This is a genomic window from Stutzerimonas stutzeri, from assembly GCF_018138085.1.
GTDB lineage: Bacteria > Pseudomonadota > Gammaproteobacteria > Pseudomonadales > Pseudomonadaceae > Stutzerimonas > Stutzerimonas stutzeri_AI.
Window position 1 is genome coordinate 730,338 of sequence record NZ_CP073105.1, and the last position, 56,705, is coordinate 787,042.

At 61.4% G+C, this 56,705-nt stretch carries 50 protein-coding genes and 1 pseudogene (1 of these 51 only partly in view); 28 read left to right on the forward strand and 23 right to left on the reverse strand.

Annotation, left to right across the window (positions count from 1 at the left end; genetic code table 11):
* From KCX70_RS03565 to gbcB, 5 genes are all read right to left on the reverse strand, one after another.
* On the reverse strand, positions 1-2,192 hold the 5' portion of the coding sequence (locus tag KCX70_RS03565; RefSeq protein WP_212619296.1) for a sarcosine oxidase subunit alpha. The gene continues 841 nt to the left of window position 1, outside the view; 2,192 of the gene's 3,033 nt are visible here — the first part of the coding sequence; it begins with the start codon at positions 2,190-2,192; its stop codon lies beyond the left edge, outside the window.
* On the reverse strand, positions 2,189-2,515 hold the full coding sequence (locus KCX70_RS03570) for a sarcosine oxidase subunit delta (protein WP_021209817.1): 327 nt from the start codon (positions 2,513-2,515) through the stop codon (positions 2,189-2,191). Before KCX70_RS03570 ends, KCX70_RS03565 begins: the two co-directional genes overlap by 4 nt.
* Before the next feature lie 56 nt (positions 2,516-2,571).
* The gene (locus tag KCX70_RS03575; protein WP_021209816.1) at positions 2,572-3,822 is read right to left on the reverse strand and encodes a sarcosine oxidase subunit beta family protein; all 1,251 of its coding nucleotides are present in this window, start codon (positions 3,820-3,822) and stop codon (positions 2,572-2,574) included.
* Positions 3,823-3,937: 115 nt separating this feature from the next.
* Positions 3,938-5,191 (reverse strand): serine hydroxymethyltransferase, encoded by a 1,254-nt coding sequence (gene glyA, locus KCX70_RS03580; RefSeq protein WP_102852842.1) that lies wholly within the window; start codon positions 5,189-5,191, stop codon positions 3,938-3,940.
* A gap of 440 nt (positions 5,192-5,631) precedes the next feature.
* A complete protein-coding gene (gene gbcB / locus KCX70_RS03585) occupies positions 5,632-6,732 on the reverse strand; it encodes a glycine-betaine demethylase subunit GbcB (RefSeq protein WP_212619297.1) in 1,101 nt (366 codons plus the stop codon).
* Positions 6,733-7,133: 401 nt separating this feature from the next.
* Between gbcB and gbcA the strand changes: the two genes are divergently transcribed.
* The gene (gbcA, locus tag KCX70_RS03590) at positions 7,134-8,423 is read left to right on the forward strand and encodes a glycine-betaine demethylase subunit GbcA (RefSeq protein ID WP_212619298.1); all 1,290 of its coding nucleotides are present in this window, start codon (positions 7,134-7,136) and stop codon (positions 8,421-8,423) included.
* A 257-nt stretch (positions 8,424-8,680) separates the two neighbouring features.
* Positions 8,681-9,199: a gluconokinase gene (locus KCX70_RS03595; RefSeq protein ID WP_212619299.1), complete on the forward strand. Its 519-nt coding sequence runs from the start codon at positions 8,681-8,683 to the stop codon at positions 9,197-9,199.
* A gap of 3 nt (positions 9,200-9,202) precedes the next feature.
* On the opposite strand, the gene siaD is transcribed toward KCX70_RS03595, so the two are convergent.
* The 5 genes from siaD to ettA all read right to left on the reverse strand — a co-directional run bounded on the left by siaD (position 9,203) and on the right by ettA (position 14,786).
* Positions 9,203-9,988 (reverse strand): biofilm regulation diguanylate cyclase SiaD, encoded by a 786-nt coding sequence (siaD, locus tag KCX70_RS03600; protein ID WP_212619300.1) that lies wholly within the window; start codon positions 9,986-9,988, stop codon positions 9,203-9,205.
* 8 nt (positions 9,989-9,996) lie between these two features.
* Complete coding sequence (gene siaC / locus KCX70_RS03605) at positions 9,997-10,374, reverse strand: biofilm regulation phosphoprotein SiaC (protein WP_021209810.1); 378 nt, start codon at positions 10,372-10,374, stop codon at positions 9,997-9,999.
* Between the two features lie 20 nt (positions 10,375-10,394).
* The gene (gene siaB / locus KCX70_RS03610; protein WP_021209809.1) at positions 10,395-10,940 is read right to left on the reverse strand and encodes a biofilm regulation protein kinase SiaB; all 546 of its coding nucleotides are present in this window, start codon (positions 10,938-10,940) and stop codon (positions 10,395-10,397) included.
* 28 nt (positions 10,941-10,968) lie between these two features.
* A complete protein-coding gene (siaA, locus tag KCX70_RS03615) occupies positions 10,969-12,960 on the reverse strand; it encodes a biofilm regulation protein phosphatase SiaA (protein WP_212619301.1) in 1,992 nt (663 codons plus the stop codon).
* Between the two features lie 158 nt (positions 12,961-13,118).
* Entirely contained in the window at positions 13,119-14,786 is a 1,668-nt protein-coding gene (ettA, locus tag KCX70_RS03620) for an energy-dependent translational throttle protein EttA (RefSeq protein ID WP_021209807.1), read from the reverse strand.
* Positions 14,787-15,354: 568 nt separating this feature from the next.
* On the opposite strand from ettA, the pseudogene KCX70_RS03625 reads away from it, so the two are divergent.
* From KCX70_RS03625 to KCX70_RS03650, 6 genes and pseudogenes are all read left to right on the forward strand, one after another.
* A pseudogene (locus KCX70_RS03625) lies at positions 15,355-17,988 on the forward strand (sensor domain-containing protein); the annotation flags it as partial.
* Between the two features lie 158 nt (positions 17,989-18,146).
* On the forward strand, positions 18,147-19,400 hold the full coding sequence (glyA, locus tag KCX70_RS03630; protein WP_021209805.1) for a serine hydroxymethyltransferase: 1,254 nt from the start codon (positions 18,147-18,149) through the stop codon (positions 19,398-19,400).
* A gap of 145 nt (positions 19,401-19,545) precedes the next feature.
* The gene (locus KCX70_RS03635; RefSeq protein ID WP_021209804.1) at positions 19,546-20,898 is read left to right on the forward strand and encodes a cache domain-containing protein; all 1,353 of its coding nucleotides are present in this window, start codon (positions 19,546-19,548) and stop codon (positions 20,896-20,898) included.
* A gap of 31 nt (positions 20,899-20,929) precedes the next feature.
* Positions 20,930-21,568: a response regulator gene (locus KCX70_RS03640; RefSeq protein ID WP_102852853.1), complete on the forward strand. Its 639-nt coding sequence runs from the start codon at positions 20,930-20,932 to the stop codon at positions 21,566-21,568.
* 106 nt (positions 21,569-21,674) lie between these two features.
* Positions 21,675-22,136, forward strand: a complete 462-nt coding sequence (locus KCX70_RS03645) for a methyltransferase family protein (protein WP_021209802.1) — start codon at positions 21,675-21,677, stop codon at positions 22,134-22,136.
* A 56-nt stretch (positions 22,137-22,192) separates the two neighbouring features.
* On the forward strand, positions 22,193-22,561 hold the full coding sequence (locus KCX70_RS03650; RefSeq protein WP_212619303.1) for a PilZ domain-containing protein: 369 nt from the start codon (positions 22,193-22,195) through the stop codon (positions 22,559-22,561).
* A gap of 9 nt (positions 22,562-22,570) precedes the next feature.
* Here KCX70_RS03650 and radA read toward each other — a convergent pair whose 3' ends face one another.
* A complete protein-coding gene (gene radA, locus KCX70_RS03655) occupies positions 22,571-23,932 on the reverse strand; it encodes a DNA repair protein RadA (RefSeq protein ID WP_021209800.1) in 1,362 nt (453 codons plus the stop codon).
* A 115-nt stretch (positions 23,933-24,047) separates the two neighbouring features.
* Here radA and KCX70_RS03660 point away from each other — a divergent pair, with 115 nt between their 5' ends.
* The gene (locus tag KCX70_RS03660; RefSeq protein WP_212619304.1) at positions 24,048-24,482 is read left to right on the forward strand and encodes a CopD family protein; all 435 of its coding nucleotides are present in this window, start codon (positions 24,048-24,050) and stop codon (positions 24,480-24,482) included.
* Between the two features lie 116 nt (positions 24,483-24,598).
* On the opposite strand, the gene KCX70_RS03665 is transcribed toward KCX70_RS03660, so the two are convergent.
* A complete protein-coding gene (locus KCX70_RS03665; RefSeq protein ID WP_102852857.1) occupies positions 24,599-24,868 on the reverse strand; it encodes a YdcH family protein in 270 nt (89 codons plus the stop codon).
* A gap of 211 nt (positions 24,869-25,079) precedes the next feature.
* On the opposite strand from KCX70_RS03665, the gene mscL reads away from it, so the two are divergent.
* The 5 genes from mscL to KCX70_RS03690 all read left to right on the forward strand — a co-directional run bounded on the left by mscL (position 25,080) and on the right by KCX70_RS03690 (position 31,061).
* The gene (gene mscL, locus KCX70_RS03670) at positions 25,080-25,490 is read left to right on the forward strand and encodes a large-conductance mechanosensitive channel protein MscL (protein WP_102847070.1); all 411 of its coding nucleotides are present in this window, start codon (positions 25,080-25,082) and stop codon (positions 25,488-25,490) included.
* 410 nt (positions 25,491-25,900) lie between these two features.
* Positions 25,901-28,348 (forward strand): Lon protease family protein, encoded by a 2,448-nt coding sequence (locus KCX70_RS03675; protein ID WP_212619305.1) that lies wholly within the window; start codon positions 25,901-25,903, stop codon positions 28,346-28,348.
* Positions 28,349-28,521: 173 nt separating this feature from the next.
* On the forward strand, positions 28,522-28,857 hold the full coding sequence (locus KCX70_RS03680) for a hypothetical protein (RefSeq protein ID WP_021209794.1): 336 nt from the start codon (positions 28,522-28,524) through the stop codon (positions 28,855-28,857).
* A gap of 166 nt (positions 28,858-29,023) precedes the next feature.
* Positions 29,024-29,512, forward strand: a complete 489-nt coding sequence (locus tag KCX70_RS03685) for a TIGR00645 family protein (RefSeq protein ID WP_021209793.1) — start codon at positions 29,024-29,026, stop codon at positions 29,510-29,512.
* 931 nt (positions 29,513-30,443) lie between these two features.
* On the forward strand, positions 30,444-31,061 hold the full coding sequence (locus tag KCX70_RS03690) for an FKBP-type peptidyl-prolyl cis-trans isomerase (protein ID WP_212619306.1): 618 nt from the start codon (positions 30,444-30,446) through the stop codon (positions 31,059-31,061).
* Positions 31,062-31,067: 6 nt separating this feature from the next.
* Here the strand turns inward: KCX70_RS03690 and KCX70_RS03695 are convergent, their stop codons facing one another.
* Together KCX70_RS03695 and KCX70_RS03700 are read right to left on the reverse strand one after the other, a co-directional pair.
* Positions 31,068-31,295 (reverse strand): hypothetical protein, encoded by a 228-nt coding sequence (locus tag KCX70_RS03695; protein ID WP_212619307.1) that lies wholly within the window; start codon positions 31,293-31,295, stop codon positions 31,068-31,070.
* A 156-nt stretch (positions 31,296-31,451) separates the two neighbouring features.
* Positions 31,452-32,420, reverse strand: coding sequence for a polyprenyl synthetase family protein (locus KCX70_RS03700; RefSeq protein ID WP_212619308.1), 969 nt, complete (start codon positions 32,418-32,420; stop codon positions 31,452-31,454).
* Between the two features lie 248 nt (positions 32,421-32,668).
* On the opposite strand from KCX70_RS03700, the gene rplU reads away from it, so the two are divergent.
* From rplU to KCX70_RS03725, 5 genes are all read left to right on the forward strand, one after another.
* Positions 32,669-32,980 (forward strand): 50S ribosomal protein L21, encoded by a 312-nt coding sequence (rplU, locus tag KCX70_RS03705; RefSeq protein WP_021209788.1) that lies wholly within the window; start codon positions 32,669-32,671, stop codon positions 32,978-32,980.
* 35 nt (positions 32,981-33,015) lie between these two features.
* Complete coding sequence (rpmA, locus tag KCX70_RS03710; protein WP_003281574.1) at positions 33,016-33,273, forward strand: 50S ribosomal protein L27; 258 nt, start codon at positions 33,016-33,018, stop codon at positions 33,271-33,273.
* Between the two features lie 163 nt (positions 33,274-33,436).
* Positions 33,437-34,654: an Obg family GTPase CgtA gene (cgtA, locus tag KCX70_RS03715; protein WP_212619309.1), complete on the forward strand. Its 1,218-nt coding sequence runs from the start codon at positions 33,437-33,439 to the stop codon at positions 34,652-34,654.
* Between the two features lie 96 nt (positions 34,655-34,750).
* Positions 34,751-35,869 (forward strand): glutamate 5-kinase, encoded by a 1,119-nt coding sequence (gene proB / locus KCX70_RS03720; protein ID WP_212619310.1) that lies wholly within the window; start codon positions 34,751-34,753, stop codon positions 35,867-35,869.
* 8 nt (positions 35,870-35,877) lie between these two features.
* The gene (locus KCX70_RS03725) at positions 35,878-36,330 is read left to right on the forward strand and encodes a CreA family protein (protein WP_212619311.1); all 453 of its coding nucleotides are present in this window, start codon (positions 35,878-35,880) and stop codon (positions 36,328-36,330) included.
* Positions 36,331-36,573: 243 nt separating this feature from the next.
* On the opposite strand, the gene rpsT is transcribed toward KCX70_RS03725, so the two are convergent.
* The gene (gene rpsT / locus KCX70_RS03730; protein ID WP_212619312.1) at positions 36,574-36,846 is read right to left on the reverse strand and encodes a 30S ribosomal protein S20; all 273 of its coding nucleotides are present in this window, start codon (positions 36,844-36,846) and stop codon (positions 36,574-36,576) included.
* 216 nt (positions 36,847-37,062) lie between these two features.
* Here rpsT and murJ point away from each other — a divergent pair, with 216 nt between their 5' ends.
* The 6 genes from murJ (at position 37,063) to ispH (ending at position 44,543) form a co-directional block, all read left to right on the forward strand.
* The gene (gene murJ / locus KCX70_RS03735) at positions 37,063-38,610 is read left to right on the forward strand and encodes a murein biosynthesis integral membrane protein MurJ (RefSeq protein WP_212619313.1); all 1,548 of its coding nucleotides are present in this window, start codon (positions 37,063-37,065) and stop codon (positions 38,608-38,610) included.
* An 84-nt stretch (positions 38,611-38,694) separates the two neighbouring features.
* Positions 38,695-39,645, forward strand: a complete 951-nt coding sequence (ribF, locus tag KCX70_RS03740; protein ID WP_102852866.1) for a bifunctional riboflavin kinase/FAD synthetase — start codon at positions 38,695-38,697, stop codon at positions 39,643-39,645.
* A 1-nt stretch (position 39,646) separates the two neighbouring features.
* Positions 39,647-42,478 (forward strand): isoleucine--tRNA ligase, encoded by a 2,832-nt coding sequence (gene ileS, locus KCX70_RS03745; protein WP_212619314.1) that lies wholly within the window; start codon positions 39,647-39,649, stop codon positions 42,476-42,478.
* 33 nt (positions 42,479-42,511) lie between these two features.
* The gene (gene lspA / locus KCX70_RS03750) at positions 42,512-43,015 is read left to right on the forward strand and encodes a signal peptidase II (RefSeq protein WP_212619315.1); all 504 of its coding nucleotides are present in this window, start codon (positions 42,512-42,514) and stop codon (positions 43,013-43,015) included.
* Positions 43,008-43,445: an FKBP-type peptidyl-prolyl cis-trans isomerase gene (locus KCX70_RS03755; RefSeq protein WP_212619316.1), complete on the forward strand. Its 438-nt coding sequence runs from the start codon at positions 43,008-43,010 to the stop codon at positions 43,443-43,445. The genes lspA and KCX70_RS03755 overlap by 8 nt, the downstream gene beginning before the upstream one ends.
* A 147-nt stretch (positions 43,446-43,592) precedes the next feature.
* Positions 43,593-44,543 carry a 4-hydroxy-3-methylbut-2-enyl diphosphate reductase gene (gene ispH / locus KCX70_RS03760; protein WP_212619317.1) on the forward strand — a complete coding sequence of 317 codons (951 nt, stop codon included), beginning with the start codon at positions 43,593-43,595 and terminating at the stop codon, positions 44,541-44,543.
* Between the two features lie 57 nt (positions 44,544-44,600).
* Here the strand turns inward: ispH and KCX70_RS03765 are convergent, their stop codons facing one another.
* The 8 genes from KCX70_RS03765 to KCX70_RS23495 form a co-directional block, all read right to left on the reverse strand.
* Entirely contained in the window at positions 44,601-44,987 is a 387-nt protein-coding gene (locus tag KCX70_RS03765; RefSeq protein WP_249121732.1) for a type IV pilin protein, read from the reverse strand.
* A gap of 35 nt (positions 44,988-45,022) precedes the next feature.
* A complete protein-coding gene (locus tag KCX70_RS03770; RefSeq protein WP_212619319.1) occupies positions 45,023-45,337 on the reverse strand; it encodes a PilY2 family type 4a fimbrial biogenesis protein in 315 nt (104 codons plus the stop codon).
* A gap of 4 nt (positions 45,338-45,341) precedes the next feature.
* Positions 45,342-48,926 (reverse strand): pilus assembly protein, encoded by a 3,585-nt coding sequence (locus KCX70_RS03775; RefSeq protein WP_212619320.1) that lies wholly within the window; start codon positions 48,924-48,926, stop codon positions 45,342-45,344.
* Positions 48,927-48,937: 11 nt separating this feature from the next.
* Entirely contained in the window at positions 48,938-49,603 is a 666-nt protein-coding gene (locus tag KCX70_RS03780) for a pilus assembly PilX family protein (protein WP_021207549.1), read from the reverse strand.
* Entirely contained in the window at positions 49,600-50,418 is an 819-nt protein-coding gene (locus KCX70_RS03785) for a PilW family protein (RefSeq protein ID WP_249121696.1), read from the reverse strand. The genes KCX70_RS03780 and KCX70_RS03785 overlap by 4 nt, the downstream gene beginning before the upstream one ends.
* 35 nt (positions 50,419-50,453) lie before the next feature.
* Complete coding sequence (gene pilV / locus KCX70_RS03790; protein WP_021207547.1) at positions 50,454-51,002, reverse strand: type IV pilus modification protein PilV; 549 nt, start codon at positions 51,000-51,002, stop codon at positions 50,454-50,456.
* An 8-nt stretch (positions 51,003-51,010) separates the two neighbouring features.
* Complete coding sequence (locus KCX70_RS03795) at positions 51,011-51,487, reverse strand: GspH/FimT family pseudopilin (protein WP_021207546.1); 477 nt, start codon at positions 51,485-51,487, stop codon at positions 51,011-51,013.
* A gap of 155 nt (positions 51,488-51,642) precedes the next feature.
* Positions 51,643-52,143 (reverse strand): GspH/FimT family pseudopilin, encoded by a 501-nt coding sequence (locus tag KCX70_RS23495; protein WP_021207545.1) that lies wholly within the window; start codon positions 52,141-52,143, stop codon positions 51,643-51,645.
* A 145-nt stretch (positions 52,144-52,288) separates the two neighbouring features.
* On the opposite strand from KCX70_RS23495, the gene thiO reads away from it, so the two are divergent.
* The 3 genes from thiO to speA all read left to right on the forward strand — a co-directional run bounded on the left by thiO (position 52,289) and on the right by speA (position 56,216).
* Positions 52,289-53,383: a glycine oxidase ThiO gene (gene thiO, locus KCX70_RS03805; RefSeq protein WP_212619322.1), complete on the forward strand. Its 1,095-nt coding sequence runs from the start codon at positions 52,289-52,291 to the stop codon at positions 53,381-53,383.
* 426 nt (positions 53,384-53,809) lie between these two features.
* Positions 53,810-54,181 (forward strand): translation initiation factor Sui1, encoded by a 372-nt coding sequence (locus KCX70_RS03810; protein ID WP_212619323.1) that lies wholly within the window; start codon positions 53,810-53,812, stop codon positions 54,179-54,181.
* A gap of 121 nt (positions 54,182-54,302) precedes the next feature.
* Positions 54,303-56,216 (forward strand): arginine decarboxylase, encoded by a 1,914-nt coding sequence (speA, locus tag KCX70_RS03815; protein WP_021207542.1) that lies wholly within the window; start codon positions 54,303-54,305, stop codon positions 56,214-56,216.
* Positions 56,217-56,705: the final 489 nt, after the last annotated feature.

Consider the following 56,705-nt stretch of genomic DNA (forward strand, 5'->3'; position numbering starts at 1 on the left):
TCGGCCAGACAAGCGGTCACGCCGTCGTCGAAGACCATGCCGTCTTCCTTGCACATCAGGCCATAGCGCGCCTTGCCCACGTCCAGCTTGGTCCAGGCGTTGGTGTAGACGCGGTTGAGGAACTCGCGCGCGTCCGGGCCCTGGATGTCGATCTTGCCGAGGGTCGACGCGTCGAGGATGCCCACCGCGTTACGCACGGCCAGGCACTCGCGGGCCACGGCTGCATGCAGATCCTCGCCCTTCTTCGGGAAGTACCAGGGGCGCTTCCACTGGCCGACGTCCTCGAACTCGGCGCCGTTCTTGATGTGCCAGGCCTGCATGGCCGTGTAGCGCTTGGGCTCGAACAGCTCGCCGCAGTGACGGCCGGCGATGGCACCGAAGGTGACGGGCGTGTAGTTCGGGCGGAACATCGTGGTGCCCATTTCGGCAATGCTGATGCCCATCGAGTGGGCGGCAATCGCCAGGCCGTTGATGTTGCCCAGCTTGCCCTGGTCGGTGCCGAAGCCCAGCGCCGTGTAACGCTTGACGTGCTCGACCGACTCGAAGCCTTCACGGGTGGCGAGCTTGATGCCGGCCGCGGTGACGTCGTTCTGCAGGTCGACGAACTGCTTGGGCGCACGCTCGGTGGGCTTGTCGTGGGGTACATGGAACAGCGCGACGCTGGCTTCCTCGGCGCGCTGTTCGACCTTCGGCACGCTGCCGGTGACGACCTTGAAACCAGTCTCGACGGCCGCCTTGGCGCCAGCCTCGAAACCGTCGGCAAGAGCGTCGCCGAGGGCGAACACGCCATTCACCGCGCCAGCGCAGCTGCGCTGCTGGAAGCCCTCGCCGGGGACGAAGGCGAGGATGTCTTCGCGCCAGATCGGACGGCCGCCGAGGTGCGAGGCCAGGTGGACTACTGGACTGTAGCCGCCGGAGCTGGCGATCAGGTCGCAATCGACCACCTCGCCAGAACTGGTGACTTTATGGTTGGCGATGTCGATGGAGCAGATGCGTGCGCCGGTGACGCGCTTGCTGCCGCGCGCTTCGACCACCGCGCTGCCGGTGAGTACGCGGACGCCGCGCTTGCGCGCTTCTTCGACCCAGGCACCACGCGGGTTGCTACGTGCATCAGCCACCGCGACCACCTGATGGCCGGCGTCAAGCCAGTCGAGCACGGCCCGGTAGGCGTAGTCGTTGTTGGTCGACAGCACCAGCTGACGGCCAGGAACCACGCCGTAGCGGCGCACGTAGGTGGATACGGCGTCGGCAAGCATGTTGCCGGGCACGTCGTTGTTCGAATAAACCAGCGGACGCTCGTGGGCGCCGGTCGCCAGCACCACGCGCTTGGCCCGCACGCGGTACATGCGTTGCCGCACGATTCGTTGCCCCAGCGCACCCATGGGCGCGACTTCACCGAGATGGTCGGCCAGGCGCTGGTGGATGGTGAGGAAATTGTGGTCGTGATAGCCGTTCACGGTTGCCCGCGGCAGCAGCGTCACGTCAGGCATCTTCGCCAGCTCGGCGATGGCGCTGGCGGCCCAGTCGGCGGCGGGCTTGCCATCGAGCTTCTCGCGAGTGCTGAGCAGGCTGCCGCCGAACTCTTCCTGTTCGTCGGCCAGGATCACCCGGGCGCCACTGCGGCCAGCGGCCAGGGCGGCAGCCAGACCCGCAGGGCCGGCACCGACCACCAGCACGTCGCAGTGCTGGTTCACGTGGTCGTAGCTGTCCGGGTCATTTTCGGTCGGTGCGCGGCCCAGGCCTGCGGCCTTACGGATGTACTTCTCGTAGGTCAGCCAGAGGTTCTGCGGGTACATGAAGGTCTTGTAGTAGAAACCGGGCGGCATCATCCCGCCGCCGACCTTGCCGAGAATCCCCATCAGGTCGGTGTTGACACTCGGCCAGCCGTTCACGCTGTTGGCGGTCAGGCCGGCGTACAGCGCTTGTTGAGTGGCACGCACGTTGGGGATCTGCGTCGCTTCGGTGCCGCCGATCTGCAGTACGGCATTGGGCTCCTCGGACCCGGCGGCGACGATGCCGCGAGGACGCGAGTACTTGAAGCTGCGGCCGACCACATCGACGCCGTTGGCCAGCAGTGCAGCGGCCAGGGTGTCACCGGCGTAGCCCTGGTAGGTTTCGCCGTTGAAGGTGAAGGTCAGGGAGCGGTTGCGGTCTATGCGGCCGCCCTGGGAAAGACGATTGACCTGGCTCATGCCTTGACTCCTTGGTCGACGGCCTTCTTCGCAGCGAGAGACGCCTCAGTCACGCTGGGGCGCTCGCCGATCTTGTAGGTCTCGAGAATTTCGTAGCTCACCGTGTGACGGGTGACGTTGAAGTACTGGCGGCAACCTGCCGCGTGGATCCACAGCTCGTGGTGGATGCCGCGCGGGTTGTCCCGGAAAAACAGGTACTCGCCCCATTCCTCGTCGGTGCAGGCGTTCGGGTCCAGCGGGCGGGGGATGTGCGCCTGGCCGCCCGCGTGGAACTCTTCTTCGGAGCGCAGTTCGCCACAGTGAGGGCAGAAGATATGCAGCATGGTCGGTACCTCCAGAAAACCTTCCCCCCTCCGCCGTCGGCGGAGGGGGCACTAAATCAGTGTGCGACCCCAGCCGCGCCGTGTTCGTCGATCAAGGCGCCGTTGTGGAAACGTTCGATCGAGAACGCCTTGGCCAGCGGGTGCATTTCACCTTTGGCCAGGCTGGCCGCGAACACGTGGCCCGAACCCGGTGTGGCTTTGAAGCCGCCGGTGCCCCAGCCGCAGTTGAAGAACAGGTTCTTCACCGGGGTCTTGGCGATGATCGGGCAGGCGTCCGGGGTGGTATCGACGATGCCGCCCCATTGGCGATTCATGCGCACCCGCGAAAGGATCGGGAACATCTCGACGATCGCCTGCAGGGTGTGTTCGATGGTGGGGTAGGAGCCACGCTGGCCGTAGCCGACATAGCTGTCGATGCCGGCGCCGATGACCAGGTCGCCCTTGTCCGATTGGCTGATGTAGCCATGCACGGCGTTGGACATGATCACGGTGTCGATGATCGGCTTGATCGGCTCGGATACCAGCGCCTGCAGCGGATGGGATTCGAGTGGCAGACGGAAGCCGGCCAGCTTGGCCATGTGCCCGGAGTTACCGGCGGTGACCACGCCGACACGCTTGCCGCCGATGAAGCCCTTGGTGGTCTCCACGCCGATGCACACGCCATTTTCCTTGCGGAAGCCGATCACTTCGGTCTGCTGGATCAGGTCCACGCCGAGGGAGTCGGCGGCACGCGCATAGCCCCAGGCCACCGCATCGTGACGGGCGACGCCGCCGCGACGCTGCAGCGAGGCGCCGAGAATCGGGTAGCGGGTGTTCTTCGAGCAATCCAGGTAGGGAATCATCTCCGCCACCTGCTTGGCGTCCACCACCTCACCGTCGATACCGTTGAGGCGGTTGGCGCTGACCCGGCGCTCGATGTCGCGCATGTCCTGCAGGGTGTGGCCCAGGTTGAACACGCCGCGCTGGGAAAACATCACGTTGTAGTTGATGTCCTGGGACAGGCCTTCCCACAACTTCATCGCGTGTTCGTAGAGGCGCGCCGACTCATCCCACAGGTAGTTGGAACGCACGATGGTGGTGTTGCGCGCGGTATTGCCGCCGCCCAACCAGCCTTTCTCGATCACCGCGACGTTCTTCACGCCGAATTCTTTCGCCAGGTAATAGGCCGTGGCCAGGCCGTGGCCACCACCGCCGACGATGACCACGTCATAAACCGGCTTGGGCTTGGGGTTGCGCCACATGCGCTGCCAGTTTTCGTGGTGGCTGAATGAATGCTTGAGCAGGCCGAAGCCGGAATAACGTTGCATGTCGAATGCTCCTGAAAAACGACCGCCTCAAAGCGGTGATGCGACTCGTAGCGGGGTGCCGCTCAGCGATCCACCGACTGGCGGTGAATCGCGGCTGCGCCTTGTAGCCTACGAATCAGCGGTACACCGGATAGTCGGCGCACAGCCCAGCGACCTGTCGGGCAACCTGCGCCTCGACATCGTCATCGCCGAGGTGATCGAGGATGTCGCAGATCCAACCCGCCAGCTCGACGCTCTGGTCCACCTTGAAACCGCGCGTCGTGATGGCGGGTGTACCGATGCGCAGCCCGGAGGTGACGAAGGGCGACTGCGGGTCGTTGGGGACGGCGTTCTTGTTGACCGTGATGCCGGCGCGACCCAGGGCGGCGTCCGCATCCTTGCCGGTGATGCCCTGCTTGATCAGGCTGACCAGGAACAGGTGGTTATCGGTGCCGCCGGAGACCACGTCGAAGCCGCGCTCGATGAACACCTTGGCCATGGCCTGGGCGTTGTCGATCACCTGCTGCTGGTATTCCTTGAAGCCAGGCTCCAGGGCTTCCTTGAAGCACACCGCCTTGGCCGCGATGACATGCATCAGCGGGCCGCCCTGAGCGCCCGGGAAGACCGCGGCGTTGAGCTTCTTCTCGATCTCGGGGTTGCTCTTGGCCAGGATCAGGCCGCCACGCGGACCGCGCAGGGTCTTGTGCGTGGTGGTGGTGACCACGTCGGCGAACGGGATCGGGTTCGGATACAGGCCGGCGGCAACCAGGCCCGCCACGTGGGCCATGTCGACGAACAGCAGCGCCCCGACCTTGTCGGCGATGGCGCGGAAGCGTGGGAAGTCCAGGGTCTTCGAGTAGGCCGAGAAGCCGGCGACGATCATCTTCGGCTTGCACTCGACGGCCAGGCGCTCGACCTCGTCGTAATCGATCAGGCCGGTGTCGGTGTCGATCCCGTACTGGACCGCGTTGTACAGCTTGCCGGAACTGCTGACCTTGGCGCCGTGAGTCAGGTGACCGCCGTGGGCCAGACTCATGCCGAGGATGGTGTCGCCGGCGTTGAGCAGCGCCAGGTAGACGGCGCTGTTGGCCGAGGAACCGGAATGCGGCTGGACGTTGGCGTAGTCGGCACCGAACAGCTGCTTGGCGCGATCGATGGCCAATTGTTCGACCTTGTCGACGTGCTCGCAGCCACCGTAGTAGCGCTTGCCCGGATAGCCTTCGGCGTACTTGTTGGTCAGCCCGCTGCCCTGGGCCTGCATCACGCGCTTGCTGGTGTAGTTCTCCGAGGCGATCAGCTCGATGTGATGTTCCTGACGCGTTTCCTCGGCATCCATCGCCGCCAGGAGTTCGTCGTCATAGCCTTGGATTTTGTCTTGCTTGCTGAACATCGCGGATCTCCTAAGGGCGCAACGGCGCCATTCGCCTCGGTGAAGGCCTTGGTCTGTCTGGATGCGATGGTAGGGCTGGGCCCTGGTGGGAAGATGCCTGCCTGCGCCTTGTGAGAGTTCGTTTGCGACATGCTCAGTCGTTCTCGGAAATCATCGCAGCGCCTCGGCTGTCGCCCTCGACTGGTTGGTCACGCACAGGCCGGATGTCGACCCCGATAACAGCCGGAGACGACGCGTCGGATGCCGTCGGGGTGCCGCTGAAAAGGGGGCGTACGAAAAGTGCGCTTCAGCGCGGATCACAGGCGTGGCGGGGCTTTGACGCTGTTGCGTCCGGCCTGGTCGGTGCGTCTGGAGAGTGGATCGGTTGGCTGCGGGGGGATTTGCGCCGCAGACCCGGCCGGGCGGCCAGGTCTGCGGTCAAGGGAGCGGGAGGAGGGGGCTCAGTAGTCGATGACGACGTCGCCCTTGGGCACGCTGCAGCAAGACAGGATGTAACCTTCTGCGACATCTTCGTCGGTGATTCCGCCGTTGTGCTCCATGGTCACCTCGCCGGCGGTCTTCAAGACCTTGCAGGTGCCGCAGATGCCCATACCGCACGCCTTGGGGATGTGCAGGCCGAGTTGCGCGGCGGCCGAATGGACGGTTTCGTTAGGGCCGACCCGGATGCTCTTGCCGGTCGCGGTGAACTCGACCTGTTTGAGATCGGCGAGCGGTACGTCGGGCGCCTCGGCAGCCTGCTCGGCCAGTTCCTTGACGTCTTCGCGCACGTCTGCCGGCGTCGCGCCGAAGGATTCCTCGTGGTAGCGCTGCATGTCGAAGCCGTTGGCCTGCAGCAGTCGCTTGACTGCGTTCATGTACGGGGTCGGTCCGCAGCAGAAGATTTCCCGTTCAGCGAAATCCGGTGCGATCAGCTCCAGCATGCGCTGGTCGAGGTAGCCGCGATAACCGGCCCAGGCCTCGCCCATGCCGTGCTTCTCGCAAATGATGTGCAGGCTGAAGTTGTTGACCCGCGAGGCCATGTGCTCCAGCTCGCGGTGGAAGATGATGTCCTTGGGCGAGCGGGCGCTGTGGACGAACACCATGTCGACGTTGGCATTGGTGTCGAAGAACCAGCGGGCCATCGACATGACCGGCGTGATGCCGACGCCGCCGGACAGGAATAGCGCTCTCTCGGTGGGGAAGTCGATGGCGTTGAACAGGCCGACCGGGCCGTGTACCGGTAGCAGATCGCCCTCGCTGAGGTTGTCGTGCAGCCAGTTGGACACCTTGCCGCCGGGGATGCGCTTGATGGTCAGCGAGAAGCTGTAGGGCACCGAGGGTGAGCTGGCGATGGTGTAGGAGCGCATCACCTGCTGCCCGTCTATCTCCAGCTCCAGGGTGACGAACTGACCCGGCTTGAAGAAGAACATGATCGGCTGGTCAGACATGAAGCAAAAGGTGCGAACGTCCCAGGTCTCCTGGATGACCTTCACGCAGCGCACCAGATGGCGGCCGTTGGTCCATGTCTGGGTATTGACCGGATTGAGGAAATTACTGGACATGCTCCACCTCGATTGCGCGCTGGCTACAACGGCCTTTTGATTAAGGCCTTTTCCAGGGCTGCGACTGCACGACGCATGGCCCTTCTGGCGCAGAATTGTGCGCAACGCAATACCGTGTCACTTACCTGTTCGCGACATCGGCATGCTTATCGCGACCAGCGCGATGTCACGGGGATTCCAGAGTCGGAAACGGATGTGTGCCTGTCGCCCATGGATAAGGTTTCCCTCTTGCGCCGCGACACACTCGGTCGCAGCCGAGCAAGGGAAGGCGATCTCGCCGGAGTCGCTTTCTTATTGATGGCCCATGCCGTCCGGCTCGCCGCCTTGCGTAGTAACCGAATAGCCATTTTTTTCGCCAGCCACAGACGCCTGCAAGGCGCGGCCGGCTTGAGGAGCAACCGATGGATGTCACTTCCAATCTGAGCCTGGGCGATCCGCTCGAAGCCGCACGTAAGGCCACGGCAGAAATGCTGCAGACGCGCCAGCCGAGTTTTTCCCTTGCACAGCCGTTTTACAGCGACGAAAGGCTGTTCGAGATCGATATGCAGGAGATCTTCCACAAGGAATGGCTGATTGCAGGCATGACCTGCGAGATTCCGGCGAAGGGCAACTTCCTCACCCTGCAGATCGGCAAGAATCCGATCCTGGTCATCCGTGGCGCCGAAGGCACCGTGCATGCGTTCCACAACGTTTGCCGCCACCGTGGTTCGCGGCTGTGCACCAGCGACAAGGGCAAGGTAGCCAAACTGGTATGCCCCTACCATCAGTGGACCTACGAACTGGACGGCCGCCTGCTGTTCGCCGGCACCGAGATGGGCGCCGACTTCGACATGAACCAGTACGGCCTCAAGCCGGTGCAGTGCAAGACGGCTGGCGGCTACATTTTCATTTCCCTGGCCGAAAACCCTCCAGCGATCGACGACTTCCTGGCGACCTTGACGCACTACATGGAACCGTACGACATGGAAAACGCCAAGGTGGCCGTGCAGAGCACCCTGGTGGAAAAGGCCAACTGGAAGCTGGTGCTGGAGAACAACCGCGAGTGCTACCACTGCAATGGATCGCACCCGGAACTGCTGAACACCCTGCTCGAATGGGATGACGTCACTGACCCGCGCGCCAGCCAGGCCTTCAAGGATCAGGTTGCCGAGTGCACCACTCGTTGGGACAAGAACAACATTCCGTACGCCCATGCCAGCTTCGGCTTGCGTAACCGTATCGTCCGCATGCCGCTGCTCAAAGGCACCGTGTCCATGACGATGGACGGCAAGCAGGGCTGCCAGAAGCTCATGGGCCGCATCACCGACCCGGATCTGGGCTCGATGCGCATCCTTCATCTGCCGCACTCCTGGAACCACTGCATGGGCGATCACATCATCGTCTTCACCGTGTGGCCGATCAGCGCTCAGGAAACCATGGTCACCACCAAGTGGATCGTGCACAAGGACGCGGTCGAAGGCGTCGACTACGACGTGGCGCGCCTGCGCCAGGTATGGGACGCGACCAACGACCAGGACCGCCGCCTGGCTGAAGAGAATCAGCGCGGGATCAACTCGACGGCCTATCAACCGGGGCCTTATTCGAAGACCTACGAGTTCGGTGTGGTCAACTTCATCGACTGGTACAGCGAGCGCATGCTGAACAACCTCGGCGCCGAACCGGCCAGCTATCTGAAGCAGATCAATCAGTGATCCGCTAGTCGTTCGAAGCCGGGCGGCGCACCTGCAGAAGGTGCGCCGCCTTTTTTTTGGGGCGGCGAAACAGCCGCTCATGCGCCGTCAAACTGCCGATACGCCCGCTCCGCCAGCCATCCCTCGCCGCGAGGAACTTCGGAACACGTGCGTGACCGAAGAATGGAAATGCGAGGCTCCCGCACAGGCGCCGATGACGTCGCGGGTGACATGGCCCTCGCGTTCGAACTCCGATCGCCACAGTGAAGAGGGTGCCAGTGATCGTCATCATCATGGGTGTCGCCGGCAGCGGCAAAACCACCATAGGCCAGAAGCTGGCCGCCCGGCTGGGGTGGGGCTTCTCCGATGCCGACGAATTTCACAGCGACGCCAACAAGCAGAAGATGGCCAGCGGTATTCCTCTCGACGATGAAGACCGTCGGCCCTGGCTACAGGCGATGCGTGCGGCGATCGAGGCCCGGCGCGAGCAGAGCCATGACTGGATATTCGCCTGTTCGGCGCTCAAGCGTCGCTATCGCCAGATGCTCGGTGGCGATGACGAGAACGTCTTCTGGGTCTATCTGGACGGCTCCGAGGCCTTGCTGCTGGAGCGGCTGGCCCGGCGCGGCGGGCACTTCTTCGACCCCAGCCTGCTGCGCAGCCAGCTACAGACGCTGGAGCAACCCGGCGAGGACGAGGCTATCCGGGTGGACATCCGGCCCGCGCCCGAGCAGATCGTCGAGGCGATTGTCGAGGCGATTGTCGAGCGTCTGCCGCTGCGCGAGACGAACCGCTGACGCTCAGTCGGCCAGTTCGTAGCGATCGCGGCCGTTGCGCTTGGCGCACAGCAAGGCCACGTCGGCGCGGTTGATGGCGGTGGAATAGTTTTCTCCGGCTCGCAGTTCCGCCATGCCCAGACTCACGGTCACCGACAGCGAATCGTCGTTGATCCGGACCCGCAACTTGGCGACTGCCTGCCGTAGTCGCTCCATCACCGTCACGGCCTGATCGCCGCTGGTCTCAGGCATCAGTACCAGGAATTCCTCGCCGCCCCAGCGACCGCACAGGTCATGCTCGCGGATTTCCGCTTCCATCACTCGCACCACGTCCATCAACACGTGGTCGCCCACTTCGTGACCGTATTGGTCGTTGATGATCTTGAACCGGTCGATATCGATCATGACGATGCACAGCGGGCGCGAATAACGTTTGGCCCGCTCGGTTTCGTCGCGCAGACGCTCGGTGAGCAGACGGCGGTTGGCAATGCCGGTCAGCGCATCGTGGGTGGAAGCCTCTTTCAGTGCGATGTTCAGGTCACGCATCATCATCTGGTAGCGATCGGAGATACGGGCGACCTTTTCCAGCTGCCGCAACTGCTTGTCGAAGCGCGCCGAAAGCGTCATCTCGCGGTCCCGGACGATGCTCTGATAGCCGTCGGAGACGCGGGCGATCCGCTCGATCCGGTTGAGCAGGTTGTGGTGCGCTTCCCACAGCTGGCTCAGCGTTTCATGCAGCGGATGATCCTGGTTCTCTGGGTCTGACAGCGACTCCATGACCTGGTTTTCCAGAGGCGTTTGGCCGCGCATACAGACTTCTACTCGTCGCTGAGGATCATGAATGGAAAGGTGCAGTCTTCCTTGAATTCCTCGGCCAGCTCTACCACACGCTCGTTGCGCCGGTCGTAATGCCAGTTGACGGCGACCGGCTTGCCTTCCTGATGGGCCGCTTCGAGCAGGTCGAAGATGTCCATCACCGCCTTGATGCTGCTGGTGTTGAGGTACAGCAGATGCAGTTCCAGGCGTAGCGGGCGGCCCGCCTCGGCCAGGTAACGCTCGATCCACTCGATGACCTGGTGGAAGAGTTCGTAGGAGTTTTCGGGGTAGGAATCGCCCTGCATGCTGAGCACGCCGTTGGCCCAATCGGATTGGATGGCAGGCGATGACTGGCTGCCGGCAATTGAAAAATCATTCATGTGCATTTGGCTCTTGTAAGTCAGATGACCGCGCTCAGGCTGATGAACGAGCGGCCGTTGGCAACGGTTTGCAGCGAGGCCTTGAGCGGCTCGCTGGATTTACGGGCGATGTCGATCAGGCCCAGTCCGGCTCCGCTGACGGTGTTGTCTTCGCGTGGCTTGCGCAATTGTTCTTTGTACCTGGCCTTGAGCTGGGCCTTGTCCAGCTTCGCCAGCTCGTCGATGGCCGCGATCAGGGCTTCGCCGTCCGCCGTTTCGATCAGGTTGCCGGCCGATACCACATAGCGGCCGTCGGTCTCGTTGCGGGCGACCACGACCGTGGCTCCGGCTTCTTGATCGGCCCAATTGCGGATCTTCGCGTAGTGGCGGATGTTCTGGGTCATCTCGATATAGACGGCGAACACGTCCATGGCCGACGACGGGTTGGCATGATCGGCCGCCAGGTAGTTGCGTAGTGCGTTGCCGATTTCCTCGATCAGGCTGCGCGAGATCGGACCGTTGAAGCAGAGCATGATCTGCTGTCTGTTGTAGCTTTCGCGCATGGCGAAGAGGTCAAGATTTTCCATGGGGCAACTCGACTCCGGTGGATGGCGCTCAATCGAAACGGAAACACAACATGGTGATATCGTCACGCTGGGGATAATCGCCCTGGTATTCGGCCAGGGTCGCTCTGAACGCGGCGCCTTGCTCGGCCAGCGGCAGCCGGGCGTGACGCAGGATCATCTCGGCGAAGCGACTGTTACCGAAGCCATAGCCTAGTTCGCCGCCGGCCTGATCGAGGAAGCCGTCGGTGGCCAGATAGAAGGTGCGCCCCGGTTTCAGTTCGACCTCGGCATTCTGGTACTCGCCGATGCGGCGGTCACCGACCGCGCGGCGGCCGGCTGGCAGTTCATCCAGACGCTCACCATCGCTGTAGTAGAGCGCGATCTTGGCACCGGCGTAGCTCACGCGACGGCGCTCGAAGTCGACGTAGGCAAGGCCCACGTCCATGTTAGTGGCCAGGGCATGCTGCGTGCCGTCGTCGCGCAGCATCCTGCGCACGATGCTGTCGGTGCGCACCAGGATCGCGGCCGGGTCGTCCAGGCCGACATCGGAAATCGCCTGTTCGATCGCGGCATGGGCGAGCATCGTCATCAGTGCGCCGGGTACGCCATGGCCGGCGCAGTCGACCACGCCGAGCAGGCAGCCCTGGGCGGTGGCGCGATAGACGTAGAAGTCGCCGCCGACCACATCGCGCGGGTGCCAGAGCACCGCGTGGCGATCATCGAGATCGGCGACCAGCTGGCGCTTGGGCAGGATGGCATGCTGGATCAGGCTGGCGTAGTCGATCGAATCGTCGATCTTCTTGTGCGCCGCGGCCATTTCCCGATTGGCCTGCTCCAGGGCGTGAGTGCGCTCCTGAACCCTGCGCTCCAGCTCGTTGGTATGACTGCGAACCTGCTGCGCCATGCTGCTGAACGCGGCGCTCAGCTCGCCGATCTCGTCGTCGCGATGAATCGGAAGCGGCGTTTCGTATTGCCCGGCGGCGATCGCCTGAGCGCTTTTGCGCAGCTGCCGCAACGGGCGCAGCAAGCGTTTGTCGACCAGCCAGGCGCCCGCGACGATCAGCACCGCCAGCAGCAACAGAACGGCGCCGAGTGCCGGCAGCAATGGCTTCAGTTCGATGACCTGGGCGGTCCGCAGATCGACGGCGCTGGCGACGAACCATTGCAGTTCCGGAATCCAGGCCAGGGCCAGCAGGCGCGGCTCGCCATCGAGGCTCGCCTCCAGGGTAGCCGTCTCGCCAGGGTGTTCCCGACTGTAGGCCATCGCCTGGCGTAGCGCCTGGGCCTGTTCGATGTCATCGAGCAGGCCAAGCAGGTTGGTAGACAAGGAGCGGCCTTGCGACGTATCGGCGTTGAGCGTGACAAGGTTCGGGTTGGGGTGGACCAGGATCGAGCCGAAACTGTCCAGCACCATCGATTCGACGCCGGTCTTGTCCTCTTCAATGAACTGGGTGACGAAGGCCTTCAGGCTGATGCCCGAACCGACGACGCCAAGGGGGCGGTCGCCGTCGCGGGCGACGATGTTGAACCAGATCTTCAGGTCCCCGGTGACGGCCGAGCGGTCCACGTTCAGGTGGTAGGGCGCATCCGAACGCAGCGTGACGTAGAACCACTCGTCATCGGGCTCGTCGGGCTTCATCACATACCGCGGCAGCTCGCTGGGCGGCTGCTGGCCGCCGTTGGAGTAGTAGCGACCGGTCGTGGCTGACGCGGCGAAGTAGGAGTGATCGCTGAGCGCCTGCTGATAGCCGGCGGCTTCGCGGAAGAACAGCTCGCGGCGGGCGGCGTCGTCTTCGTCGAGTAGCCAGGAGCGGGTGATCTGCGATTCGGCCAGTCGCTGGGCCAGGGCCAGTTCGCGCGTGACCGGTGCGAAAAGCCGCTCACGGTTGAGCTGCACCACGTTGCGCGCGTAGGCCTCACCGAAGCGGTGTTGAACGCCTTGCAGGGCTTCATGCCCAACCAGCGCTGTCACGCCGATGGCAAGCAGGAAGGTCAGCAATAGCACCAGCAAGGATTTGCCGCGTAAGCCCAGTGCTGCCATATCGGTGCCTATCCCTTCCTATCGCAAGGCCTCTGCGGGCGCTCCGCATTGGCGTGTCCGCTCTCGAGGCGCGCGATTATCCGGCATCTAGCCATTGGCCACCAGAGGCGATTCGTCACGTAAAAACGGAGCCTTTGCGGCTCCGTTGTGGGTCGTTGCTACTGCGCGAGCTTCTTGTATTTGACCCGGTGCGGCTGAGATGCCGCATCGCCAAGACGCTTCTTGCGATCGGCTTCGTACTCGGTGTAGTTGCCTTCGAAGAAGACGATGTCGCCGTTGTCCTCGTAGGAGAGGATGTGGGTGGCGACGCGGTCGAGGAACCAGCGGTCGTGGGAGATGACGATGGCCGCGCCTGGGAAGTCCAGCAGCGCCTCTTCCAGCGAGCGCAGCGTTTCCACGTCGAGGTCGTTGGACGGTTCGTCGAGCAGCAGTACGTTGGCGCCTTCCTTCAGCGTCAATGCCAGGTGCAGACGGCCACGCTCACCACCGGACAGGTCCTTGACGAACTTCTGCTGGTCGCCGCCCTTGAAGTTGAAACGCCCGACGTAGGTGCGCGAAGGGACCTCGTAGTTGCCGATGCGGATCATGTCGGAGCCATCGGACACCGCTTCCCACACCGTCTTGCTGCCGTCCAGGTCTTCACGGCTCTGGTCGACGCATGCCACCTGCACGGTATCGCCGATCTCGATGCTGCCCGAATCCGGCTGCTCCTTGCCCATGATCATGCGGAACAGCGTCGACTTGCCCGCGCCGTTGCCGCCGATCACGCCGACGATGGCGCCCTTGGGCATGCTGAACGAGAGGTTGTCGATGAGGACGCGGTCGCCGTAGCCCTTGGTCACGTTGTTAAAATCGATGACCTTGTCGCCCAGGCGCGGCCCGGCCGGGATGTAGATTTCGTTGGTCTCGCTACGCTTCTGGAATTCCTGCGATTGCAGCTCCTCGAAGCGCTGCAGGCGTGCCTTGGACTTGGCCTGGCGGGCCTTGGCGCCCTTGCGCACCCACTCCAGCTCTTCCTTCATGGCCTTTTCATGCGCCGACTGCTGCTTGGATTCCTGCGCCAGGCGGTTGGATTTGGCTTCCAGCCAGCCGGAATAGTTGCCCTCGTAAGGGATGCCCGCGCCACGGTCGAGTTCGAGGATCCAGCCGGCGACGTTGTCGAGGAAGTAGCGGTCGTGGGTGATCGCCACCACGGTGCCGGGGAAGTCGTGAAGGAAGTGCTCCAGCCAGGCCACCGAGTCGGCGTCCAGGTGGTTGGTCGGTTCGTCCAGCAGCAGCATGTCCGGTGCCGACAGCAACAGACGGCACAGCGCGACGCGGCGCTTCTCACCACCGGACAGGTGTTCGACCTTCGCCTCCCATGGCGGCAGGCGCAGGGCGTCGGCGGCGACTTCCAGCTGACGCTCCAGGTTATGGCCGTCGCTGGCCTGAAGGATGGCTTCGAGCTTGGCCTGCTCGGCGGCCAGCTTGTCGAAGTCGGCGTCGGGTTCGGCATAGGCGGCGTAGACTTCGTCCAGACGTGCCTGGGCATCCTTGATACTGCTGACCGCTTCTTCGACGACTTCGCGAACGGTCTTGCTCGGGTCGAGTTCCGGCTCCTGCGGCAGGTAGCCGACATTCAGGTCGGGCATGGCCCGGGCTTCGCCGTCGAACTCCTTGTCGACGCCGGCCATGATTCTCAGCAGCGTGGATTTGCCCGCGCCGTTGAGGCCGAGCACGCCGATCTTGGCACCCGGAAAAAAGGACAGGGAAATGTTCTTGAGGATTTCACGCTTCGGCGGAACGACTTTGCTCAGCCGGTGCATGGTATAGACGTATTGAGCCATGGAGACGAATGCCCGTGACGAAGAAAAAGAGGAGGAAAACCCGTCGTGGCGGACGAGCCAGACAATCCGGCAAAGCTACCGGAATGCGCCAGGCAGGGCAAACCAGCGGCAGCGTATTCGATGGTGGCGTTTCGCCTCCAGTCAGGGCATGCTTAGCCCTGTTCACGCACACGCCGCAGGGCTGTTGTCGCCCTCTCGCACAGGTCCGACAGTTTTGACCGATGACAATTCTTCTCAGCTGCAGGCGTCCCGTTCCGAAGGCTTGGCCCCGCTTGTCCGACTGTTTGCTCGGTTATACGCTCGCCTGTTGCCCAGACGCTTCGAGCCTCGTTGGCAAGCGCTGCGTTATTCGATCGCTGCCCTGGATGCCATCGACGAACGCGTTCTCATCAGCGATTTCTCCGGCCGACTGCAGTACCTGAACAGCCAGGCGGAGAAGATGTTCGGCCTGGGCGGTCAGCAATTGTCGCGCTATCGGCTGCAGGAGTTGCTGCCCGCGCTCGATCCGCAGGCCTTCGATGTCGATCAGGCAACCGATGTCTGCCTTCCGCCCGTACGTTTGCTGCAGGGTGGCGAGTCCCGTCTGTTTTCCATAGCTCGCGGTGCGCTACGTCTGGGGCGCGAAACGCACCCGTCCTGCTTCGTCTGGGTCATGCGCGACGTCACCCGTGAGCGAGCGGCGCAAACGGCGCTGGTGGAGCGTGAGCGCTTCTGGTCCGAGGTGCTCCGGGCGGTACCCGACACTCTATATGTGCAGGACTTGCAAAGTGGCAAGCTGGTCTACAGCAACAGCAATCTGGCTTCGCGGCTGGGCTACAGCGAGGCGGAACGCGGCGACGACGGCAATGCCTTCTGGCGGAACATCAGCCACCCCGACGATCAGGAGTACATCTGGCGCTTGCTGGCCTTGCGCGGCTCGATGCGCGAGGGCGTGGGGCAGGAGGCGCTGTTGCGCTGGCGGCATCGCGACGGCAGTTGGCGCTGGTTCAGTCTCTGCGAGCGGGTCTTGTCACGCGACGAGCAAGGGCGGATCTGGCGCGTCATCGGCGTAGCCCGTGATGTCACCGCCAACATCGAGCACAGCCATTCGCTGCGTGCCAGCGAGCGCCGCTATCGCATGTTGGCGGGTAGCCTGCAGGATGTCATTTTCACCACCGACAGCTCCGTGCGTATCGATTACGTTGGGCCCTCCATTCAGACGGTGCTCGGTTACAGCCCGGACTGGGCGCTGCGCCACGGCCTCGACCGGGTGGTGACGAAGCCGCGCCAGGCGGCGCGCTTCTATGAATTGATGCGCCGCGTGCGCAAGGCCTCCGCCAGCCCGGCTGCGCTGGCCGAACTCGGTCAGAGCCTGCAAGGCGAAACCCTCTATTTCGACTGTCGCGCCGCGGACGGGCGCCCGGTGGCTATCGAGTTGCGCATCACCTTGATCTGGGATGAGCACAACCGTTTCGATGGCACCCTGTGCATCGGCCGTGACGTCAGTCAGCAGCGCCAGGCCGAAACGGAGCTGCGCCGCGCCGCGACGGTGTTCGACCATTCCACCGCGGCGATCGTGGTCACCGACCCGGAGGGGCGCATCGTCCAGGTCAACGCGGCATTCCAGCGTATTACCGGCTATGGCTGCGACGAAATGTTGGGCAAGCTGCCAATGACACTGTGTACCGACCGCCAGCAAGCCAACCAGATGACCTTCGTCCGCGACCAGATATTGGATACCGGGACCTGGGAGGGTGAGTTTTGGCTCAAGCGCAAGGACGGCGACACCTATCCGTGCTGGGTCGGTATCACCGCGGTGCGCGACGCCGAGCACGAGCTGGTCAGCTATGTCTGCTTCTTCAGCGACATGAGCGAGCGCAAGGCCAGCGAGAAGCGCATCCATCGCCTGGCGTACTACGACAGCCTGACCCAACTCCCCAACCGCACCCTGTTCCAGGACCGGCTGTACAGCAGCCTGCAACTGGCGGCGCGGCGTGGGAGCTGGGTCGTGCTGATGTTCCTCGACCTGGACCGCTTCAAGCCGATCAACGACTCGCTCGGTCATGCCGCCGGCGATCGAATGCTCAAGGAGGTCGCCATGCGGCTGGCGTCCTGTGTCGACGCGGACGACACGGTGGCGCGCATGGGCGGCGACGAGTTCACCTTTCTGTTGCATCCGGGCAATGATCGCGACGAGGCCCTCAAGCGTGCCATTCACGTCGGCGAACGCGTACTGGCCAGCCTGAGCGAGCCGTTCGTGCTGTCGGGGCGTGAATTCTTCGTTACGGCCAGCATCGGTATCGCACTCAGCCCGCAGGACGGCGACGACCTCAGCCAGCTTATGAAAAATGCCGACACGGCGATGTACCACGCCAAGGAGCGCGGCAAGAACAACTTTCAGTTCTATCAGGCCGAAATGAACGCCAGCGCGCTGGAGCGACTGGAACTCGAAAGCGATCTGCGTCATGCCCTCGAACAGCAACAGTTCACGCTGCATTATCAGCCGCAGCTGCTCGCCGATGGCCAGACCCTGACCGGCGTCGAGGCCCTGTTGCGCTGGCAGCACCCAACTCGTGGCCTGGTGTCACCGGCGGCGTTCATTCCGGTGCTGGAGGAGTTGGGATTGGTGGTCGAGGTCGGTGACTGGGTGCTCGCGGAGGCCTGCCGGCAGATCCTGGCCTGGGAGCGAGAAGGCCTCAGGGTGCCGAAGGTCGCGGTGAATCTTTCGGCCCGGCAGTTCGCCGACGGTCAGCTCGGTCAGCGTATCGCCGCCATCCTCGCTTCGAGCGGCATCACGCCGGCTCGCCTCGAGCTGGAGCTGACCGAAAGCATTCTTATGCAGGACGTGTGCGAGGCGCTGCGTACGCTCGATTCGCTCAAGCGGCTCGGGCCGTCGATCGCCATCGATGATTTCGGCACCGGCTATTCCTCGCTGAACTACCTCAAGCAGTTTCCCATCGACGTGCTGAAAATCGACCGCAGCTTCGTCGACGGGCTGCCCGAAGGCGAGCAGGACGGCCAGATCGCCCGCGCGATCATCGCCATGGCGCACAGCCTGGGGCTGTCGGTGATCGCCGAAGGCGTGGAAAACCGGCCGCAGCTGGATTTCCTTCAGGCGCATGGCTGCGACGAAGTACAGGGTTTTTATCTTGGCCGGCCGATGCCGGCGGATCGCCTGGGCGAGGTCGTTTCCGGCTACCAGGCCCGGACGCCGAGCCGATGAGCCGCACCGCAAGGTCGCCAGAGGCAGCCGGAGCGTGGCGCCGGCTACGTCTGCCAATGCCTTCACGTTGCGTATGACCAAGCCTCATACCCGCATTTTTTCGGATGAGGTAGAATCTGCGGCTCGCTTTTTACCGCCAGCTGACTCTGAGGACTGCCATGTTCAGCCGTGATTTGACCCTCGCCCGTTTCGACGCCGATCTCTTCGCTGCCATGCAGCAGGAAGCCAAGCGCCAGGAAGACCATATCGAGCTGATCGCCTCGGAGAACTACACCAGCCCGGCGGTGATGGAAGCCCAAGGTTCGGTGCTCACCAACAAGTACGCCGAAGGCTATCCGGGCAAGCGCTACTACGGCGGTTGCGAGTACGTCGACGTGGTCGAACAACTGGCCATCGATCGCGCCAAGGAGCTGTTCGGCGCCGACTACGCCAACGTCCAGCCGCATGCCGGTTCGCAAGCCAACAGCGCGGTCTACCTGGCGCTGCTCAACGCTGGCGACACCATCCTCGGCATGAGCCTGGCCCACGGTGGCCACCTGACCCACGGTGCCAGCGTTTCCTCCTCCGGCAAGCTGTACAACGCCGTGCAGTACGGCATCAACGATCAGGGTCTGATCGATTACGACGAAGTCGAGCGTCTGGCTCTCGAGCACAAACCGAAGATGATCGTTGCCGGTTTCTCCGCCTATTCGCAGAAGCTGGATTTCGCCCGTTTCCGCGAAATTGCCGACAAGGTCGGTGCCTACCTGTTCGTCGACATGGCGCACGTAGCCGGTCTGGTCGCCGCGGGCGTCTACCCGAATCCGGTACCGTTCGCTGACGTCGTCACCACCACCACCCACAAGACCCTGCGTGGTCCGCGCGGTGGCCTGATCCTTGCCCGTGCCAATGCCGAGATCGAGAAGAAGCTGAACTCGGCCGTGTTCCCTGGCGCCCAGGGCGGCCCGCTTGAGCACGTCATCGCCGCCAAGGCGGTGTGCTTCAAGGAAGCGCTGCAGCCCGAGTTCAAGGCTTATCAGCAGCAGGTGGTGAAGAATGCCCAGGCCATGGCCGAGGTGTTCATTCAGCGCGGCTTCGACGTCGTCTCCGGCGGCACCCAGAACCATCTGTTCCTGCTCAGCCTGATCAAGCAGGACGTCACCGGAAAGGATGCCGACGCCGCTCTGGGTCGCGCTCACATCACCGTGAACAAGAACAGCGTGCCGAACGATCCGCGCTCGCCCTTCGTCACCTCCGGTCTGCGCATCGGTACGCCGGCAGTGACCACGCGTGGCTTCGGCGAGACCGAGTGCCGCGACCTGGCCGGCTGGATCTGCGACATTCTCGACAACATGGGCGACGAGTCGGTGATCGAGACCGTGCGCGGCAAGGTCGAGGCGATCTGCGCCAAGTTCCCGGTCTACGGTAACTAAACACGACCAGCAGCAGCGAAAGCCCGGCCATTGCCGGGCTTTTTCGTTTTTGCCCAGGCGTTCTGCGAGGTCGCGACGCGGATGCAACCCAGGTCCGAGCACTTTCGCTCCGCCGCCTGATGTTTCCCTGAATCGGAGAGGCTCGATGCAGCTCAAGCACAAGATCGCCGCACTCAGCATCCTGCCATTGCTGCTGGCCGTGGCGGTCGTCTGCGCGCTGGTCATCGTGCAGAACCAGCGGCTCGGCGAACAGCAGGCGCAACTGATCGAGGCCAGCATCCTGGCGAGCAAGCAGGCGGAGTTGAAGAACTACGTGGAGATGGCCACCAGCATCATCGCGCCGCTCTACGACAGCGGCCTGGATGACGATGAGACCAAGCAGAAGGTGTTGGCCGCGCTAGGCCGTTTCAGCTTCGGCAGCGATGGCTATTTTTTCGTCTACGACCGCAGCGGGCGCAGTTTGATGCATCCGCGTCAGAGCGAACTGGTCGGCCAGGACCTCTGGAACATGACGGATCCGAACGGCCTGCCCGTGATCCAGGCGCTGATGCGCAGCGCGCAGACCGGTGACGGCTTCCAGCGCTATACCTGGCAAAAGCCGTCTACCGGGCAGTTCGCGGCCAAGCTCGCCTACGTGGTGATGCTCGAACGCTGGGGCTGGATGCTGGGCACCGGGCTTTATCTCGAGGACGTCGATCAGGCGATCCTGAACGTGCGCAACGAAGTCTCCAGTGGCATTCATACCACGATGCTGGCGATCGCCGGGGTGGCGCTGGTCGCGGTGCTGCTGGTGTTCGCCAGCGGCCTGACCTTGAACGTCAGCGAGCGGCGGCTGGCTGACCGCAAGTTGCAATCATTGACTCAGCGTATCGTCAGCCTGCAGGAGGAGGAGCGCTCGCGCGTTTCCCGGGAGCTGCATGACGGCATCAGCCAGCTGCTGGTGTCGATCAAGTTTCAGTTCGAGCTGGCCAGCCACGAACTGGCCAGCGGCAATCCCAAGGCGCAGACCACCCTCGATACGGGCGTCGAGCGGCTGGCTGGCGCCATCGGCGAAGTGCGACGAATCTCCCATGACCTGCATCCTTCATTGCTTGATACCCTTGGGCTTTCGGCGGCCATTGGCCAGCTTGTCGCCGAGTTCGGGCAGCGCAGCGGCCTGACGATGCGATACACCAATAACCTCGGTGACGGAGCGCCCGACGACTCGGTGGCGGTGGCGCTGTTCCGCGTGCTGCAGGAAGCTCTGACCAATATCGAGCGTCACGCTGGCGCACGCCAGGTTCGTATCAGCCTGGACGGTGATGGCGTTTCGGTGCGCTTGCGGGTGCGCGACGATGGCGTCGGCTTCAATCCGCGCAAGCTCGATAGCATCAAGGGCGGCGGCATCGGTTTGCGCAACATCCGCGAGCGGGTGGAGCACTTCGGAGGGCGCTTCAATCTGGCGTCCGAAGCCGGCGGCACCGAGCTGGACGTGACCTTGCCGGCGCACACCGGCTGACTTCTGTCGACGACAACAAGAGGCTCGCTCAATGAACCCGCAAGCACATATCAAGGTGGTACTGATCGACGACCATGCGTTGGTTCGGGACGGCATCCGCGCACTGCTGATGGCCGTACCCGAACTGGACGTGGTCGGCGAAGCCGGCAGCGGCGCCGAAGCCTTCGACCTGCTCAAGCGTGTGCCAGCCGATGTCGTGCTGATGGACATCGGGCTGAAGGATATCAACGGCCTCGAACTGACCCAGTCGTTGCGCCGCGACTTTCCGGATATTCGCGTGCTTATCCTGAGCATGTACGACAACCAGGAGTACGTGAACACCTCGGTGAAGGTCGGCGCCCGTGGTTACGTGCTCAAGGACGCGCCATCACGCGAGATCATCGTCGCGATCGAAGCCATCGCCGCTGGCGGCACCTATTACAGCGAGGGGGTTGCCGAAAAGCTGGCCAACCACAGCGCCGAGGAGCGCGAGTTGACCCCTCGCGAGCGGGAAGTCCTGCTGATGCTCGCTCAGGGGCACAACAACAAAACCATGGCGCGTGCGCTGCAGATCAGCGTGCGGACCGTGGAAACCCACCGTCTGAGCATTCGTCGCAAGCTCGACATCGACCGGCCGGCCGACCTGATGAAGCACGCGATGGTGCATGGCTGGCTACCGGGACAGCACTAACGTCCACTTTCGGGTTCAAACCGGCTGCTGTTCGATACGTCGATCACCGAGGGCAGTGTCGCGCTCGCGGGTCGCACTGTTCATCCCTCTCCATCTGGATGCGCCCATGCCTGCCAAATCTGTCGGACCGATCCCGCCACCGCCGCTGGTCTACCTGGCATTCATCGGTTGCGCCTGGGCCTTGGCCCGGTGGGCGCCGCTCGATTTGCCCCCGCACGAACTGGTCGCGTACGCGGGTTGGACTGCGATCGCCCTTGGCGTCCTGCTGATGCTTTGGGCGGCCTGGGAGATGCTTCGTCATCGCACCACCATCAACCCTTACGGAAGGCCAAGCAGCCTGTTGCAGACGGGCCCGTTCGGCTTCTCGCGCAACCCGATCTACCTGGCAGACACGCTGATCTACTGCGGCGTGGGGGCTTTGCTGGACAGTCTCTGGCCCTGGTTGCTGCTGCCGCTGCTGATCTACTGCATGCAGCGCGCCGTGATCGTGCACGAAGAACATCTGCTCACGCGATTGTTCGATGACGAGTATCGGACCTACCGGCGGCGGGTACGGCGCTGGCTGTAAGCCGGCCGCAGCCAGGGTGGCCTATAGTTAAACGGAAATTTCCCGGAGTGATCCCAATGAGTGAAACAAACAGCGATCGTCGACGGTTCCAGCGCATCGCCTTCGATGCGGAAACGGAGCTGGAGCAGGGCGCGCGCCGCTGGCCGGTCGAGTTGCACGACCTTTCCCTGAAAGGGCTGCTGGTGCATCGGCCGAAGGACTGGGACGCCGATCCCAGTCAGCCATTCGAAGCACGGATACGGCTGGCCGACGACGCCGAGGTGCGCATGCAGGTCGAGATGTCCCATAGCGAAGGGGAGCTGGTCGGCCTGGTGTGCCGGCACATCGACGTGGTTTCCATCACTCACCTGCGGCGGCTGGTCGAGCTCAATCTCGGTGACGAAGCGTTGCTGGAGCGCGAACTGGCGGCGCTCGGCGAGCCCTGACCACGCGGACTATTCGAACAACGCATCCAGCGCCTGTTCGAGGCGCGTCACCGCGATGACCTGCAACCCGGCGGGTGCTTCCTTGGGTGCATTGCCCTTGGGCACGATGGCCCGCTTGAAACCATGCTTGGCGGCTTCCTTCAGCCGCTCCTGGCCGCTCGGGACCGGGCGGATTTCCCCGGACAGGCCGACCTCGCCGAAGACCAGCAGATCGGTATCCAGCGGCCGGTTGCGCAGGCTGGATATCACAGCTGCCATGAGCGCCAGATCCGAGGCCGTCTCGAGCACTTTCACCCCGCCAACCACGTTGATGAACACGTCCTGATCGTAGGTCGGGATCCCGCCGTGGCGATGCAGTACGGCCAGCAGCATGGCCAGGCGGTTCTGGTCGAGGCCCAGGGTGACGCGCCGCGGGTTGGCCATGTGGCTGGTATCGACCAGCGCCTGCACCTCCACGAGCATCGGCCGGGTGCCTTCCCAGGTGGCCATCACCACGCTGCCAGGCACCGCTTCCTGCGCGCGGGTGAGGAAGATCGCCGAGGGGTTGGTGACTTCCTTGAGGCCCTTGTCGGTCATGCCGAACACGCCCAGTTCGTTGATGGCGCCGAAGCGGTTCTTCACCGCACGCAGCAGGCGCAGGCGCCCATCCGATTCCCCCTCGAAATACAGCACGGTGTCGACCATGTGCTCGAGCACGCGCGGCCCGGCCAGCGCACCTTCCTTGGTGACGTGGCCGACCAGGAAGATCGCCGTGCCGCTCTGCTTGGCGAAACGCACCAGCAATGCCGCGCTTTCGCGTACCTGAGCGACCCCGCCCGGCGCCGATTGCAGTTGCTCGGTGAAGATGGTCTGGATCGAGTCGATCACCATCACCTTGGGCTTTTCCAGGCGGGCGGTGGCAATGATCGATTCGATGCAGGTTTCGGTCATCACCTTGAGCCGATCCTGCGGCAGGTCCAGGCGTCGCGCGCGCATGGCCACCTGCTGCTGCGATTCTTCGCCGGTGACGTAAAGCGCGGGAAACTGGCGAGCCACGTTGCACAGCGTCTGCAGCAGGATGGTCGACTTGCCGATGCCAGGGTCGCCGCCGATCAGCACCACCGAGCCGTCGACCAGGCCGCCGCCGAGTACGCGGTCCAGCTCGCCGGAAGCCGTCGAGAAACGGGGCACTTCCTCGACGCTGACTTCGGCCAGGGTCTTGATGTTGGCCTGATCGCCCGCCCAGCCGGCGCGCCCGGACGGGGGGGCGGCGCCGTCGATCACGGTTTCGACCAGCGTGTTCCAGGCGCCACAGTCACCGCATTGGCCTGCCCATTTGGGAAAGGTCGAGCCACATTCGGTGCAGCCATACATGCGCTTGGCCTTGGCCATGAGGAACTCCGCGTCGGATGAGTGGAGTCGCATGATAGCGGCTGACTTGATCGCCATCAGCCACAAGCGCCTTCAGAGCCGCCAGACTGTAAACAAATCGAACAGGAGTCGCCCCATGCGCTACATGTTGTTCCTGCATCTTCTCGGCGCTAGCGTCTGGGTCGGCGGGCATCTGGTGTTGCTGCTCAGCGTACTGCCCGGTGCGCTGCGTCGCCGCGACGTGCAGCCGGTGCGTACATTCGAAGCGCTCTATGAGCGGGTCGGGATTCCGGCCTTGCTGCTGCAGATCGCAACCGGCATATGGCTGGCGGGGCAGTGGCTGCCGCACGCCCAATGGTTCGGTGACTCGCCCATCGCGCATCTGATCCAGGCCAAGCTGGCGCTTCTGGCCTTCACTGCGCTTTTGGGCGTACATGCGCGGCTGGCGATCATCCCCAAGCTCGATGCGCAGCGGCTATCGCAGCTGGGAGTGCATATCGTCCTGATCACGCTGACGGCGGTGGCCTTTGTCTGGGTGGGTGCCGGTTTCCGCTTCGGTGGGTTGTTCTGAGCAGGGCTAGCTGAGGATCGCGCCGGCGTGGCGCCATTCGCCGGGCCTGGCTGGGTGACTCGCGGAACGCTCGACGGGCATCCGTTGCAGATGCCCGTCCTGTCGCTGTATGCCGCTTAGCCGCAGCAACCGCCACAGCAGCTGCCGCTGGCACGCTTCAGGTCACGGGCGATGGCGTCTTTGAGCGTGACGCGCTCCAGCTTCAGAGCACTCAACGCGTCGCCATCGAGAGTTTCGACGCCGTCTTCTACCCGGCAGATCTGCTTGTCCAGGGCTTCGTATTGCTCGGCCTTGCGCGCAAAGGCGGGGTCCTGCTGGCGCAGCAACTGGAGCTGCTCGCGTTTCTCGGGGAAGTCCCTGGTCAGGGGATGGTGTTCGACGTGCATGGTGGCGCTCCAGATGGGTGAAGAGGAGCTGTACCTTAGCGCCGCCACCTCGGATCGCTTTTGACGGCGATCAAGCCGTTGTCATCGACGCGCCCCGTTCATCGAGTAGCCTCTCTGGCTCGCCGCTTGAACCCCGCCTATGCTGCACAGGTCGAAGCGCTGCGGCGAATTTCCGATCCTGAATTCTCCACTGACAAAAGGGAAAGCACAGATGGGTATGCTCAATGAGTTCAAGGCGTTCGCCGTTCGAGGCAACGTCATCGATATGGCCGTCGGTATCATCGTCGGCGCCGCCTTTACCAAGATCGTCTCGTCGTTCGTCGCCGATGTGGTGACGCCGCCGCTGGGCTTGTTGATCGGTGGTGTCGACTTCTCCGACCTCGCCATCGTGCTCAAGCAGGCGGTCGGCGATACGCCGGCGGTCACCCTCAGCTATGGGCGTTTCATCCAGACGGTGTTCGACTTCACCATCGTCGCGTTTGCAATCTTCCTCGCGGTCAAAGGCATCAATCACCTCAAACGCAAGGAAGCGGAGGCGCCATCCGCGCCGCCGGCACCGAGCAAGGAAGAAGTATTGCTGACCGAGATTCGCGATGCGTTGCGCGCGCGCAACGACGTCTGACGGGGCGCCGCCTGGGACGAGGTATCGAGGTGCGCTAGCGACGCCAAGACAACGGCTCGTTCGTTGGGCGGCGCCGATACCGCGGCTTGCTTAGCGGCGACCTGGCGTTCGGTCGGGTACGCCGAAGCAAAGCGGCGCGGTGTTCAGCGCCAGAAAGGGGGGGTGCCGGACAAGCTGGCGGGTGTGGCGTTAGCGTTTGCTCGGGGTGGGAGCAAGCGCATCAGGCGCGTCGATTCGCATCGCCTGCCCGTTCATCGATCTAGCCTGAATGGTCTGCGCAGGCGGTGGTGTCCGATCCAGGGGCAGCGATGCCCGTCGGGGAGGCGTCCTGAATCTTGCAGGCTGGCATGGGCAACGCCAGAATGGCGGCATCACTCGTGGCCCCACGGCCACCTCAGCAAGGATCCCCAATGCCCGAAACCGTCGCTACCGGCTTGCGCCTGGCGCCCGAAGCGCTGACCCGTCCCTTCGAACCCAGTCAATTCGACTTCAAGACCACTGATGAACTGGAGCCTTTTCTCGGTGTGCTCGGCCAGGAGCGCGCGGTAGAAGCCTTGCAGTTCGGCGTGGCGATGCCGCGTCCCGGCTATAACGTATACGTGATGGGCGAGCCGGGTACCGGGCGTTTCTCGTTCGTGCGGCGTTACCTGAAAGCCGAAGGCAAGCGTCTGGCAACGCCTTCGGACTGGGTCTACGTGAACAACTTCGACGAGCCGCGTGAACCGCGTGTGGTGGAGCTGCCGCAGGGGGGCGCCGCGGAGTTCATCGCCGACATCGGTCAGCTGATCGACAACCTCATGGCGACCTTCCCGGCCGTATTCGAGCACCCGAGCTTCCAGCAGAAGAAAAGCGCTATCGACCGCGCCTTCAACCAACGCTACGACAAGGCGCTGGACGTGATCGAGAAGCTCGCGCTGGAAAAGGACATCGCGCTGTACCGCGACAGCAGCAACATCGCCTTCACGCCGATGAAGGACGGCAAATCGATGGACGAGGCGGAATTTGCCCAGCTGCCGGAAGCCGAGCGCGAGCGCTATCACGAGGACATTTCCGCCCTCGAAGTGCACCTGAACGAGGGGCTGGCCAGCCTGCCGCTGTGGAAGCGCGAGTCGAGCAACCAGCTGCGCCAGCTCAATGATGAAACCATCAGCCAGGCGTTGCAGCCGCTGCTGGCGCCACTCTCGGAAAAGTACGGCGAGAACGCCGGCATCGAAGCCTATCTGCAAGCGGTTCAAGTCAACCTGCTGAAGACGGTGGTCGAGCAGTTGGTCGACGAAAACCGTCCGGACGCCCAGACCCGGCAGTTGCTCGAAGAGCAGTACAGCCCGAGTCTGGTGGTGGGGCATCCGCTCGATGGCGGCGCGCCGGTGGTGTTCGAGCCGCATCCAACCTACGACAACCTGTTCGGTCGTATAGAATACAGCACCGATCAGGGCGCGCTCTACACCAGCTATCGCCAGCTGCGTCCCGGCGCGCTGCATCGCGCCAATGGCGGCTTTCTGATGCTGGAAGCGGAAAAGATGCTCAGCGAGCCCTTCGTCTGGGAAGCGCTCAAGCGCGCCTTGCAATCGCGGCGTCTGAAAATGGAGTCGCCGCTGGCCGAGCTGGGTCGCCTGGCGACGGTCACGCTGAATCCGGAGGTCATCCCGCTCAACGTCAAGGTGGTGATCATCGGCTCGCGGCAGCTGTACTACACGCTGCAGGATCTCGATCCGGACTTCCAGGAGATGTTCCGTGTGCTGGTGGATTTCGACGAGGAAATCCCCCTGGCCGAGGACAGCCTCGAGCAGTTTGCCCAGCTAATGAAAACGCGGACCTCGGAGGAGGGCATGGCGCCGCTCACGGCGGCTGCAGTGGCGCGCCTGGCGACCTACAGCGCGCGACTGGCCGAGCATCAGGGGCGGCTGTCGGCGCGTATCGGCGATCTGTTCCAGCTGGTCAGCGAGGCTGACTTCATTCGCCAGCTGGCCAAGGACGAGGTCACCGACGTCGGCCATATCGAGCGCGCCCTGAAAGCCAAGGCCACCCGCACCGGCCGCGTCTCGGCACGCATCCTCGAAGACATACTCGCCGGCGTCATTCTGATCGACAGCGAAGGCGCCGCGATCGGCAAGTGCAACGGCTTGACCGTGCTCGAGGTCGGCGATTCGGCGTTCGGCATGCCGGCACGGATTTCCGCCACCGTTTATCCGGGCGGCTCGGGGATTGTCGATATCGAGCGCGAGGTCAATCTTGGCCAGCCGATTCACTCCAAGGGTGTGATGATCCTGACCGGCTTCCTCGGCAGCCGCTATGCGCAGGAGTTTCCGCTGGAAATCTCCGCCAGCATCGCGCTGGAACAATCCTACGGTTACGTCGATGGCGACAGTGCCTCGCTGGGCGAGTGTTGTGCGTTGATCTCGGCCATCTCGCGCACCCCGCTCAAGCAGTGCTTCGCCATCACCGGCTCGATCAATCAGTTCGGCGAGGTGCAGGCAGTCGGCGGCGTGAATGAAAAGATCGAAGGCTTTTTCCGCCTTTGCGAGGCGCGAGGACTGACGGGCGAGCAGGGCGCGATCATCCCCTTCGCCAACGTCACGACCCTGATGCTCGACGAGCGGGTGCTGGAGGCCGTGCGCCAGGAACGCTTCCACATTTATGCCGTGCGCCATGTGGATGAAGCGCTATCCTTGTTGGTAGGTGAACCCGTAGGCGCAGCGGACAAGGACGGGCAGTTTCCCAAGGGCAGCGTCAACGCGCGAGTGGTGGAGCGCTTGCGCGACATCGCCGAGATCGAGCTCGAAGAGGATGGCAAAGGTGATACGCCGGCCGGCGCGGTGTCGGCGAACACCTCTGCGAAAGGCACCGAGCAGAACTAGCCGAGCTTGGGTGAGTAACAAACGGACGGAACGATGTGAGCGGCGGCGGGTCTGCAGTGGAGGAGCGTTTTTCACTCCCTATCCACATGGTTATCCACAAGCTTCGTGGATAAACGGGTTGCCGCTCATTCGTCCTGAATGACGGCGCGCAACCTAGCGCGAGGATCGCCGTCATGTCTCACACGCTTTGTCTGAACCGTCAGTGCTTGGGTCTGGTGACCCGTATCGAATGCACGATCCGTCCGCTGGCGGGCGGTAATGGTTTATGGACCCTGCTTTGCGCTGCGGGGCTCGACGCTGGGCAACCCACCGCGATCAAGGCGCAGGGGCCATTCCACGGGCCTCGCGAGGCCGAATCGGTGTTGCAGGCCATAGCCAGTAATCTGCAAGGCCAGGGCTATGGCGAGTCCGACTCTCCTTCTATCTGGCAGCTGCACATGCAGGCGGAGCTGCGCAAGGTCAATGCCAACCAGGCCCGCTATCTCGGCGGCTGGGAGTCCAGGCCCTGATCGATGGTCCGGCTTGACCGGCTTGCAGCTGGTTTTCCGGTCTCGCCCGGTGTTGCCTCGAAATTCTTATCCACAAACTGAAAATACCTTGCAACAGGGCTTTGTTGAACGCTCTGTTGCGCTGCGTATACTCGCCAGCCGTGACCTCCCACCACAGTGAGAACAGATGGAACGCTTCATCGAGAACAGCATGTATGCCGCCCGCTGGTTGCTGGCGCCTATCTACTTCGGCTTGGCGTTCGCGCTGTTGGCGCTGGCGATCAAGTTCTTTCAGGAAATCTGGCACATTCTTCCTTCGGTGCTCTCGCTGAGCGAGGGCGACCTGATCCTCAGGTTGCTTTCCCTTATCGACATGGCACTGGTGGGTGGTCTTCTGGTCATGGTGATGTTGTCCGGCTATGAAAACTTCGTGTCGCAGCTGAACGTCGACGAAGGCAAGGAAAAGCTCGACTGGCTGGGCAAGATGGATTCCGGTTCGCTGAAGATGAAGGTCGCGGCTTCGATCGTGGCGATTTCTTCCATCCACCTGTTGCGCATGTTCATGGATGCCCAGCAGCTCGAGAGCGAGCAGCTGATGTGGTACGTGATCATCCACCTGACGTTCGTTTTCTCCGCCTTTGCGATGGGCTATCTGGACAAGCTCACCAAGCATTGACGCGCCGACGGCTCGGTCGCTGCGTGACCAGCACCTTTGATCGGCGCCACGCCGAAGCCCCCTTGTAGGAGCAAGCTCTGCTTGCGACCTGCTGTGGCGCGAAAAGCTCGGTCGCGGCCAGAGGCCACTCCTACACAAGCAGTGCGCTCGATCGAGCCTGCAAGGCTCAACACCGGCGCGGTGACCTGTCCGCTTCACCCCGCGCCCCTGTAGGAGCAAGCTCTGCTTGCGACCTGCCGCCACGCGGAAAGCCTAGGTCGTGGCCAGAGGCCACTCCTACACAAGCAGTCCGCTCGATCGAGCTTACGAGGCTCAACGCCGGCGCGGTGACCCGTCCGCTTCACCCGCGCCACGCCGAAGCCCCCTGTAGGAGCAAGCTCTGCTTGCGACCTGCAGCGGCGCGAAAAGCTCGGTCGCGGCCAGAGGCCACTCCTACACAAGCAGTCCGCTCGATAGAGCCTAACAGGCGCCAACGCCGGCGCGGTGCCCTGTCCGCTTTACCCGCGTCACGCCGAAGCCCCCTGTAGGAGCAAGCTCTGCTTGCGACCTGCCGCCACGCGGAAAGCCTCGGTCGCGGCCAGACGCCACTCCTACACAAGTAGTCCGCTCGATCGAGCCCAACCGGCCCAACGCCGGCGCGGTGCCCCGTCCGCTTCACCCCGCGCCCTGTAGGAGCAAGCTCTGCTTGCGACTTGCAGCGGCGTGGAAAGCTCGGTCGCGGCCAGAGGCCACTCCTACACAAGCAGTCCGCTCGATCGACGAGATGTGCGGGCTGGCCGAGGTGTTCGTCGGCCGCTGCGGGTGCCGATCAGCTTACGGTCGGCCTGGTAGCGACGGGTCGCGACATAGGCGTTTCCATGTCGGCCTGTCTTTATCGGGCTGTTCGTCGCTGTGCTAGGCTGTGCGCCCTTTTTTCCAGCGGAGCCCAGACATGACCGACCTCAACCTATCCACCGACGAAACGCGCGTGAGCTATGGCATCGGCCGTCAGCTGGGTGACCAGTTGCGCGAGAACCCGCCACCGGGCATCAGCCTGGATGCCGTGATCGCCGGCATTCGTGACGCCTTCGGCAGTGTCGCCAGCCAGGTCAGTCCGGAAGACCTGAACGCCAGCTTCGCTGTGATCCGTGAGCGCATGCAGGCTGAAGCGCAGCGCAAGGCGGAAGCCGCGGCGGGTGAGGGCAAGGCGTTTCTGGCCGAGAATGCCAAGCGAGACGGTGTGACCACACTGGCGTCGGGGCTGCAGTACGAAATCCTGACGGCGGGCGAGGGCGCCAAGCCGACCGCCGAAGATCAGGTGCGTACCCACTATCACGGCACGCTGATCGATGGCACCGTCTTCGACAGCTCTTACCAGCGTGGCCAGCCTGCCGAGTTTCCAGTCGGTGGCGTGATTGCCGGCTGGACTGAGGCGCTGCAATTGATGGGCGTGGGCAGCAAGTGGCGGCTCTATGTGCCAAGCGAGCTGGCCTACGGCGCTCAGGGCGTCGGCAGTATCCCGCCGCACAGCGTTCTGGTGTTCGACGTCGAACTGCTCGCTGTCCTGTAAGGACCGCTACGGGCGCAACGCCCGGGCATAGGAGAACAGGAACAGGTTGCGTACCTGTTTCTTGAGCACGCAGGGTTCGCTGGTGCTCAGCTCCTGCAGGTCCAGATCGCCCTGGTCACGAAGCTCGTCCAGGGCGTCTCCCTCCAGAGAAACGCATACGGCACCCGTGTTGCGATCAAGAATTCTCAAGTAGGGCTGTGGTCGGTCCAGCCAGGCATCGATCAGATAAGTCATGGTCGCCTCCAGTTGATTTCGTTAATGAGAATAATTGTTATTTGCAAAGATGCAAGCGCAAAAAATCTCAGCGGCGATCAATGGCGAGCGGACCGATGTTCATGCAGGTTGAGCGGGCATTGAGTAGGGTGCTCAAGCGCACCCTTTAATGGCAGTTCAGTGGGTGCGGGCGACAGCGAAACGGCTGAGTTCCACCAGGGCGTCGCGATAGCAGTTGGCCGGAATGAGTTCCAGGCAGGCGATTGCCCGATCAGCATAGTCGCGCGCCAGGCGGGCGGTGTACTCAAGGGCACCGGAGGCCTCTACCGCGTTGCGAATGCTTTCGAGATCTTCGATGCCGCCCTTCTGAATGGCCTTACGCACCAGTGCGGCCTGTTCCGCTGTGCCCTCGCGCATGGTGTAGATCAGCGGCAGCGTCGGCTTGCCTTCGGCCAGGTCATCACCGACGTTCTTGCCGAGGGTTTCGGCATCGCCCTGGTAATCGAGCAGATCATCGACCAGCTGAAAGGCGATGCCCAGGTAGTCGCCGAATGTACGGAGCGCCTCGCGCTGCGTCTCACTGGCACCCGCCAGCGTCGCGGCGCTGTGCGTGGAGGCTTCGAAGAGCATGGCTGTCTTGCCGCGGATGACTTCCATGTAAATTTCTTCGGTGGTGCTGGCGTCACGAACCTTGGACAGCTGCAGCACTTCGCCTTCGGCGATGACCCGCGTGGCCTGGGAAATGATGCGCATGACCGGCATCGAGCCCAGGTCGACCATCATTTCGAAAGAGCGCGCATAAAGGAAGTCGCCGACCAGTACGCTGGGGGCGTTGCCCCATAGCGCGTTAGCCGTGGAGCGGCCACGGCGCATCCCAGACATGTCGACCACATCGTCGTGCAGCAGCGTCGAGGTGTGCAGGAACTCTATGATGGCGGCCAGCAGGCGCAATTGATCGCCTTTGAGACCCAGCGCATTGCCGCTGAGCAGGACCAGCAGGGGGCGCAGGCGCTTGCCGCCGGCCGAGGTGATGTAGTCCCCGATCTTTTCCACCAGCGGTACGCGGGAAGTCAGTTGGTTGCGGATGATGCCGTCAACGGCGGCAAAATCGTCAGCCACTACTTGGTAAAAGGCCTGGGGTTGCATCGGGGACGAGTACTCCTCGGAGATTGCGCGGCATGCTATGGGGCGGGTCAGACACTGTCAAGGCAAGGCCAGGCGGCTATTGCGCAGGCATTGGTGGATGCGTACAATCGCGGACCCTGAACTTTCCCCCTGGGCATTTCCCTGCCTTACGCAATTGCAAGGGCGTCCCTTCCGGCCCCGAGCAGCCATGCCAGCCACCAACTATTTCACTTAAGCGCTGGGTGAGCAGGATCAACGGAGATACACAGATGTACGCAGTTATCGTTACTGGCGGCAAGCAATACAAGGTCGCCGAAGGCGAGTACCTCAAGATTGAAAAACTCGAAGTTGCCACTGGCGAAGCAGTCACTTTTGACCGCGTTCTGCTGATCGGCAACGGCGACGATGTCAAAATCGGCGCTCCGGTGGTCGATGGTGCCAAGGTCACTGCTGAAGTGATCGCCCAAGGTCGTCATGACAAGGTCAGCATCATCAAATTCCGCCGTCGTAAGCACCACATGAAGCGTCAGGGCCACCGTCAGTGGTTCACTGAGGTCAAAATCACCGGTATTCAGGGCTAATCGGGCCTGAATCCCCTAACAGGAGTATTGAACTCATGGCACACAAAAAAGCTGGCGGTTCTACCCGCAACGGTCGCGACTCAGAAGCCAAACGTCTTGGCGTGAAGATGTACGGCGGCCAGGCCATCAAGGCCGGTAACATCATCGTGCGTCAGCGCGGCACCCAGTTCCATGCCGGTTACGGCGTTGGCATGGGTAAGGATCACACCCTGTTCGCGAAAGTGGAAGGCGTGATCAAGTTCGAAGTGAAGGGCGCTTTCGGTCGTCGCTACGTGAGCGTCGTCGCAGCCTAACTGCGGCGTTGCTGGAAAAGCCCTGTCATGCGACGGGGCTTTTTTGTTTCTGTATGCTTTATAGGGCTCTTGCAAAACATTGCTTTGCTCTAGTTTTCGCCGGGTTTTGCAAGACCCTTATGTTCCTGTTTTCTAGCCCGTCCCTGCGGCGGGAGGCGTTCCCATGAAATTCGTCGATGAAGTATCGATTTTTGTAAAGGCCGGTGACGGCGGTAACGGCATGATGAGCTTTCGTCGCGAGAAGTTCATCGAGAAGGGCGGCCCCAACGGGGGTGACGGTGGTGATGGTGGCTCCGTTTATCTGGAGGCCGACGAGAACCTCAATACGCTGGTCGACTATCGCTATACCCGCCGCTTCAATGCGCCGAACGGCCAGAAGGGCGGCAGTACCGAGTGCACCGGTGCCAAGGGCGAGGATTTGATCCTGCCGGTGCCGGTCGGCACCACGGTGATCGATGCCGCCACCCAGGATGTAATCGGTGACCTGACCAGGGCCGGGCAGCGGCTGTTGGTCGCCCAAGGCGGCTGGCACGGCCTGGGCAACACCCGCTTCAAGTCGAGCACCAATCGTGCGCCGCGGCAGACGACGCCGGGCAAACCGGGTGATGCGCGGGATCTGAAGTTGGAGCTGAAGGTGCTGGCTGACGTCGGTCTGCTGGGCTTGCCGAATGCTGGCAAGAGCACCTTCATCCGCTCGGTATCGGCCGCCAAGCCGAAGGTTGCCGATTACCCGTTCACCACGCTGGTGCCGAACCTCGGCGTGGTCAGTGTCGGGCGCTACAAGAGCTTCGTGATCGCGGACATTCCAGGGCTGATCGAGGGCGCATCCGAGGGTGCCGGTTTGGGTATTCGCTTCCTCAAGCACCTGGCGCGTACGCGTTTGTTGCTGCATCTGGTGGACATGGCGCCGCTCGACGAGAGCGATCCTGCCGATGCGGCTGAGGTCATTCTCAACGAGCTGGAGAAATTCAGTCCGGCGCTGGCTCAGCGTGATCGCTGGCTGGTGTTGAACAAGGCCGATCAGCTGCTCGAGGAGGATCGTGAGGAGCGGGTTCGTCAGGTGGTCGAGCGTCTCGAGTGGACGGGGCCGGTATTCGTGATCTCCGCGCTGGAGAGCGAGGGTACCGAGGCGCTGAGTCAGGCCATCATGCGTTATCTGGATGAGCGCACTGTGCGCATTGCCGAAGAGCCCGCCTATGCCGAAGCGCTCGCCGAGCTGGATCAGCAGATCGAGGACGAGGCGCGTGCGCGTCTGCAGGAGCTCGATGATCAGCGGGCGTTGCGTCGTGCCGGGGTCAAGGCGGCCGTCGATGCGGATGACGATGACTTCGACGACGATGATGATGACGAAGGCGGCGCTGAAATCTTCTACGTCCGCTAAAGGTTTGTACGCGTAGTTGTGCCTATGGGTGAGTGGTCGTTGGGCTGCTTCGTCTGCAGTTCACCGAGTGGTTTGGCCGGATAGAAGGCGGGATCGATGCGGGACAAGGTGAGCGGCGCGCGGCGCTGGGTGGTGAAGATCGGCAGTGCGCTGCTGACCGCTGATGGGCGTGGGCTTGACCAGGCGGCAATGGCCGTCTGGGTCGACCAGATGGTGGCGTTGCGTCAGGCAGGCGTTGAGTTGGTGCTGGTGTCGTCCGGTGCGGTGGCTGCTGGCATGAGTCGGCTCGGTTGGACGGTGCGGCCCAAGGCCGTTCATGAGTTGCAGGCCGCCGCTGCGGTGGGGCAGATGGGGCTCATTCGCGCCTGGGAGGCCAGCTTCGGTCGTTGCGACCAGCAGACCGCACAGGTCCTGGTGACCCATGACGATCTGTCCGACCGCAAGCGCTATCTCAATGCGCGAAGCACGCTGCGTACGCTCATCGATCTCGGCGTGGTGCCGGTCATCAACGAAAACGACACCGTGGTCACCGACGAGATCCGCTTCGGTGACAACGACACCCTTGCGGCGCTGGTCGCGAACCTGGTCGAGGCCGACTTGCTGGTGATCCTTACGGATCGCGATGGGATGTTCGATGCGGATCCGCGTAACAATCCCGACGCCAATCTGATCAGTGAAGCGCGTGCCGATGACCCAGCGCTGGATGCGGTGGCGGGTGCAGTGGGTGGTGCGCTCGGCCGTGGCGGTATGCAGACCAAGTTGCGGGCGGCGCGCCTGGCGGCTCGCTCGGGTGCGCATACGGTCATTGCCGGCGGGCGTATCGAGCAGGTGCTGGCGCGACTGAAAGCGGGTGAGCAGCTGGGTACTCTGCTGGCGCCCGAGCGCAATCGCCATGCGGCGCGCAAGCAATGGCTCGCCGGGCATTTGCAGACGCGTGGCTCGGTCACGCTGGATGCTGGCGCGGTGCATGCGTTGAAGCAGGGTAATCGCAGCTTGTTGCCGGTCGGCGTGAAGGCCGCGCAGGGTGGGTTCCGTCGTGGTGAGATGGTGGTCTGTGTAGGGCCTGACGGGCGAGAAGTGGCTCGCGGCCTGGCGAATTACAGTGTTGCGGAAACTCAGCGGATCCTGGGGCATTCATCCGACGAGATAGAAAAGCTGCTTGGTTATGTCGATGAGCCCGAGCTCATTCATCGTGACAACATGATTCTGGTATGAGGTGCTCGATGCGACTGGCTAAAGCGCTGCTGGTGTTGCTGGCCTGGCCGGTGGTTGGGATGGCGCGGGAAGTGGGTGAGGTCGATACGGTCTTCAAGTGGCTGGGGCCGAACCACAAGATCGTCGTGGAGGCGTTCGATGATCCCAAGGTCGAGGGCGTGACCTGCTATCTTTCCCGGGCGAAAACGGGTGGTATCAAGGGTGGCCTCGGTCTTGCGGAGGATCGTGCGGAGGCGTCGATCGCCTGTCGTCAGGTCGGCCCGATCCGCATGAGCGACAAGCTCAAGGATGGCGAGGTGGTATTCAAGGAGCGGACGTCGCTGGTGTTCAAGACGATGCAAGTGGTGCGTTTCTTCGATGAGGCGCGCAATACCTTGGTCTATCTCGTCTATAGCGATCGCGTCATCGAAGGCAGTCCGCAGAACGCGGTGACCGCTATTCCGGTACGGCCGTGGCCGTAATGCGGTAAGGCTGTAAAGCCGATAAAGGCGCTGGAGGCTGGGCGCGATAGCAAAGTTCAGGCTCTGCGCTGCCAAAAAGATAGTGTGTTTCCGGGTGGGTGGCCCATGCTGTCCAGCCTCCAGCCTCCAGCCTCCAGCCTCCAGCCTCCAGCCTCCAGCCTCCAGCCTCCAGCCTCCAGCCTCCAGCCTGTTTGTAGGCATAAAAAAACCGGCTCAAGGCCGGTTTTTTCAAGAACGTACAGCTCAGGCAGCAGCGCCGAGGGCCTTGATATGGCCATTCAGGCGGCTCTTGTGGCGAGCGGCTTTGTTCTTGTGGATGATGCCTTTGTCGGCCATACGGTCGATTACAGGCACGGCTGCGGTGTAAGCAGTACGAGCTTTATCCAGATCTTTTGCGTCAATGGCTTTGACCACATTCTTGATGTAGGTACGAACCATGGAGCGCAAGCTGGCGTTGTGGCTGCGACGCTTCTCAGCCTGAATTGCGCGTTTTTTGGCGGAAGGGCTGTTGGCCACCGTCGAACTCCTCGAAAACGTGGGATTACAAAGCAAATAAGGCCGCGAATCATGCCGATGCGGCGCGGGCTTGTCAAGCCTGCTTGAAGATTGATGACGCTGGCCGGACAGAAGGGCTGCCGCTAAACTCGCGGCCTCTTTATCTGTCGTAATTGCCCGTCGATTCCGTTGGCCTGTGCCTGACCGGAACCTCTGCAGCAACTTCTAGGAAAACAAATGTCCGAGACATCCGGTAAAGGCGGATTGTTGCGTTCCAGCGCGGTGGTCAGCGTGATGACGCTGCTTTCCCGCGTGCTGGGCATGGTACGCGATATGGTCGTGGCGAGCTACTTCGGCTCCGGCGCGTCGGCTGACGCCTTCTTCATTGCGTTCAAGATCCCCAATTTCCTGCGCCGCCTGTTTGCCGAAGGCGCCTTCGCGCAGGCGTTCGTGCCGGTGCTGTCCGAGTACCGGGCCAAGCGGACGCTCGCCGAGGTCAAGCTTCTGGTCGACCGCACCGCGGGCATGCTCGGGCTGATTTTGACCGGTATCACGGCTCTGGGCGTGCTGGCCTCGCCTTACGTGGTGATGCTGTTTGCGCCGGGCTTCCATGACGATCCGGCGAAGATGCAACTGGCCGGCGAGCTGCTGCGTATCACCTTCCCTTATCTTTTGTTGATCTCGCTCACCGCCTTCACGTCCGGCGTGCTCAACACCTATGGGCACTTCGCGGTGCCGGGCTTCACCCCGGTATTGTTGAACGTATGCATGATCACTTCGGCCGTCTTCCTTACGCCTTATTTCGATCAGCCGATCATGGCGCTGGCATGGGGCGTGTTCATTGCCGGCTTCGCTCAGTTGGCCTTTCAACTGCCCTATGTCGCGAAGCTGGGGCTCTTGCCGCGCCCGCGCGTAAGGTTCGGAGACGAGGGCGTGCGGCGAATCATGCTGCTGATGGTTCCTGCGCTGTTCGGTGTATCGGTCAGTCAGATCAATCTCCTGCTCGATACCGTGCTCGCCTCGTTTCTGCAGACCGGAAGCGTATCGTGGCTCTACTATGCCGATCGCCTGTCGGAGTTGCCCCTGGGCGCCTTTGGTATCGCCATCGGTACGGTGATATTGCCAAGCCTGTCGCGGCAGCACGCTGGCGACGATCCGGAGGCATTTTCCGGTACGCTCAACTGGGCGCTGCGCATGGTGTTGCTGGTTGGAGTGCCCGCGGCGCTCGCGCTGGGTATCCTTGCCGAGCCGCTGATCGCGAGCCTGTTCTTCTACGGGGCCATGACCGAGGAGGCCGTGGTGCAATCGGCCAATGCGCTCGAGGCATATTCGTTGGGCGTATTGGCGTTCATGCTGATCAAGGTTCTGGCGCCCGGCTTCTTCGCCCGTCAGGATCTGAAGACCCCTGTGCGGGTTGCAATCATCTGCATGATCGCCAACATGGTGATGAACCTGATACTGATCTGGCCGCTCCAGCACGTCGGGCTGGCGCTGGCGACGTCGCTGTCGTCGATGCTCAACGCGGGATTGCTGTTCTGGGGGCTGTACCGCATCGGTGTGTTCCGGTTGGCGCCGGGCTGGGGGATTTTCCTGCTGCGTCTGGCTGGCGGCTGTGCCGCAATGGTGGGCACGGTTTGGTGGCTCAACGTGCCGTCCACCGAATGGTTCGCCTGGGGCTGGCAAGCGCGCGCGCTGCAGTTGAGTTTGCTGATTCTGGCAGGCTTGGCGGCTTTCGCGGCAGGACTGGTGGTGCTTGGTTTGCGGCCGCGGCATCTTCGTCACTGATCAGCGCCGAGGGGCGGCGGCAAACCTGTCCGTGATTGCCGGGTCATGCGTATAATCGACGACTTTTCAATCAAGAAGTGCGGTATGCAGCTGGTTCGAGGTCTTCATAACCTGCGGCCCCGACATCGGGGGTGCGTCGCCACCATCGGCAATTTCGACGGTGTTCACCGGGGGCACCAGGCCATCCTGGCGCGTCTTCGCGAGCGCGCCGCCGATCTCGGCCTGCCCAGCTGCGTGGTTATTTTCGAGCCACAGCCACGCGAGTATTTTGCTCCGGACAAGGCGCCCGCCCGGCTGACCCGTCTTCGTGAAAAACTCCTGCTCCTGGATGAGCAGGGCGTCGATCTGGTGCTATGCCTGGCCTTCAATCGCCGTTTGCGCGAGCTCAGCGCCGCCGAGTTCGTCCACGCGACACTGGTCGAGGGCCTTGGCGTCCGGCATCTGGAAGTGGGGGATGATTTCCGGTTCGGCTGTGACCGCGCCGGCGATTTCAATTTCCTGCTGAAGGCCGGCGCCGCAGAAGGGTTTACGGTCGAGGCCGCCACCACTATCGAGGTCGACGGCGAGCGCGTCAGCAGCACTCGGTTGCGTCAGGTGCTTGCCGCTGGTGATCTGCCGCTGGCGGAGAAGCTGCTGGGCCGGCCGTTCAGCATTACCGGCCGGGTACTGCACGGGCAGGCGCTGGGTCGTCAGCTCGGCGCGCCAACTGCGAATATCCAGCTCAAGCGCAAGAGCACACCGCTAAGTGGTGTATTCATGGTCAGTACGGAGCTGGAAGGCCGGCCGCAGCCAGGGGTGGCTAATATCGGGGTGCGACCGTCGGTGCAAAGCGATGGCCATCCGCACCTGGAAGTCCATCTGCTCGACTATCAGGGCGACCTTTATGGGCGTCGGCTACGCGTGACCTTTCACCACAAGCTGCGGGACGAGCAGCGCTTCGCCTCGCTGGAGGCACTCAAGACGGCGATCGAAGCGGATATCGCCGCAGCTCGCGAATACTGGCGGGCTTCACCCTTTATCACGAGTCAGGACTGAAATGACCGATTACAAAGCGACCCTCAATCTGCCGTCCACGGCATTTCCGATGAAGGCCGGTCTGCCACAGCGCGAGCCGGAGATTCTGCAGCGCTGGAACAGCATCGACCTGTACGGGAAGCTGCGGCAGATTGGCGAAGGTCGTCCGAAGTTCGTCCTGCATGACGGCCCGCCGTACGCCAACGGCAGCATCCATATCGGCCATGCGGTGAACAAGGTCATCAAGGATTTCATCGTCCGCTCCAAGACTCTTGCCGGGTTCGACGCGCCTTATGTTCCAGGCTGGGACTGCCATGGCCTGCCGATCGAGCACAAGGTCGAGATCACCTACGGCAAGAATCAGCCCGCCGACCTGACGCGCGAGCGCTGCCGCGCCTACGCCGCCGAGCAGATCGAAGGGCAGAAGGCCGACTTCATCCGCCTCGGCGTGCTCGGTGAGTGGGACAACCCCTACCGCACCATGGACTTTGCCAACGAAGCCGGCGAAATCCGCGCATTGGCGAAGATGGTCGAGGGCGGTTTCGTCTTCAAGGGCCTCAAGCCGGTGAACTGGTGCTTCGACTGCAGCTCGGCGCTGGCCGAGGCGGAAGTCGAGTACCAGGATAAGAAGTCCGATGCCATCGACGTCGCTTTCCAGGTCGAGGACGCAGACAAGCTGGCCGAGGCCTTCGGTGTGCCGGCCTTGTCCAAGCCCGCCAGCATCGTCATCTGGACCACCACGCCCTGGACCATTCCGGCCAACCAGGCGCTGAACGTCCATCCCGATTTCGTTTATGCGCTGGTCGACACTGGCGACCGGCTGCTGGTGCTCGCCGAAGAGCTGGTCGAATCCTGCCTGCAACGCTATGAACTGCAGGGCGAGATCATCGCCCGCTGCGAGGGACGTGCGCTGGAGCTCATCCGCTTCTGCCATCCGTTCTACGAGCGGTTCTCGCCGGTCTATCTGGCCGACTACGTGGAAACCGGCGCCGGTACCGGTATCGTCCATTCGGCGCCTGCCTATGGTGAGGACGACTTCCGCTCCTGCAAGCACTACGGCATGGAGAATGACGACATTCTCAGCCCGGTTCAGAGCCATGGTGTCTACGTCCCGGATCTGCCGTTCTTCGGCGGCCAGTTCATCTGGAAGGCCAACCCGGCGATCGTCGAGAAGCTGCGTGAGGTGGGTGCACTGCTCAAGCACGAGTCGATCCAGCACAGCTACATGCATTGCTGGCGGCACAAGACGCCGCTGATCTACCGCGCCACGGCGCAGTGGTTCGTCGGCATGGACAAGGTCGCGCATGACGGCAGCTCGCTGCGTCGCCGCGCACTGGACGCCATCGAACAGACCGAATTCGTCCCCGCGTGGGGCCAGGCGCGCCTGCACGGAATGATCGCCGGGCGTCCGGACTGGTGCATCTCGCGCCAGCGCACCTGGGGCGTGCCGATCCCGTTCTTCCTGCACAAGGAAAGCGGCGACCTGCATCCGCGCACCGTCGAACTGATGGAGGCGGTTGCCCAGCGTGTGGAGCAGGGCGGCATCGAGGCTTGGTCGAAACTGGACGCAGCCGAGTTGCTGGGCGACGAAGCGGCGCAGTACGAGAAGATCAGCGACACCCTCGACGTCTGGTTTGACTCCGGCACGACCCATTGGCACGTGATGCGTGGCTCGCATCCGATGGGGCATGAGCAGGGGCCGCGTGCGGACCTCTATCTCGAAGGCTCCGACCAGCATCGCGGCTGGTTCCACTCCTCGCTGCTGACCGGTTCGGCAATCGACGGCCACGCGCCGTACAAGGGGCTACTGACGCATGGCTTCGTCGTCGACGAGAACGGTCGCAAGATGTCCAAATCGCTGGGCAACGTCGTAGCGCCACAGGAAGTCACCGATAGCCTGGGTGCCGATATCCTGCGCCTGTGGGTCGCCTCGACCGACTACTCGGGGGAAATGGCGGTTTCCAAGGTGATCCTGCAGCGCAGCGCCGATTCCTATCGCCGTATTCGCAACACCGCGCGTTTTCTGCTCTCCAATCTCGACGGCTTCGATCCGGCGCAGCATCTGCTGCCGAACGATCAGCTGATCGCCTTGGACCGCTGGGCCATCGACCGCGCCCTGCTGTTGCAGCGCGAAATCGAGGAAGCCTACGGCGCCTATAAGTTCTGGAATGTCTATCAGAAGGTGCACAACTTCTGCGTGCAGGAGCTGGGCGGCTTCTATCTGGACATCATCAAGGATCGCCAGTACACCACGGGCGCCGACAGCCTGCCGCGGCGCTCCTGCCAGACGGCGCTGTATCACATCGCCGAAGCGCTGGTGCGCTGGATCGCGCCGATCCTCTCGTTCACTGCCGATGAAATCTGGCAGTACCTGCCAGGCGAGCGCAACGAGTCCGTGATGCTCAACACCTGGTATGAGAGGCTTGCGCAACTGCCGGCAGACGTCGAGCTTGGCCGCGAATTCTGGGACAAGGTCATGGCCGTCAAGGCTGCGGTCAACAAGGAACTAGAGGCGCGTCGCGCAGCCAAGACCCTCGGTGGCAACCTGCAGGCCGAGGTCGTGCTGTATGCCGAGGAGGCGCTGGCAGCCGACCTGGCTAAGCTGGGTAACGAGTTGCGCTTCGTCCTGATTACTTCTGCGGTACGTGTCGCTCCGCTTGCCGAAGCACCGGCCGATGCGGTCGAAAGCGAAGTGGCCGGCCTGAAACTATCGGTCGCCAAAACCGAAAATCCCAAGTGCGGGCGTTGCTGGCACCACCTGCCGGACGTGGGCACCCATGCCGAGCACCCGGAAATCTGCGGCCGCTGCGTGGAGAACATCGAGGGTGCTGGAGAGGTTCGCCACTATGCGTGATGGCCTCGGTCTTTCGGCGCAAGGGCGCCTCGCATGAGCGCCCGTTTCGGCAAGCTGGCGTGGCTCTGGTTGAGCGTGCTAGTCATCGTGTTGGACCAGGCGAGCAAGCACTACTTCGAAACCAACTTCCGTCTGTACCAAAAGGTCGAGGTGATCCCGGACTACTTCGCCTGGACCCTCGCCTATAACACCGGAGCGGCTTTCAGCTTCCTCGCCGATCACTCCGGCTGGCAGCGTTGGCTATTTGCCGCGATCGCCATTGGCGTTAGTGCGGTACTGGTGGTCTGGCTGAAGCGGCTGAAGCCCAGCGAAAGCTGGCTCGCCGTCGCGCTGGCATTGGTACTGGGAGGCGCGCTCGGCAACCTCTATGACCGCATGGTGCTTGGACACGTCGTCGACTTCATTCTGGTGCATTGGCAGAACCGCTGGTATTTCCCAGCGTTCAACATCGCTGACAGCGCCATCACGGTAGGCGCTGTGATGCTGGCGCTGGACATGTTCCGTAGCAGTAAAACGAGAGAAATAGCAAATGACTGAACAGCGTATCGGTCCGGACACGCAGGTCACACTGCATTTCGCGCTCAGCCTGGAAAATGGTGAGCAGGTCGACACCACCTTCGACAAGCAGCCGGCGACGTTCAAGGTCGGAGACGGGAACCTGTTGCCTGGATTCGAGCAACAATTGTTCGGGCTCAAGGCCGGCGACAAACGCACCTTCCAGATCGCCCCGGAGCAGGGGTTCGGTCAGCACAACCCGCAAAACGTGCAAACCATGCCGCATAGTCAGTTCGAGGGCATGGAGCTGTCGGAGGGCTTGCTGGTGATCTTCAATGATGCGGCCAAGACCGAGTTGCCCGGTATCGTCAAGAGCTTCGATGACCGTCAGGTCACTGTCGACTTCAACCATCCCCTGGCTGGCAAGGCGTTGACTTTCGAAGTGGAGATATTCGAGGTCAAATCGGTCTGAGTTTTCGGTCGTCCGCACGCAGCGCCTCAAGGGAGGATTGCGGACGACCATGACGCTTCGCTAGCTGCCGGTCCGCTGCTATCCACCATAGCGCCATTCGCATCGATACACTTCACAACTCATCCGTCCCGAGCGTCGAGAGGCCATATGCAAATCAAACTCGCCAATCCGCGTGGCTTTTGTGCCGGTGTCGACCGGGCCATCGAGATCGTCAACCGTGCGCTGGAAGTCTTCGGGCCGCCGATCTATGTGCGGCACGAGGTCGTGCACAACAAGTTCGTGGTCGAAGATCTGCGCGAGCGGGGCGCCATCTTCGTTGACGAACTGGACCAGGTGCCGGATGGGTACATCGTCATCTTCAGCGCCCACGGCGTATCCCAGGCCGTGCGGATGGAAGCCGACAAGCGCGGCCTGAAGGTCTTCGATGCGACCTGTCCGCTAGTGACCAAGGTGCATCTGGAAGTGACCAAGTACAGCCGTGAGGGCCGTGAATGCATTCTCATCGGCCATGAAGGGCACCCTGAAGTCGAAGGCACCATGGGCCAGTACGACACCGCCAATGGCGGCTCGATCTACCTGGTCGAGGACGAAAGCGATGTGGCCAATCTTCAGGTACGCAACCCTGAAGAACTGGCGTTCGTCACCCAGACGACACTGTCCATGGACGACACCAGCCGCGTGATCGATGCGCTGCGCACGCGGTTCCCAAGCATCGGCGGCCCCCGCAAGGACGACATCTGCTATGCCACCCAGAACCGTCAGGACGCCGTCAAGCAGCTGGCCGGCGAGTGTGATGTGGTACTGGTAGTCGGCAGCCCCAACAGCTCGAACTCCAACCGCTTGCGCGAGTTGGCCGAGCGCATGGATACGCCGGCCTACCTGATCGATGGCGCGGAAGACCTCAAGCAGGAATGGTTCGAAAACATCAACCGAATCGGCATCACCGCCGGCGCCTCGGCACCAGAGGTACTGGTGCGTGGGGTTATCGAACGGCTAAAAGAGTGGGGCGCAACCGGCATGGACGAGCTGGATGGCCGACCGGAGAATGTGACCTTTTCCATGCCGAAGGAGTTGCGGTTGAAGGCGGTGGATGGCTAGTGCTAGGCCCGTAATCAAGCCGGCTAATGCCGGCCTGATTTATAAACGGGTAATAGCTTACTTCCAACACACATCGACGCTTTTAGTTCCGCTATTACCTTTGATGCCTCGGGCATTTAGGGTCAGATTGCCGCAGGAAGAGTCTCCAAAGCTCTGCGTTGCGGTAAGCGTATAGCCCCCGTCATTGGCATTTGTGCCGATCGTCAAGGTGTACTTACCGTTATCAGATTTAACGGTAGTGCCGCTGGTGCCTCGCAGGCCTAGCTTGGCTATGTCTGCCGCCGCAATTACATAGCGATTATTTTGTGCGAAGAAGCGCTCTTGGCTCGCAGCTGCGTCATTAAGCAATGCCTGCCCCTCAGTTCGATTGCTACGTTGCACATATTCGGTGTAGTTGGGGTAAGCGATAGCAGCAAGTATCCCCAGAATGCCGACGACGATCATAAGTTCGATCAGAGTGAAGCCTTTGTGTGCTGCAGTCACGGCTGCTCTCCTTGTTCAACGCGGCGTACGGAGTCTGGATATAGATAGACCGACTCAATGATCGAGCGTGGCGAGGCTTCTGTGCCGCTGAAGCTGATTAGGTATCCAGGCTTTAGCTGGAGTATCGCTGGCGTTCCGTTTATTACCGTGTTGTTCGGCAGTGCGTAAGTCGTCTGCTCGACGACTACGAGATTCTCGCCAAGCCGCACCTCGTCGATCGTTCCTACGGCTTCGAAGGTCGCTGCGTTCGCTAGGCCCGATAGCAATATCAGCGATATTGCTGCAAGCGGGATGTGCAATCTGGTATTCATGTGATTACTCCCCTATTGGACGCCAGCTCTGACGGCCGAGACTGGAAGGGTCTGGGAAAACCGGCTTGCATTCGAGGCCGGTGCATAGCTCGTATTTAGCGTCTGGGCCTTGCCCCAAGGTCAGGCCACCCTCGCCGTCCTGCCGTACCGCGGAGATGACCGTGTCAGGACTGTTGGCACTACGATGATCGACGAAAGCATGGTACAGAGTGCGCCCCCCTGTCTGGGGATTGATCGCGTATGTCCAGGTTTCGACACCCGCCGAGCAGGGGTCTGCATTAGGGACTAGCGTCTGGAAAAACAAGGTCCTTCCTAAAGTGACCATATTCTCGATCATCATCTCGCTACCAAGCTTCAGATCAAAGAACCATCCATACTTAAGTCCCTCATTGTCGGTCCACTGGGCCGTTGTCGATGATGGCGGAATGGCCCACTTAACGCCGTTTTCACTCAATAGACGGGCATCTCGACCAGTTACTTCGCTTTCAAGCGTTGTGTTCATCGACTGAGCCTGAAGTTTTTCTCTGGTCAAGCTAGCTGGCTGCAAGCTGCCGTTGGGGTTGAGAGTATCGGTGTCCCAGATGCCATAGATGCTTTGCGTCGTGGATGAGCCGTCCTTGTCACCCTCTTCGAAATATTTGCCCGTACCGAAAACAACCAAATAACCGTGCAGTGTGGGATGGCGGATGATGGAGGGCGCTGCGGTGATGGGTTGGCGTGCACCCGTGTCAGTGACTGCTTTGAAAATTGGCTTGTTGGAATAAGAGACCTTGAATCCAATTTCCGCCGTGTTTGTTTCATTCTCCTGACGGGTATAAGGGGCCACCATGTCTTCTGGAGTAAGGTTGAACCGCCAAAGATTACCCTGAAGATCGCCGGCGTATGCGAAGTCCGCCACGCCGTCCGCATTGAAGTCGGCCAGCTTTGGGGTAGACAGGCCATTGGCTACGCCTTTTTCGCCGGTGACTTCCAGGCTCTTGGTGAGTTTGCCGGTCTCCATGTCGATAATCAGCAGCGCTGCCTTGCCGCTGTCCTTGTTGGTGCTGTCATAACCATTGCCGGTAACCACAGCCCACTTGCCGTTATGTAATCTCGCTATCGTGGGTTGTGGGAAACTGTAACCCAAACGCACGTTATTACTGCTAGGGATCGAGCTGTCATGGAATTCCCACAACAATTTGATCTCAGCAGGATCGGTTACATCCAGTGCGAACAACCCCTTCCCGCCAGCGCGTAACGTGCCAACCAGCACGGTGCGCCATGCTCCGGCTATATAAACGTCGGCAACAACTGGGGAGCCATCGACATAAAACTGATGGTGAGCGCCCTGATAGTTCTTACCCGTCAGTTTGTGGAGCTTTGGGAAAACCGCAGTTGGAACGAACGCGAAAGCTTCCTGTCCCGAGGACGCGTCGAAGCCGTGCAGCATCCCGTCATTGACGCCAACATAGACACGAGGTGCACGTTTCTGCTGCAGCTTGACAAAGTCGGCGTACTTGCTCCCCGGATGTAGGCGCTCGGCATAGCTGCTCAAATAACGAGCACCGCGCACGGTCACCGGCTTTGAAGCAATCATGTCGCCAAGGATGGTATGGCGCTTACGAAACAGAACTTCCTCCTTGCTGCGATCACCCTTAAGAAAATTCAAGCGAAGCTGTGCGTTTGTGTAATCTGTCTCCAGCGTGTCGCCATCATCCGGATCCTGTCGCAAGAAATAGGCGAGAGTGCCAGGCGTTGCTGGGTCACCGGCTTGGCTCCACGTTAGCTCACTAAGGCCATCAGTATCTCGAAACGCTTCACCGGTAGGGGCAGCAATAGTTATGTTCCGGCTCGCACTACGGCTGGCGAGCTTGTCACGAGCACTCCACTCCTCTGTAGTCGTAGCCTCGTAAAGGCCGGCTACAGCATTGAGTGTTTTAGTCTTCAGGTAGCCCTTGATATCACCTGCCCAACTTTCGTTGCTTGAATAAGACGTCTGGTAGGCATAGCTCACCAATCCGCCTGTTCCGTCATCTAGCATGCCCGAGTTGATGGCCGGGCTGGCGGCAGACGTATTGCGTTCAGCAATACGGCTCAGAATTTTCTGAAACGCGGTAACCATATCCTCCGGCGAATCGACGCTGAAGAACTCCCCGCGCGAATTGATTGCTGCGTGCCAAAGCTCATAAACGTTCTGCTCTGCGTTGCTGGCAGGCGCTGGCCAGGCCGCCTGACCACTTAGAAATCTAGAATAGTCTCCGGTAAACGTGCTGCCTCCCCACGCAGGATTGATCAGCGTTCGAGTCAGACCTAGACCCAGCGTGTAATTAACCATGTGCTGCCAAGTGGCTGGATTATTTCTGGGGTTCCAGTACTGGAGATTTTCAGAATCGCTCGGGTCTGCAATGTAGGGTTTAACCTTATTATCAATACCCGGGGCTGCGTCCTCTGCCCAGTATTTGAAAGCTAGGTCCGCGAGTGTGTTGGAGCTATCGTCGCCAAATGGCGTCCGGGAGGAATAAGTTTTGCCGTCTGGCAATTTTCGAGACGTCCCGTCATAGTTTCCGATACCGATACTGGTGCTTTCATTCCAAACCCCGTCTGTCATCAATATATGATAGGAAGGTCGGCAAGAAAACTTTGCGCCAATGGAGGAGCCTGGAGAGTCTGCCCAAGGCCCATTTACGTCCGTGCGCTTCAGGAACTCTCCTGCCCGCTGTGTCGCTGCGCGTAATGGTGTTGATCCTGATGCAGGGATATCTGAAAGCCAATCAAAAAAGCTTTGCCGTTGACTTCCGGAAAAGTTTCTCAGGTAGTTTGGGAATGACCCTGTTCGGCCCGAGCATGATCCGCTTCCTATTCCTTGGCAGGAGTTAAGCATTTGCCACGTAATCCGTACGTTTTCTGGCAAGCTGTGGAAAGCTAGATTGGCTGCTGTTGCAGTGGCGAGCGATCGCGTGCGATAGAAAGAATACCAGTTAGCAAAGTTTTGTTGCTCTGTGCTCGGGACCGATACGCGGGTGTAACAACTGTTATTGCTGATTTGGGAATCCGTGCAGATATCTGACCTGAAGTTATAATAGTACGCCGCAGTGCCGTTTCTATAGCTTCCAGATACTGAAAATGGATGTGAGGCAAATGTCTGGCCAGTGCTGCCCGGGGTATAGCTCTTGGTAGCAAGATAGTCACTGCTCAGGTTGATACTTCCCTTAGCTGGCGAATATCCGTCTATGGGGGCATTCGTAAAGGTTGGCTTAGGGTAGGAGGTGACAGTGGTCAGGCCAGTGCTCGCGTTGTAGCTGAGCTTTTTAGGTAATTCGTATTTTGCTGCTGGATTATAATACATGGGGTTGTAGCGTGAGGCGAAATACCGCGCTTGCGACGCGTTTCTGTCTGTCCTGGCATCGCCGCTAATGCCGTCGGGCGCATATGCATAGGACATACTTCCAGAGTCGTCAAGTGTCACAAGCAGGTTAGGTGCAACCCCTTCGGTAAGCGATAAAGGTTGTTGAGATATTGCGGCGCTCAAACTAAAAGGAGCAGATAAGATGGCCGAGCCAAGGGCTGCCGCGATGAGGGTTTTTACACCGTCGGAATATTTAGCGCTCATGTCCTTATTCCTTAATTATTCAGGCCGACGTAGACATTGGCGGCTGTAGACTGCACGGCTAGCCGGTCGTCAGCTTGTCCATTTATCTGATAGAAGTAAGTGCCTCGGCCTTCCATGACTGCTCCATATTCGGCATTCAAGGCGGTAGCGTCGTCCTCGCCAACCGTAATCAGGTGCGTATTCCAGTACACGCCGAAATCAGTAGATGTCACGTTGTCATTTCCCGCGATCCTGCCCCGGTAAGGCATCCAGGTGACGAACTCGGTTGTGCCGGCGGCATCCGTGTCGGCGCCCGATTTGTTTTCAGCCAAACTGTTTTTAAGGTACTTCAACGGGTCGAGCATAAAGCTTAGTCGATCGGCTTCACCACTAATGTTAAGCAGGCAAGGGCGGTTGGCACCGTTCGACTGCAGTACATTGTCCTTCTGGCAATTAGTTTGGTTGGGTTCAAGTTTGTCGCGCAGGTATGCCGGGCCATAGAAGCGGAATTCAGCTTCCCGTAATGCAGCATTGGCTGCTCCCTGCAAGCGCAAGTTCTCTGCGCGATTGCCGGTTATTCTGGATTCCAGCACGACGCCGCGCATGCTGGAAACAGCGAGTACGGTCATAATGAGGAGCATTACAAGTGCTACCAGCAACGTAGCGCCGCGCTCCTTGGAAGGCAGAAAATCGGTCATGGCATCAAATTCCTGATGGTCTGTGTAGCGTGGGCTACCTGATAGATGCGGTTGCGATCTCCATCAGCGAGGCGCGCTTTTACCGTGGCGTCAGCGGCGTCATACCACTTGTTGTAAACCAGTGATTCGCTATCCCTCTGGTCTTCGTTACTGGCAAGTAGGATGGAGTAACGCACCGCGCGTATCGGGCCGCTGCTTTCGCTCCATGTGCTTGCACTCACGAAGCGGTTACTGCCATCCGTAAGCTTTCTTTCCAGTAAGTCTTTGCTGCCTACTCCAAACTCAAGACGAAAGTCGGCAACACCGGCGATCAACTCTACATAGCTGGGATTGGCGACAGTTACATTGCTGCATTCCAAAGTACCTGAGTTCAGAGCTTTCGAATCAGTACCAGGAACGTACTTGATGGCCAGAACAATCAGGCTGCTAGTGGGTGGAGGCTTGAACGCAGTAGTGTCGGTGAATGCTGGGCTGGCATTGCCATGGCAATCGAGTTCACCACTGACTACTGGCTGATAGCGTAAGCATATGCCTTGTCCGTCGGTAGTCACGGAAACTGCGCTTCCTTTGCCGAACTCTTTGCATCCCGGATAGGATTTCGCTGGGAATGCTTCTTCGATCAACTGGTCTGGCGCGCGGCGGTAGCCCGCTTTGCCGAGGTATTCGTTAAGTATCAGAGCAGCAAAGCGGCTGTTTTCTTGGTTGCCGGTCTGGTTCTGCTGAAAGAGCTGAGTGCGTTTGTTGTCCAGATATATCTGGCTTATGCCGAGGAGCAAAAAGCTGCTGATGGCGAGGGCTACCAGAAGCTCGATCATCGACAGCCCGCGCTGCGCAGTGAGTTTATGAGATCTCATAGTTCAACTCGAGTTCTGTAAATGCAGGTGGTTTCGTTGGGCGCTCTGTCATCAGGACAGGTGCCGGCTTTTACTGTCCATGCCAGTTGAATTTCCAACATGGAGCCTTTGCTATCGCAGGTGCCTGGTGTAGAGCTGCGGCAGACATAGAAGGCGTCTTTAAATATGGTCGCTGCGTTCGGGAGCGTTGTCTGCGCTAGTTCTACCCAGCAATTACGCATTTCCAGTGCGCTTTTAGGGTTGCTTACACACGCCACTGGGGCAGTTGAGAATTCACTTCCCGCTTCTTTGTAAAACAGCGAGGTATCCTTGAAACCGCTATAAAAAGGCTCTTTCGGCGGCGCCTTTTCGAACAGCTCTGCGGGGTTGGCTCGAAGAATTTCGACATATTCGTCTGCCAGCATCACCGCTGAGTTTCTCTGAACCGAGTCTTGCGTGTACTGGATGCTGCGACCTTGCATCGCTACCATGCCAAGGATACCGATAGTGGTGAGTACGAGAGTCACCATCACTTCGATCAAGCTAAAGCCTTTACTATGTTTCATGCTCGTCCTCATGGCTCGCAGCTAGCCAAGTCGCTGCCGTCAACGTCTATTCCGCGCGGATGCAACCGCGCTGCTCCACTGGACTGCACCTCTACGACGAATCCAGTGGCGGGATTGCCATCGAGGCAGAGCGTAACGACGGCCGGGGTCGCGGTGCCGTTCGCCCGATAGGTTACGGTTGCTACATTTGCGAGCATCTGCGCTTGAGCAGGAATGTGTTCAAGTTGGCGCTCGTTGCTGCCGAAGCTGAGAACCCAGGGGCCATCATCGTCTACTGCAATCGCAGCGGTAGTCCTTTGCGTCACTGCCTGGCTGCGGGCGAACTGTAGAAAGCCGACTAGCTCCTCGGCTTTGCTCTGCAAGCGTGTCTTCTGAATCAAGAACGTGAAATTTGGCACGGCTATAGCCACCACTATGGTTAGCAATGCCAGGGTGATCATCAGTTCGATCAGGGTGAATCCATGCATGTCGCGACGGCGTGACATGGTGTGCTCCGTTGAAATTCTTGAGCGGATAATGGGTTTGTAGTGGTTTGTTGTCCTGAGTCTGGTGATGATCGGCCAGTTTGTGGCGATGGCCGGTAAAGGCTCGTTCTGCTTGTGTGAAGCGCTTCACAAGAAGGGCGCGACGCACCGGGACTTCATCTGTCGCTACAGAGCGTGCTGTCTGCATTTTCCCTAGCGCTGGTTTCACGAACGCGGCCTTGGCGGCTGAGCTTGAGTTGCCAGGCAACTTTTGTGTCGTGGCACTGAAAGAAGGTCCCATTGTTTAGCGTTGTCCCGTTGCTACGGAATTGAACGCGTTTTCCCAACCCTTTCCACCGTAGTTGGTCCTCGATACTCAGTTGGGTGACATGGAGTACTTGTCGGGAGCCGGTGTTACGGATCAACCAGCCGCCGACCCAATCGGAATTGCAGGTCGCTGAGTCCTTAGAACCACAGATCTCAACGGACTCTTTCCTAATGACGGCGGCCGCTCTGGTGCTCTGGATTGCCGACCAGACCTGATCCAGCAAAGCTTTCTGGCGGCTTCTCGTAATTAGAGTATCAAGCGTCGGGGCAGCCAACGAAATGACCACCCCAGCTATTGCCATCGTGGTCAACAGTTCTATAAGCGTAAAGCCTTGACTTCGGTTCGCCATAGTGCGGTTCCTTTGCACGTATGATATTCAGCCTTCCTGGCTGCTTTTTGTATTGGGTATCCAACGGTAGAGACGACCTTTTAAAGCAGCCTGCCATTTAGTCCAAGTTAAAATGGCTTGAAATGTGAACCAGATGGAGAGGCTTGTGAGTTCAGAGGTGATCATCGTCGGTGGTGGCGTAATCGGCCTGCTATCAGCCTATCGGCTGGCCCAGGTTGGCAAACCGGTATTGCTTCTGGAGTCCAGCTTTGTTGGCACCGAAGCCTCCTGGGCCGGCGGCGGGATAGTTTCGCCACTTTATCCGTGGCGTTATAGCCCCGCGGTAACGGCGTTAGCGCATTGGTCGCAGGACTATTATCCGCAGCTAGGTGAGACGCTTTTTCAAGAGACGGGTATCGACCCCGAGGTCCACGAAACGGGGTTGTATTGGTTGGACCTGGAAGACGAGGATGCGGCGCTGGCATGGGCCGAGCGCGAGGGGCGCCCGCTGCGCCGGGTCGGCATCGACCAGGTGCATCTGACTGTACCAGCTCTCGGCGCGGGCTTTGCCACGGCGATATATATGCCGGGTGTCGCCAATGTCCGCAATCCACGTTTGCTGCAGGCGCTGCGTGCTGCTTTAGCGAAGTTATCCAATGTAGCGATCGTCGAACAATGCCCCGTGAGCGGCTTCGTCCGTGAAGGTGCGCGTATCGTTGGAGTGCAAACAGCGCAGGGCGAGATGCGTGCCGAGCGCGTCGTCGTGGCGGCCGGCGCCTGGAGCGGCAAATTGCTGGCGACGCTTGGAATGGAACTGCCAGTCAAGCCGATGAAAGGCCAGATGATCCTGTTCAAATGCGCCGAGGACTTCCTGCCGAGCATGGTGCTGGCCAAGCGGCGCTATGCGATTCCGCGGCGCGACGGCCATATCCTGGTGGGCAGCACGCTGGAAGATGTCGGTTTCGATAAGACGCCTACTGAAGATGCGCTGGAAAGCCTCAGGGCGACGTCTGTCGACTTGCTGCCCGCCTTGGCTGAGGCCGAGGTGGTCAAGCATTGGGCCGGGCTGCGGCCCGCATCGCCGGAAGGCATTCCTTATATCGGGCCGGTGCCTGGCCATGACGGGCTCTGGCTCAACTGCGGGCATTTCCGCAACGGCCTGGTGCTGGCGCCCGCTTCGTGCCAGTTGTTGGCGGACCTGATGCTCGAGCGAACGCCATGTATCGATCCCGAGCCGTACGCGCCGACTGGTCGGCTGTGACGTCATCGAGTGAGTGAACGAAGGACATCGCGGCTGTCCCAACGCCGTGTGTTCACCGATTGCTTCGTCTTGGAGTGTTTCCAGCCCTTGGAGCGGTAATCGCGACAGGTCGCGCTCCGGAATATTTGGGTAACGCCGCTAGGTGGGATGCAGGCGCGCTCGCGGGCAGCGCCTCTGCTTCGGTGGCCATGTCGCGAGTTTCTTTCGCTGGCTCGGTTGCGCCTCTTACCTGGATTACCGCCTGGATCGGCTGCCAGCTGACTGCCGTGCGTTTCGCCGTGCTGCCCGTGTTTGCCATGCATTCGTGGGGCTGATCACGGCGATGGCAGGCGCAACCCTACGAGTGCGGTCCATTTGCTGATAAATTGGCGCGCTTTGATGGCTCCGGCGTGCCGAGCCTCGTTTTTCTTCGCTCAAGAGGTTCGTGTGGCCAAGAAAACCACTTCCTTTTCAGGCCTTGGTGGGCTGGTGTTTTCCACCGATGCCGGACGGCATTGCCCCGATTGCAGCCAGCCGCTGGATGCCTGTATCTGTAAACAGCCGGTCATTCCGGAAGGCGACGGTATCGCTCGGGTCCGCCGGGAGAGCAAAGGGCGCGGGGGCAAGACCGTGACGACCATCACCGGGGTGCCGCTGGCCGAAGCCGAGCTCAAGGAGCTTGCCAGCGCGCTCAAGCGTCGTTGCGGGACTGGCGGCGCGCTCAAGGACGGTGTCATCGAGATTCAGGGTGATCATGTTCAACTCCTGCTCGACGAACTGACCAAGCGTGGTTTCGAGGCGAAGAAGTCTGGTGGCTGAGGCCATGTTCTGTTCAACGGCGCGCTTGCGCTTATTTCTGTGCGTACCGGCTGTCCAACCGGAGTCGCTCTTCTGTCGTCGCGCTATGCTCGGCAGGCCCACCCACTCTCAGGAGGCTTAGATGCCCGTACGACGTACACGTAAAGATGACGGCAGCCAATGGACCGCAGCGGACAGCCGTAGCGTCTACGGCATTCGTCACTGGGGTGCTGGCTACTTTTCGATCAACGACGAGGGTCATGTCGAGGTCCGCCCCCAGGGCCCGAACGGCGAAGCCGTCGAATTCACCGGATTGATCGAGCAACTGCGCGATGCCGGCCTGACGCTGCCGCTGCTGGTTCGTTTCCCCGGTATCTTGCAGGACCGTGTGCGCCGGCTGACCGGCGCGTTCGATGCCAACATCGAGCGCCTCGAGTACCAGAGCAAGTACACCGCGCTGTACCCGATCAAGGTCAATCAACAGGAAGCGGTGGTGGAAAACATCATCGCCACGCAGAACGTCGCCATTGGCCTGGAGGCCGGTTCCAAGCCTGAGTTGATGGCCGTGCTGGCCCTGGCGCCCAAAGGCGGCACCATCGTCTGCAACGGCTACAAGGATCGTGAGTTCATCCGCTTGGCGCTAATGGGGCAAAAGCTCGGTCACAACGTCTTCATCGTCATCGAGAAGATGTCCGAGGTGGGGCTGGTCATCGAAGAAGCGGCGGAGCTGAAGATCGTTCCGCAGGTCGGCTTGCGTGTGCGCCTGTCGTCGCTGGCCTCCAGCAAGTGGGCCGACACTGGCGGTGAAAAGTCCAAGTTCGGCCTGTCTGCTGCTCAACTGCTCACCGTAATCGAGCGTTTCCGCGCCGCAGGCGTGGAGCAGGGCGTGCGGCTGCTGCATTTTCACATGGGCTCGCAGATCGCCAACCTGGCCGACTACCGTGACGGTTTCCGCGAAGCCATTCGATACTACGCCGAGTTGCGTGCGCTGGGGCTGCCGGTCGATCACATCGACGTGGGCGGTGGGCTGGGTGTCGACTACGACGGCACGCATTCGCGCAATGCGAGCTCCATCAACTACGACATCGACGAATACGCCGGCACCGTGGTCGGCATGCTCAAGGAATTCTGCGATCGGCAGGAGTTGCCGCACCCGCATATCTTCTCCGAGAGCGGTCGGGCCATGACGGCGCACCACGCGGTGCTGGTCATGCAGGTCACCGATTTCGAGCGGCACAACGACGAGGCGCCGGCGATCGAGAACTACGACGAGCTGCCGGAAATCGTTCAGGCCCTGGCCGATCTGCTCGGCCCGACCGATCCGGAGATGGTCACCGAAACCTATTGGCGCGCTACCCATTACATGAGCGAGGCGGCCGCTCAATATGCCTCGGGCAAGCTGTCCCTGGCGCAGAAGGCGCTGGCCGAGCAGAGCTACTTCGCCATCTGCCGCCGGCTATACAACCAGCTCAAGGCGCGTCAGCGCTCGCATCGGGCTGTGCTCGACGAACTCAACGACAAGCTGGCCGACAAGTACATCTGCAACTTCTCGGTGTTCCAGAGCCTGCCGGACACCTGGGCCATCGACCAGATCCTGCCGATCGTGCCGCTGCAGCGTCTGAACGAAGAGCCCGTGCGGCGTGCCGTATTGCAGGATCTGACCTGCGACTCCGACGGCAAGATCAAGCACTACGTCGACGAGCAGAGCATTGAGAACAGCATGCCGGTGCATGAGATCCAGGCGGGAGAGGAGTATTTCCTCGGCGTGTTCCTAGTGGGTGCCTACCAGGAGATCCTTGGCGACATGCACAACCTGTTCGGCGATACCGATTCGGTCAACGTTTACCAGCGTGAGGATGGCAGCTTCTACCACGCTGGCATCGAGACCCACGACACCATCGAGGACATGCTGCGCTACGTGCACCTGTCGCCCGAAGAGCTGATGACCTACTACCGCGACAAGGTATCCAGCGCACGTCTGAGTGCCAAGGAACGGACGCAATACATCGACGCGCTGCGGCTGGGCCTGACGCGCTCTTCCTACCTGACGCCTTGAGCGGGGCGACCGTCGATCAGGTGCCAGTCGTTGGCATCTGATCACCTGACCTGTCAGGCAACAGCAGAAGTGCAGTGGGAGCGGTCTTGACCGCGAAATGGGGCAGCGCCGGAGCCCAATTGGTTTCGCGGTCAAGACCGCTCCCACAATTCGCTTCACGCAGCGCAGGCGTAGGGCGGGTGAAACCCGCCGAGGCATTTCAGCCACCCATTGATCGCAGCTGCGCAACTTGCTGCGAAGTGTTGAGTCGGTTTTTCTACCAGTAAATGGTGGGCTGAACTCATCCGGTCCAGAGGCACACCTGTCAGCCAAAGACAGAGGTGCCTGTGGGAGCGGTCTTGACCGCGAATGGGGCTGCGTCGTAGCTTGGTTTGTTCGCGGTCAAGACCGCTCCCACAAATCGCTTCACGCAGCGCAGGCGTAGGGCGGGTGAAACCCGCCGAGGCATTTCAGCCCACCACCGAGCGGAGCTGCGCAAGGTGCGGCGAT

What these genes read in the sequence shown, in the direction of transcription:
- KCX70_RS03570 (WP_021209817.1), bottom strand. Translation starts at nt 2,515, where the DNA reads ATGCTGCATATCTTCTGCCCTCACTGTGGCGAACTGCGCTCCGAAGAA.
- KCX70_RS03575 (WP_021209816.1), bottom strand. Translation starts at nt 3,822, where the DNA reads ATGCAACGTTATTCCGGCTTCGGCCTGCTCAAGCATTCATTCAGCCAC.
- glyA (WP_102852842.1), bottom strand. Translation starts at nt 5,191, where the DNA reads ATGTTCAGCAAGCAAGACAAAATCCAAGGCTATGACGACGAACTCCTG.
- gbcB (WP_212619297.1), bottom strand. Translation starts at nt 6,732, where the DNA reads ATGTCCAGTAATTTCCTCAATCCGGTCAATACCCAGACATGGACCAAC.
- gbcA (WP_212619298.1), top strand. Translation starts at nt 7,134, where the DNA reads ATGGATGTCACTTCCAATCTGAGCCTGGGCGATCCGCTCGAAGCCGCA.
- siaD (WP_212619300.1), bottom strand. Translation starts at nt 9,988, where the DNA reads ATGCGCGGCCAAACGCCTCTGGAAAACCAGGTCATGGAGTCGCTGTCA.
- siaC (WP_021209810.1), bottom strand. Translation starts at nt 10,374, where the DNA reads ATGAATGATTTTTCAATTGCCGGCAGCCAGTCATCGCCTGCCATCCAA.
- siaB (WP_021209809.1), bottom strand. Translation starts at nt 10,940, where the DNA reads ATGGAAAATCTTGACCTCTTCGCCATGCGCGAAAGCTACAACAGACAG.
- siaA (WP_212619301.1), bottom strand. Translation starts at nt 12,960, where the DNA reads ATGGCAGCACTGGGCTTACGCGGCAAATCCTTGCTGGTGCTATTGCTG.
- ettA (WP_021209807.1), bottom strand. Translation starts at nt 14,786, where the DNA reads ATGGCTCAATACGTCTATACCATGCACCGGCTGAGCAAAGTCGTTCCG.
- glyA (WP_021209805.1), top strand. Translation starts at nt 18,147, where the DNA reads ATGTTCAGCCGTGATTTGACCCTCGCCCGTTTCGACGCCGATCTCTTC.
- KCX70_RS03635 (WP_021209804.1), top strand. Translation starts at nt 19,546, where the DNA reads ATGCAGCTCAAGCACAAGATCGCCGCACTCAGCATCCTGCCATTGCTG.
- KCX70_RS03640 (WP_102852853.1), top strand. Translation starts at nt 20,930, where the DNA reads ATGAACCCGCAAGCACATATCAAGGTGGTACTGATCGACGACCATGCG.
- KCX70_RS03645 (WP_021209802.1), top strand. Translation starts at nt 21,675, where the DNA reads ATGCCTGCCAAATCTGTCGGACCGATCCCGCCACCGCCGCTGGTCTAC.
- KCX70_RS03650 (WP_212619303.1), top strand. Translation starts at nt 22,193, where the DNA reads ATGAGTGAAACAAACAGCGATCGTCGACGGTTCCAGCGCATCGCCTTC.
- radA (WP_021209800.1), bottom strand. Translation starts at nt 23,932, where the DNA reads ATGGCCAAGGCCAAGCGCATGTATGGCTGCACCGAATGTGGCTCGACC.
- KCX70_RS03660 (WP_212619304.1), top strand. Translation starts at nt 24,048, where the DNA reads ATGCGCTACATGTTGTTCCTGCATCTTCTCGGCGCTAGCGTCTGGGTC.
- KCX70_RS03665 (WP_102852857.1), bottom strand. Translation starts at nt 24,868, where the DNA reads ATGCACGTCGAACACCATCCCCTGACCAGGGACTTCCCCGAGAAACGC.
- mscL (WP_102847070.1), top strand. Translation starts at nt 25,080, where the DNA reads ATGGGTATGCTCAATGAGTTCAAGGCGTTCGCCGTTCGAGGCAACGTC.
- KCX70_RS03675 (WP_212619305.1), top strand. Translation starts at nt 25,901, where the DNA reads ATGCCCGAAACCGTCGCTACCGGCTTGCGCCTGGCGCCCGAAGCGCTG.
- KCX70_RS03680 (WP_021209794.1), top strand. Translation starts at nt 28,522, where the DNA reads ATGTCTCACACGCTTTGTCTGAACCGTCAGTGCTTGGGTCTGGTGACC.
- KCX70_RS03685 (WP_021209793.1), top strand. Translation starts at nt 29,024, where the DNA reads ATGGAACGCTTCATCGAGAACAGCATGTATGCCGCCCGCTGGTTGCTG.
- KCX70_RS03690 (WP_212619306.1), top strand. Translation starts at nt 30,444, where the DNA reads ATGACCGACCTCAACCTATCCACCGACGAAACGCGCGTGAGCTATGGC.
- KCX70_RS03695 (WP_212619307.1), bottom strand. Translation starts at nt 31,295, where the DNA reads ATGACTTATCTGATCGATGCCTGGCTGGACCGACCACAGCCCTACTTG.
- KCX70_RS03700 (WP_212619308.1), bottom strand. Translation starts at nt 32,420, where the DNA reads ATGCAACCCCAGGCCTTTTACCAAGTAGTGGCTGACGATTTTGCCGCC.
- rplU (WP_021209788.1), top strand. Translation starts at nt 32,669, where the DNA reads ATGTACGCAGTTATCGTTACTGGCGGCAAGCAATACAAGGTCGCCGAA.
- rpmA (WP_003281574.1), top strand. Translation starts at nt 33,016, where the DNA reads ATGGCACACAAAAAAGCTGGCGGTTCTACCCGCAACGGTCGCGACTCA.
- cgtA (WP_212619309.1), top strand. Translation starts at nt 33,437, where the DNA reads ATGAAATTCGTCGATGAAGTATCGATTTTTGTAAAGGCCGGTGACGGC.
- proB (WP_212619310.1), top strand. Translation starts at nt 34,751, where the DNA reads ATGCGGGACAAGGTGAGCGGCGCGCGGCGCTGGGTGGTGAAGATCGGC.
- KCX70_RS03725 (WP_212619311.1), top strand. Translation starts at nt 35,878, where the DNA reads ATGCGACTGGCTAAAGCGCTGCTGGTGTTGCTGGCCTGGCCGGTGGTT.
- murJ (WP_212619313.1), top strand. Translation starts at nt 37,063, where the DNA reads ATGTCCGAGACATCCGGTAAAGGCGGATTGTTGCGTTCCAGCGCGGTG.
- ribF (WP_102852866.1), top strand. Translation starts at nt 38,695, where the DNA reads ATGCAGCTGGTTCGAGGTCTTCATAACCTGCGGCCCCGACATCGGGGG.
- ileS (WP_212619314.1), top strand. Translation starts at nt 39,647, where the DNA reads ATGACCGATTACAAAGCGACCCTCAATCTGCCGTCCACGGCATTTCCG.
- lspA (WP_212619315.1), top strand. Translation starts at nt 42,512, where the DNA reads ATGAGCGCCCGTTTCGGCAAGCTGGCGTGGCTCTGGTTGAGCGTGCTA.
- KCX70_RS03755 (WP_212619316.1), top strand. Translation starts at nt 43,008, where the DNA reads ATGACTGAACAGCGTATCGGTCCGGACACGCAGGTCACACTGCATTTC.
- ispH (WP_212619317.1), top strand. Translation starts at nt 43,593, where the DNA reads ATGCAAATCAAACTCGCCAATCCGCGTGGCTTTTGTGCCGGTGTCGAC.
- KCX70_RS03765 (WP_249121732.1), bottom strand. Translation starts at nt 44,987, where the DNA reads ATGATCGTCGTCGGCATTCTGGGGATACTTGCTGCTATCGCTTACCCC.
- KCX70_RS03770 (WP_212619319.1), bottom strand. Translation starts at nt 45,337, where the DNA reads ATGAATACCAGATTGCACATCCCGCTTGCAGCAATATCGCTGATATTG.
- KCX70_RS03775 (WP_212619320.1), bottom strand. Translation starts at nt 48,926, where the DNA reads ATGAGCGCTAAATATTCCGACGGTGTAAAAACCCTCATCGCGGCAGCC.
- KCX70_RS03780 (WP_021207549.1), bottom strand. Translation starts at nt 49,603, where the DNA reads ATGACCGATTTTCTGCCTTCCAAGGAGCGCGGCGCTACGTTGCTGGTA.
- KCX70_RS03785 (WP_249121696.1), bottom strand. Translation starts at nt 50,418, where the DNA reads ATGATCGAGCTTCTGGTAGCCCTCGCCATCAGCAGCTTTTTGCTCCTC.
- pilV (WP_021207547.1), bottom strand. Translation starts at nt 51,002, where the DNA reads ATGAAACATAGTAAAGGCTTTAGCTTGATCGAAGTGATGGTGACTCTC.
- KCX70_RS03795 (WP_021207546.1), bottom strand. Translation starts at nt 51,487, where the DNA reads ATGTCACGCCGTCGCGACATGCATGGATTCACCCTGATCGAACTGATG.
- KCX70_RS23495 (WP_021207545.1), bottom strand. Translation starts at nt 52,143, where the DNA reads ATGGCGAACCGAAGTCAAGGCTTTACGCTTATAGAACTGTTGACCACG.
- speA (WP_021207542.1), top strand. Translation starts at nt 54,303, where the DNA reads ATGCCCGTACGACGTACACGTAAAGATGACGGCAGCCAATGGACCGCA.